The sequence below is a fragment of the Allosphingosinicella deserti genome, assembly GCF_003012735.1.
Classification (GTDB): Bacteria; Pseudomonadota; Alphaproteobacteria; order Sphingomonadales; family Sphingomonadaceae; genus Allosphingosinicella; species Allosphingosinicella deserti.
The window spans coordinates 572,143-628,745 of record NZ_PXYI01000001.1; the positions used below are offsets into that span (position 1 = coordinate 572,143).

Consider the following 56,603-nt stretch of genomic DNA (forward strand, 5'->3'; position numbering starts at 1 on the left):
TCCCGGGACGGTCATCGAAGGAGGAGAGCACCCGCAGCGGCATGTTCTCGCGCATGGCGAGGCCGACCGAGCGGGTCTGGAGCACCTTGGCGCCGACCGAGGCCAGTTCGAGCATCTCCTCGTAGGTGATGATCGGCAGCTTGCGGGCGCGCGGGACGATGCGGGGATCGGTGGTGTAGACGCCGTCGACGTCGGTGTAGATGTCGCAGCGATCGGCCTTCATCGCGGCGGCGAGCGCCACCGCCGACGTGTCGGATCCGCCGCGGCCGAGCGTGGTCACGTCGCCGGCTTCGGTGACGCCCTGGAAGCCCGGGATGACGGCAATTCCGCCCTCGTCGAACACGCGCTCCAGCACTGCGGCGTCGATGCCCTCGATGAGTGCGGCGCCGTGGCCGGACGTCCGGATCGGCAGCTGCCAGCCCATGTAGGATTTGGCGTTGAGCCCCATGCCCTGCAAGGTGATCGCCAGCAGCCCGCTCGTCACCTGCTCGCCGGAAGCGACGACGACGTCATATTCGCGCGGATCGTAGAGCGACGCCGCCTCGCGGCAGAGCTGGACCAGCCGATCGGTTTCGCCGGCCATCGCCGACACGACGACGGCGATCTGGTTGCCGGCTTCGACCTCGCGCTTCACCAGGCTTGCGACATGGCGGATGCGTTCGATGCCTGCCATCGAAGTGCCGCCGAATTTCATCACGATACGGGCCATTGGGCTGCGGCTCTTATCAATTGCCGCCGCACATTCAAGCGGCGGAGGTGAGGGGAATCAGGCGCGTGCTGCGACGAGCCATTCCGGAACGGCATCTGCGGCGATCAGCCGGTCGATGTCGATGCGCTTTCGAACCACCGCCCAATCGGATCCGTGGACGAGGACCTCCGGCGTGAGCGGCCGCGAATTGTAGGTGCTGGACATTGCCGCCGCATAGGCCCCGGCAGTGCGGAAGATGACGAGTTCCCCCGGCTGGACGGTGTCCATCTCGCGTCCCATTGCGAACGTGTCTCCGGTCTCGCAGACCGGACCAACGACGTTGACCGTCGCCTTGCTGCCATGCGGCGCTACCGCTTCGATCGAATGCCATGCGTCGTAAAGGGCAGGCCGCATCAGATCGTTCATCGCCGCGTCGACGACCACGAACGGGTGGGTGGAGCCGGGCTTGACCCGGATCACGCGGGTGAGGAGCACGCCGGCATTGCCGACGATCAGCCGACCGGGCTCGAACACCAGGCGCACGTTCCAGCCGCTGGCGACCCGCCGTACCATTGCCCCATATTCCTCGGGCGACGGGGGCGAGGGGAGATCTGAATTGTACGGGATTCCGAGCCCGCCGCCAAGATCGGCGACTGTGATCACGTGGCCGGCGTCGCGTAGATTGCCGATCAGCATCCCGACCTTGGTAAAGGCTGCTTCCAGCGGATCGAGGCTGGTCAGCTGGCTGCCGATGTGGACGGCGACGCCCTGAACATCGAGCCCGGGGAGCTCCGCAGCGCGGCGGTAGGCGGCAAGCGCATCGGCAAAGGGCACGCCGAACTTGTTTTCGGCCGAGCCGGTCGAGATCTTGGCATGGGTGCCTGCGACGACGTCCGGATTGACGCGGAAGCCGACTGGGGCGCGCCGCCCGAGCCGGGTCGCCACCGCCGACAGCATTTCCGCTTCCTCGACCGATTCCAGGTTGAACTGGAACAGGCCGCCTTCGAGGGCGAGCGCCATTTCCTCCTCGGTCTTGCCGACGCCGGAGAAGACGATCTTTTCCGGCGCGATCCCTGCCGAGAGCGCGCGGCGATATTCGCCGCCGGAGACGACGTCCGCGCCAAGGCCTTCGGCACCGAGCGTCGCCAGCACGGCGGCGTTGGGGTTGGCCTTGACCGCATAGGCGATCAGCGGGTCGGCGAGCGGCTCCAGCGATTGCCGCAATACCTGGGCGTGGCGTACCATTGTCGCCGAGGAATAGACATAGACCGGGGTTCCGACCGCGTCGGCGATCTCGGAAAGCGGCACGTCCTCGCAATGAAGGGCGCCGCCCTGGTGCGTAAAATAGTCCATGAAGGCCTTCGCGCGGGCTGAAGAGGGAAACGATGTCGCGTCTGCCGGTTTTGATCCCGGCACGGCCGTTTCGCCGTGGGAAACGGACTCGTGCCCTGATAGGGAGCAGGCATGACCATGGCAAGCGATCCGACCCCCGGCACCACCATCGATCCCAACGAAGCCGCCCATTTCGGCCGCATGGCGGCCGAGTGGTGGGATCCGAACGGCTCGTCGGCCATGCTTCACCGCCTCAATCCGGTGCGGCTCGCCTACATTCGGGATCGGCTCGATCAGCATTGGAGCCTCGACGAATGCGACATCCGCCCGCTCAAGGGCCGCCGCGCCGCCGATGTCGGCTGCGGAGCGGGGTTGCTTGCGGAGCCGCTCGCCAGGCTCGGCGCGGAGGTTACCGGTCTCGATCCGGCGCCCGAGAATATCGCCGCGGCGCGGGAGCATGCGCTGGGGCAGGGGCTTCAGATCGATTATCGCGTCGGCAGCATCGAGGCGCTTTCCGGCCCTTATGATCTCATCACCTCGCTGGAGGTGGTGGAGCACGTGTCCGACGTCCGGCAATATCTCCAGGGGCTCGCCGATGCGCTTGCCGACGACGGGTTGCTGATCCTGTCGACTCCCAACCGCACCGGGCTGTCCCGGTTCATGCTGATCACCGCAGCCGAGGGAACCGGCCAGATCCCCCGCGGCACGCACGACTGGGACAAGTTCCTGACGCCGGAAGAGCTCACTGCTGTCCTGCGCGACGTGGGCCTCGATCCGATCGATTGCACCGGTCTGAGCTGGGGCCCCGCGCGCGGTTTCCACCTCTCGGAGACCAAGTCACTCAACTATCTGTTGACGGCGCGCCGCAGCGCTTAGCGGCGATCGGATCTAGAAGAAGTCGACCTTGTCGTAATGGGCGGGAGGTGTGATCACCTCCATGCGCTCGCCGAGCAGGGTTCGGAAGCTCGGCCGCGACTTCATCACCGAATACCAGTCGGTGGTCTGCTTGTGGCCGCGCCAGTCGATCCCACCCAGATAATCGGCCACCGACAGATGCGCGGCCGCGGTGAGATCGGCGAGGCTCAGCACCGGTCCGCCGAGCCAGCGGCGATGATCGAGCAGGTAATCGATATAATCGAGATGGGCGTTGGCGGTCTTCATGGCCTCGCGCAGAATCCGCGTGTCCGGCGCGTCGCGGCTGACCAGCCGCTTCTTCATCCGCTCTTCCATCAACGGGCCGACGACATCCGCATAGAGGCGCTCGTCGAACCAGGCGACGAGCCGCCGAACTTCCGCCCGCGCCGCTGCGCCGCCGGCAAGCATCGGCGCACGATCGACCGTTTCCTCGAAATATTCGCAGATCGCGTTCGAATCGATCAGGACGAGGCCCTTTGATTCCTCGACGAGCACCGGCGTCTGGCCGGCCGGATTGAGGTCCATGAACTCGTCGCGATTGGCCCAGGGATTTTCGCGCACCAGCTCATGCGCGATGCCCTTTTCGCCCAATTGGAGCCGAACCTTGCGCGAAAACGGGCAAAGGGGAAATTGATAGAGCTGCCACATGCCGGCCGTCTTAGCCGCCGAAGCGCGCGAAAACTACGCCGATCTGAGGTGTAATCGCAATCCCGGCTCAGCGCTCCCAGTCGTCTTCGAGATCGGGGTCGTACCGGCGCTCGCCGCGGCGCGCCCTGCTCTGTGCGATCGCGTCTTCCATACGCCGGGCTGCATCTTCGAGCGAGCGCCGGAGGACGGGCGTAAGCACGGCAAGCTGCTCGACCGCGGAGCCGACCCCGGCGCTTGCGATGGCGATCTCGTCGCGGACCCGGTCGCGGGCATAGGGATCGTCGCGACTGGCCACGTCGCCAAGCGTCTCGTCGCGTTCGCGGCGGCTGAGCCTGCGGCCCTCGATGGCTTCGCGCAGCGGCCCGACCGGCGTGTCGAGAATGGCATCGGCAATGGCACCAACGCGGTCGCCCATGGCATCGATCTCGCCAGGCGCAGGCAGGCTGCGGACCACCTCGTCGTCGCGAGGATCCGGATAGGCCTGAGCGAAGGCAGGCGCGGCAAGCGCGAACGTGCTTGCGGCAATGATCAGCTTACGCATCGGACAAGCCTCCTTAAGTCCTTGGCGGCACGGGGAAAACGCATCTCCGTGCGAATCGGTTGCCGTCTATGGACAATAAGGGATGAGCCGCCGCTGAATAAGGTTCAAGCGCGGCGTTTTCCGAGAGGTTGCGGGTGCTTAGCGCGCCATCAGCCAGATCGCGGCAGCGGTGCCGGCGACAATGCGGTACCAGGCGAACGGCGCGAAGCCGTAGCGGGTAACGATGTTGATGAACCAGCGAATCACCACCAGGGCAACCACGAAGGATACGACGAAGCCGATGGCGATCGTGCCGATGGCGCCGCTGTCGAGTGCTTCGCTGGTCTTGTAGAGATCGTAGCCGGAGGCGGCGAGCATCGTCGGCACCGCCAGGAAGAAGCTGAACTCGGCCGCCGTCTTGCGCTCGACGCCGAGCGAAAGGGCGCCCATGATCGTCGCGCCGGATCGGCTGACCCCGGGGATCATCGACAGGCATTGGACCACGCCGATGCCCAGCGCGACCTTCCAGCTCATCGCCTCGACGCTGTGGACACGCGGGTTCTTGATCAGTCGCTCGAGGATCAGGATCGCGATACCGCCGACGACGAGCGCGACCGCAACGGTCATCGGGCTCTCGAGCAGCGCCTTGACGCCGTCATAGACGATCAGCCCGACCACCGCCGACGGCAGGAAGCCGAGCAGGATGTTGCGGGTGAAGATCAGCGCCTGCGGATCGAGGCGGAACAGGCCGATCGCGACGTCCAGGAACCGGCGCCAGTAGAGCACCAGAACCGCCAGGATCGCGCCGAGCTGGATGACGATCTCGAAGGTCCCCGAGGCCCCGCTCTTGAAGCCGAGCAGCTCGGCCGCAAGCACCAGGTGGCCGGTGGAAGAGACCGGAATGAACTCGGTGACGCCTTCGACGATGCCGAGCAGGATGATGGTCAGAAGGTTTGCGTCCATGGTCCGTCCGAATGCGCTTCGCCGCTCGGCATGCCGAGGGCAGGGCGTCCACCCACTTGCTCAGCACGGCGGCGGTGCGCCGTGCAAAGCTTCGGGCCTCAATAAGGTGATTTGGCAGCGAAGCGGCCGTGGCGACGGTAAGCCAGCAGCCATCCTTCCGCAACTGCAGCAATCGGTGTCTTGGGAAGCCCGAACGCCTCGAGGCCGGGCGCACCTTCGGACACGACATTGTCCTTCTGCAGCATCAGCCACTGATCCCAGGTCAGCGGCGCGCCGGGAAGCCAGCCTGTCAGCCGCGCCAACCCCGATGCGGCTGCATCGGGCACGTCGATCAGCGAGCGATTGTGCCCCGTGCTCTTGCAGACGAATTCCATGATTTCGCGCATGGTGAGCACCTGCGGCCCGCCGAGCTCGTAGTCTTTCCCCGCATGGGTCGTGGGGTCACAGGCAGCAGCGGCGATCGCGCGGGCCACTTCGGCGGCATAGACCGGCTGGAAGCGGGCCTTGCCGCGGATCACCGGCAGTGCCGGCGCCAGCCGGGCGAGCGCCGCGAAGCGATTGACGAAATTGTCCTCGCGCCCGAACAGGATCGACGGGCGCATGATCGTCGCCGATGGGAAGGCGGCGCGCACCGCCTGTTCGCCCTCTGCCTTGGAGCGGCCATACGCCGATTCGCTCTTCACATCGACGCCGAGCGCCGAGATGTGGACGAGGGCGTCGGCGCCTGCGGCCTGGGCCGCCTCGGCGACGTTGCGGGCGCCGTCGACATGAATGCCCTCGAAATCACCCTTGAGGGTGCCGACCAGGTTGACCACCGCGTCGCTGCCCTCGACTGCGGCCCGCACCCGCGCCGCGTCGCGGATGTCGCACGACGCGAACTGGATCTGGCCGACCGGACCGAGCGGCTTCAGGAAATAGGCCTTGCGGGGATCGCGCTCGACGACGCGCACCCGGGCGCCCAAGCCGAACAGCGACTGTGCGACATAGCGGCCAAGGAAGCCGCCGCCGCCGAAAAGAGTGACCACGCGGTCCATCGAACGTCCCTTATTTCACGCCTTGAAGTCGCGTGCCCCATTGCCCGCTCGCTGGCACGTTGACAAGCGCGGCGAGCGCCCCTAGTTCGCCGCCACTACCCCGTGCCCAGGTGGCGGAATTGGTAGACGCACCAGCTTCAGGTGCTGGCGCTCGCAAGGGCGTGGAGGTTCGAGTCCTCTCCTGGGCACCAAGCACCCCCTTTCAGGGGGTGCCATATCCTCCCGAAAACTTGAAAATTCCGCAGTTTTCTGCCATTACTTGGCTCGGGAGATCCAATTGGGACCCATAGAGTCCCACGGTGCTGTTGGTACCGATGTTGGTATTTCCGATACCAACAGGCGGAGATACCAACGTGGCTCTCAACGCTCTCCAGGTCCAGAATGCCAAGGGGCGGGACCGGCCCTACAAGGTCGCTGACTCCGGCGGCCTCTACCTGTTCGTTCAGCCCTCGGGACAGCGCTACTGGCGGCTCGCCTACCGCTGGGATCGCAAGCAACGAACGATGGCGCTCGGCGTCTATCCGGACGTCAGTCTTGCTGCTGCTCGCGAGAAGCGCGACGCCACGCGAAAGATGCTCGCCTCCGGGCGTGATCCGGTGGCTGTTGCCAGAGAGGAGGAACGTGCCGCTAAGCTTGCGGAGCAGGCCACGTTCAAGGTCATCGCTCAGGAATGGTTCTCCAAATGCGAGCGAGAGGGAAGGGCCGATATCACGCTCAAGAAGCAGCAATGGCTGCTGGACTTCGCCTATCCGAAGCTCGGTGACCGGCCGATAGCCCGAATCACGGCCCACGAAGTCTATGAGGTGCTCAAGACCATCGAGGCCAAGGGTCATCATGAGACCGCCCGGCGTCTGCGCGGCACGTGCGGGCAAGTGTTTCGCTACGCTGTCGCAACCGGGCGCTCGGAGCGGGATGTCTGCGCCGACCTTCGCGGCGCCCTCGTAACGCCCAAGGTCAAGCATCTTGCCGCGATCACGAACGCGCGTGAGGTGGGGGAGCTTATGGAGGCGATCGATGCGTTCGACGGGTACCGGGTAACGCACGCCGCGTTGCGTCTTGCACCCCACCTGTTTGTCCGTCCGGGCGAACTCCGGCACGCGGAGTGGGCGGAATTCGACTTCAAGGAGCGGGTTTGGGCAATCCCCGCGGAGAAGATGAAGATGCGCCGGCCGCACTTCGTTCCGTTGTCCCGACAAGCGCTTGCCATCCTCGACGATGTCCGGCCGGTCACGGCAGGGCAGCGATACGTCTTTCCGTGCCAGGGAAAGCGGGATCGCCCCATGTGCGAGAACACGCTCAACCTCGCGCTGCAGCGGCTTGGCTATGGAGGGGGCCGGATGACGGCGCATGGATTTCGCGCAATGGCCAGCACGCTCCTCAACGAATCTGGTCGATGGACGGCAGACGCCATCGAGCGCCAGCTCGGCCATGTTGACGCGAACGCAGTGCGCCGTGTCTACGCGCGCGGTGAGTATTGGCCTGAGCGGATCCGAATGATGCAGGCGTGGTCGGATGAATTGAACCGCCTGCGAGCGGCGGCTTCGTTCGCTGCTGCACCCGCTCGCGCCGCTTAGAAGAGGCGATCAGTCAGAGAAAACACGAGAAGGTGGTGAGGATTTCGTGACATGGGCAGACCCGAGGCCATCGTGGGTCATTCCGACCTGGGATTTGAGGCACGGAGCTGACAAGCTAAAGCGGTGTACCTTCGATGCTTTACGAGCTCGGTCGGTGCCGGCGCGCAGAAGCGCGGTACCCTGTTTCGGGAGCTCCCAACATTGTCGATGAGAAAGCCGCCCGCATCGATTGGCTGATCCTTCTTGGGCACCGCAACTTCGAAATGGAGATGCGAAAGCATCGCGCAGCCAACATCTCCCTCGTCTCCGATGTACTGGCCTGAGCGGACTCTGTCTCCGACCTTCAACCCGGCTTGTTTGCTGCTCGAGCCCCTTCGCATGTGACCGTAAAGGGTCCATTCGCCATTGGCATGCGCAAGCCAGACGAAGTTATTTCGACAGTCTACCGCGGCGCGCCGGCTCTGGCGCTCGCTAAACCCATCCTGGACGGCCATCACGACGCCGTCAGCGGCGGCGACTATATGATGTGCTTTCCCGTCCCTCGGCTCGCCAACCAGATCAATGCGCGTTGGTGGTCGGTGTGTCTTGGCGTCGTCGAATACGGACACAGGGGTGCCAGACGCATAGGGGAGGCGGTATAGTCCAGCGGACGCGGTTTGTGCCTCCGGCGGTCCTGGCGAAGCTTCAGCCACCAGCGCGACGACGGCGGTCAGCAAAGATGCCCGGTTCAAAACTCCATCTCCAACTCTTCACTCTCTTCCCCGGATAGGGAAAACACGTCCATCTTCAACGCAGTTGATGCGGCACGCAAGGACAGTGCCTCACCTGAACGTTATCGTTCCATTCCCAACTGATGGATGGAGATCTTTGGCGGGGCCGGGCCACTGCGCAGTCCTCGACGATCACAAGGGGGCAGCATCGCTGCTACTCCCGTTGAGGGTCGGAGCCGGCCTACCGTATCGATCCGCCGCACGGCGGCGGGCGGGTCCGCGTGTCGCCCGCGAGAAGACGTTGGCCGTTGCGGCTCCGCCCCCACGAACAGCTTCCAAAGATCATCTAAACGAATCGCTTATGGTACGCCCATCATCCAAGGGGCTACTCCTTCCCGGCTGAGGAATAGGAGATAGAGATGTCGCTCGCCGCGATTGGCTCGTCCATGCGCACTTTTGGGTCGGCAGCTGCGCTGTTCGCCCGAAGGCTGGAGCCCAGCCCCCCTCCGCCGCCCCCACCAAGCCCGCAACCGGCGGGCCCATCGCCGGGCGGAGGCACAGGCGTGAAGTTCGAACTTGGGCTCGTTCCGGAGCCCGGATTGACCGGACCCGCAGTGACGCTCGGCACCGGGCGCGAGACCCAGCACGGCAACGTGACTTATACCGCGAGCATTCGGGTTGGCGTCGGAACGACAGTCGGCGCTGACGGCAAGAAGGCGTCGGCTGAAGCCACCGCTTCCGCAGGCGGAGTCGCCAATTTCGAGATCATCGCGCCCGAGGGCGTTCCAAGTGAACAGCTGCAGAAGATCAACCCGTTCGATCCGCGGTCCATTCCTCCCGGCGTGCAGGTGAAGGTCGATCTCGGCCAATTCGTGGGAACGCAGCTGGAGGCCAAGGTTCGCCACGTGCTGATGACCGAGAGCGTGCGTCTCGAGAGCGGGATTACGCTTCAAACCCAGCGCAGCGGTGACGGAAAGCAGGCGCAGGTTTCCGTCGGGCCGTACCAGGCGGTCGAGAGATCGAGTGGTGTCGGGATCGACACGGGACCGGTGAGCGCGCAACTCGCCCGAGTGGACCAGCTGCGGACGAACGTTCTGCTCCAGCAGCAACTCGACCTTTCGGGCCCAGAGACTAAAGTGCTCGACACCCAGAACGTGACCACAAACGAATATGTCTCCTCGACCGGATTGCAGATCGGGGTCGGCCCGCTGACCACCGAGCTGGGGATGCGAGAGAACTCCTCGGTGCAGACCGTCTCGCGCAAGCCTGACGGCTCCATGACCGTGAGCGACACTATTTATTACGACAATTCCGTGCCGGTCACGATCAATCGGGTTTTTGGCGCTGATGGACGGGAGCGCACCACCGACCGCACATACAGCTACACGGTAAAAGTGACCGAGGACAACAGGCAGTTACTGCACGCCGCCTTCGGCGGCAGCGCCAGCAGCGCCCGCGAAGATGGGCTGCGCCCCGGCACGACTTTAGTCTTGACCTACAACCAATGTCAGATGGGTGCGATGAAGGGGCAGTTCCAGGCGGCCGCGGAGACGTTTGGCAGGGATCCTTGGGGTACGCAGGACTTCCATATGGCCGGGCGAGACGACGTTCTCAGCTTCGCTGTGGCACTGTCACGCAACGGTGCCTCGGTTCGGAACGACTATGCGTTTGGCGAGATGTTGTTTGAAGTTGCCGATGCTGCCGACCGGGACATCAGTCGCCCTGGAGAGTTCTCGCGCAACCCAGGTTCTGCCTACGTCGTTGCTCCTGATCGGCCGCCGGAACTCTATCGCCCCGGCCGATGAACGTCGTGATCCTCGCCGCCGAGTCTCTAGCTGGTTTCTTCCGCGGGGCGACGGCGTGGGGGCAATGCGATTGCGGGCTCAAAAGCAGCTCATTCCGCGCCTTGCGCGGCATTCCTTATTGGACGGCTGCACGGTGCTGGGAACTCCGCGTGAACCGCCTTCGAGCTCCAAGACTGGGAAGGTCTGCCTGCCTCCTCACGCGGAACGTTCCGGCCCCGGTTCGTCTCGCCCTGGCGCGTTGCCGGGAGCCGATCCCCCGCCCGCGCGCTGGCGGTTCACCAACAATGCGCTGGAGGTCAAATGGCGGTGATCAAGGGCAATGCCCGCAGCAACCATATTAATGGCACCAACCGGGCCGATACGATCTACGGTTATGACGGCGACGACAGTGTTTACAGTTCCGGCGGCGCGGACACGATCCATCTCGGACGAGGCAATGATATCGGCGCCGGCGGCGAGGGTGCGGATCGGATCTACGGCAATAGCGGCGATGATACGCTCAGGGGCGAAGCCGGCAACGACCGGCTTTATGGCGGGATCGGCGGCGACAGGTTATTTGGTGGTCTCGGCAACGACCTGCTTCAGGATGGCGAGCTGGTTTGGGGCGGCGGGAATGATGACGTCTTTCAGTTCACCGATGCGTGGGCGAAAGGCAATTATGTGTCGCGGATCGTCGACTTCACCGGCGACAAAATCGATCTGTCGCTGATCGACGCGAACGAAAACGTTGCCGGCAACCAGAGTTTTCGATGGATCGGCTCCAACGCCTTCAGCGGACAACCGGGCGAGCTCAAATATATCAATGTCGTGATCGACGGTCGACCGGCGGAGGTGCAGGTGTGGGGCGACACCGACGGGGACCGGCTTTACGATTTTTCGATCTACGTTGAAGGCTATGTCGCGATGACGCCCGGCGACTTCATCTTATGAAAGCTGCGATTGCAAGCGATCGCATCCTCGGCTGCCGTCGCGTACTCTAGGATCGCCGCCGGAGCATCGCGATGATTTCCTCGACTGGAGATCGCGCTCCATATCGTGCAAATCTAGTGCTCGATCTGCGTCAGCAGGTGAGGACGGGTCAGTTCGGCCCTGCATGCGGTGATAGCCGAAAGCTGCGTGACGTGGAGATCTCCGCGCTCCCGCCTCTGCCGTTGAACCGCCGCAATCCACGCGCCTGCACTGCGTGCGGAAATAGAGCACTCATGCCGGCGCAGCCGGCAATCGCCGCGAACAGCTTTCACCTGAATTGTGCCGCCACCCAACACGGCCTCGAAGGGAGGAAGACCAATCGACGCGGAGCCCGTCCGCGGAGCTGGGGACCGGACGAGAACATCGCCTCGGCACGCGCGTTGTAGTCCGCATGCGCGAGGTACTCTTTCAATTCCTGCTGGTGCCCGCAGGGTTTGTCGTGGCGGGCATCTTCTTTGCCGTATGGGGTTTCCGTCGTCGACCGATCGATGAGAGTTTCGTCAAGTCTGCAACGCGGGTTTCGGGCGTTCTGACTGACGTGCGTTGGCGCAGCGTAGGCGTTGGGGCGGAGTCGTCGTTCATCGGCTTTCCGGTTGTCCGTTTCACGACCACTGAGGGCGAGGTTGCGGAAGTCGAGACGAACCAAGGACGGTCACCCGCACCCGGTCGAATGGGCCAGGCGGTGACAATTCTCTACGATCCCGCCGATCCCACTCGCGTGCTCGTGGAAGATTTCTTCGGTCAAGGCAGGATCATATTCGGGTGCATGGGAGCTTTTGGAGTCTTATTCGCGCTCTTCGGCCTTGGCACGGGCGCGGCGCTGGCTCTTCTGATTGCAACCGTGTGAGCCAAGGCTTTGCCCCGTCGACCTGTCCTGGTCAGGAGCAGGCTGGATCCGGACCCGGCGGCCGCACCGCAGGCCAAAGCGAATGGAAGGTCATGGTCGCCAGCCGGCCGACCGCACGGTTCTGACAGCGTGGCGGTGCCAACGTCAGGTCGCCGCACGGAAGCCGACGATCGTCGTCTCCCCAGCCGGACATGGCGGGAGTAGCCGACCGGGATGATCCGCGACATGGTCCGAAGTGGGAGGCAGCCCGGCAGCCCCTTGAAGAGCGCTGCCGTGGCTTTTGCTTGGTTCTTCAGCGGCAATTCTTGTCGCGGGTGAGCGCCCGGCCACCCAGCAGACCGGCGGCACCGCCGAGGATGGTGCCGAGCGTCCGATCACCGCGGCCGGCAACTTCCCGGCCGAGCAGTGCTCCCGCGGCGCCGCCAACAACAGCACCGGTCGTGCCAGACCGGCAGCGTCCATTGTTGCGGTAGGAACGGCGATCGGAGCGATCCCGATAGTAGCCGTCTCGGCCATAGCCTCCGTCACTGTAGTAGCCGTGGCCACGATCGCGAGGGCGGGCATCAGCAGCGGCGGGGAAGGCGGTGAATACAGTCATGAGCCCGGCTGCGGCGAGGGTGGCTTTCTTCAGCATCTTCTTTCTCCTTGGGCCGGCGCAGCCCGTTAGCCTCACGCTGGATGACTCTGATTAGGCCGCTGGCGTTGATGCAGTCCTGAACGGCCTCGAAAGCGTGCGTTCATCTGCGCGGTACCCTCTGTGCAGATCAATCATAGGGCGGCTGAGACGCAGAACGGCTGAACGTCCGCTTAGGATCAGACCACGTTGCAGGTCTCGATCCGGCGCACGACGGTGCCGAGATCAGGCGAGACCGTGCGCAATGGCCACCCTCCGTGCTCCCGCGCGCTCGCACTTTGGCTTAGGCTAATCACTTCCGCCGCATCTTCTTGAGCCGGGCGGAGCCATGAACTGCCCGCGTCAGGTTCTAGGCCGCGAAGCCACTACCGCCCAGAAAGCTCAGCTTGTCGTGTGGCCTGAAATCTCCGCCACAATGCGTCTGCCTGATTGCTTTCCTTGGCAGCGGCGGCTTCGGAATAGGCAACTAGGATCTTCAGGGCCTCACTCCCGCGGTTGTTGATGGCAGCGCGCGCAGCGTCGACTTCGGGCTGCGGGAACCGGCCGCTTTTCTCGTCCTGCGCGATCGTCCCCAGTGCCGCCTCCCGCTCGATCGCGACTTTCCGTTTCACGCACTGGGTTGCCCGGGAAATCGTGCCGCCGGTTGCAACCACGTTTGCGGCGCGGGTCGTTGCGGTTTGCAGGTAAAACTGCCGAACTCTTGCCGCCGCGGCTTTTCGTAGCGTATCCTCCAGGCTGGACGCATCATCGGCCGTCAGAAATTCTCCACCACCGGCCGCAGCCACCGATCGCAGCTGAGCCTGCTCGGCGGTCGGAACACCGAAGGCGATCACATTCACGACCACCCTCTGTGCTCCGCCATTGGCATTCCGGGCGGCCTCGGCGGGATCACCTCCGCATGTTTCGATCCCGTCGGAAACGACGTAAAGAATGCGAGGGCCATCTCCGAGCTTCCCCAGCGCATCGGCACCGGTCTCGATCGCAGCCGCGAGTGGGGTCCACCCGGCGGGGGAGAGTGTGTCTACTTGCCTCGTGATCTGCGTTCGATCCGGCACCGGCGAGACAAGCAACGTTGCACCCGCACTGCAGGACGCGGCCTTGTCTTGGAGGGCATTGGATCCAGCGTGACCGAAGACGATCAGACCGGCGGGTGTCGTGCTTGGCAAGCTGTTGACGAAGCCGGTGATTGCGGATCGTGCCGCTGCCATCTTGGATTGCCCGCCTGCGTTGCCGGCCATCGAGCCCGAACTATCGATCGCCACGATGGCATATGCGTTCTCGAGACCGGCTTCAGCCCCGGTGGGCGCCTGGGTGTCCGCAAGCCCGATCTCGGGAAAGCATTCGTCCAGCGATACGGCATGTTTAGCAACAATCTGCTGTGGATAGCTTGGCGCCGCTTCGGCGCGTTCTGCAGGGGCCTTCCCGCACGAACTGAGCAGCAGAATGGAGGCAAGAAGCGGACACGAGCGCGGCGCGATCTTCTTCGCGCTCGAGCCGTGTCGCGGCTTAGCCGATCCTTGCGAATTGTCGTTGAGCCGAAGCCATCTGCTTTGGGTCATCGAAAGAAGCCGTTCTGCCGGTGGAATGATATAGGGTTGGAACGCGGAGGATGCGCGCCCCGTTCCGAACCACGAGGTCCCTCCCATTCACTCGACGGTTCCGCGGCTCGGGCGATACGCGCTGCTGCTTCCTTGGCGTCGATACCGGACTTCGCGAATTGTGCGGTGAACTTGGCCTGGGCTTCAGGAGATCGTCGTCCCAGTCCAGCGAACCAGCCTGCCGGTTTGCGCCAGACTGTCCGACAGATCGGCCACGGCTTCGAGAACGATGTTCCAGGAGCCCGTGCGCGATCTCCTTGCTGCGTTTGGCCTCGTCAGCGGGTTCTTTGAACATCCTGAGCAGTTTGATGCCGGCGCAGTATGCTTGAAAGAGCGTCTGCGCGTCCGGCCCTCTTGGGTATGCATCGGTTCGCTTCAGCCGCTTTGGAGGCGAGTTGCCCGAAGACCCGATGCGCCCGCGCACCGCACCTCACGTGTTCGGGAAAAGCGTACTATCTCGCGGGCTTAGTCGTGCCGTTAACCTCTTGTTTACCCTGCCGCCGTAGCGCTTTCTCTCGTGGAGAGAGCACGGACGCTATGCCGAAGACAGGTTTGCCCCCCGAACTCGAACGGTACACGCTGCGATCCGAATGGGAGCAGGAGCAACAGGATGGCCGCCGCCGGGAGCGCGCAAAACAGGAGCTTGCACGCCTGCGGGAATCGATCGCGCGCGTTAGCTCGAGGCGGAGAGCGACCATCCAGGAATGAAGGCCGCCACCGAAGCGGGACGTGGATTCAGTTTTGCAGTGGGTTCCGAGGTCGCGTTGGTCGCGCCGGGCTGTCGTGAACGAGATCGAGGTACATCGCGGAGAGGCGGTAGTGGCTGCTTACGGCCACGGGGTGGCTGGCAGCGAGTGCTCGTTCCAACTCCTGCTCAGCTCTTTTCTGATAATATTCAACATCTTGAGATTTCATATCAGCCCTACCCGTCGGAGGAGGATACATCCAACCCCGCGTCGCTCCTTCTGCCGTCCCATCGCGTAGATAGGCGTCCTGCCAGCGAATTCATGCAATTGAGTGAATCGGAAGGCCGGGTTCGTCCGACGGAGCACACCGTCCAGCGAATCTGCAAACGGCCCTGCGGGAACTACTATGTTCCAATCTCGGCCAAAGACAGGCACTTAGCACTTGCTGACTGGAGGCTGCCTCTCGATGGACCATCGAAGCTATTTCGAAGCACAGGCTCGCGACTGCCACCGCAGCGCTGCCGACATCCGAAACCCCGCCGCGAGACAGGGCTTGCTGAAGCTGGCAGATCGTTACGAGCGAGACGCCAGGGATGTTGTCCTGGCACCCGCCCAAGCACTTGGGTGACCAAACGGCGTCAGCGAGCAACCAGGCGTGTGGATCGGCGCCTTCGCCGAATCCACACGCGTTGATCCACTACTTCCAGGCTGCCTCGAATGCATTGATTAGCACCGTACAGGGCGAGCGATCCGGCTTGTCGGGCGAATTCTGCACAAGCGCGGCGTCCGTTCCGTCCGGGAAGTGCATCATACACGCCTTCGTGCCGGCACCGCCGCCAACTCCGACTGAGCCTGCCCGCATCAGCGCGACCCCGCGTGAAGTTGTGAAGGGATCGAACGAGAGCTCCCTGTCGATCATGGTCTTCCGGGCGGGGGCCGGCAACAGCTTCTCCGAGTGGAACAATGCGGAGAGGACCTTTGCCATATCGTTGGTGCTCAGGTGCATCCCGCCGCTCCCACAGAAGGAGGATTGATCGGTTCCAAGAACGCCTACCGTGTTTGGACCCGCAGCCAGGGGGTAGTAACGTGTGCCTGTCTTCGAGGCCGAAGCCTTGCATTGCAGCGGCTCCGAGATCCCAACGGGTTTGAGGATCCGGTCGGTCACCAAAGCACGAAGGAGAACGGAACCGACATCAATTGGATTGATGATCCCGTTCACCTCACCGGAGGGGATCGCCGGGGGCGCTTGCCCCGACTCAGCCCACAATGCGGGCAGCAGCTCCCTCAGGAGGGCATAATTGACATTGTCATAGTCGCGGGCTCTCTCACCGCCTCCGACCGGGCGCGGGCCGACGCCCGCCTCCACAACCTTTGCGACTCCCGAGAAGTTCAGAAGAGATTGGCTGTTCATGTCACCAACGGCCAGCCCGCTCCTGTGGCGCAGCAGCTCCGAGAACTTCAGACCGGCGATGTTGGGACCCGCCTTGTAAAACTTTGGTAAGTAGGCTCCGATCTTTGTATCGACGGCGACGCCCTTGCTCTTGTTGGCCTCGATCAGCTGCAGCACTGCGATCGCCGTAAACGCCTTGGATGTGCTGGCTAGGTTGTTGCGCTGCATCGGACCATGCATGCGAAAGCCGTCAGGCGCAGAGCGTGCAAAACCAGCGCCGCCCTCCTTTCTCACCATTCCGTTTTTGTAGATCGAATAGGCGAAGCCGCTGACGTTCGGCAGCATCGCTGCTTCGATCGTATCTGCCATGGTGTCGACCTTGAACTTGGGAGTCGATGAATACCCCCAGCCTTGATGCGAACGTCCTGCCGGTGAACTGTCAAAGGGTCGTCCATGGAAATCTGCGGGCTGGCGAGCGCGCCTGTGTCCGGGGTGATGCCAAGCATCAACAAGAAAACGGCCGCGGCAAGAAAGCCAAGTGATCTCATGTTGTACTCCTACTGAGATGCCGCAGAGGCAGAGGTCGCGGTCCGGCGAATCCAATCACAACCCTTGTACGCGCGACTGGAGCAAGCGCGAGCGCGTCCAATCACCTGAGCCTGAGCCGAAAGTCGGTTAGCGCCGCCCTCGCCGCTGGACAAAGCGGGCTGTACCTCTCTGAGTGCAGGAATCTGGTTGGTCATGGATCTCGACCGAATCAATCTAGAAGTAGCCCCGCAGCCGGAGGCACCGCCGCAGCCTGACGGCCGGGAATAATGCTGGAGAGCAGCCCGGCGAGAGCCACTACCAGCATGACGACGCTAAGCGATATCCACGGCACTTCCATTGTCGCTGCCCTGAGAGCTCGCACCACGAACGTCTCAAAGCCTACCCATGCGAAGACGATGCCGATGCTCATGCCGAGCAGGGTCGCCACGACCGATAACAGCAGCGCCTCGGCTGCGAGGATCTGCCGTAACTGCTTGCGGGTGAGCCCGAGTGCGCGCAGCAGCGCATTTTCGCGTGCGCGTTCAAGAACCGAGAGGCCTAAGGTGTTAGCGATACCCACGAGGGCAATCGCTACGGAGATGCCGAGGAGGCCGAGGGCCGACCATTCGAGGACGTCCAACTGGCGGTTTCCTGCGGCCCGTGCCTGGAGACGGTCCTCGATCGTCCCGCCAGTCGCATCCGCCAACTCGTCGAGATCGTCAACGAGCTGAAGCCAGTTGGCCCCACGGCTGCCTCGAGCCCAGATAACGTGAGGCTCCGGACTATCCGTTAGCAGTTTCAAGGTCTCGGGAGCGATCACGCCAGCTTTGCCCCAGCCGCTCAGGAGGACAACCCTCAAATCCGCCTGACGATTGCCGACGCGAACGGTCACCCGGCTACCGGGCCGAATCCTCAGTGTCCCACCGCGAGAGGCAAAGCTGTCGAGGTCGAGAGCGATCGTTCCCGGAGCCACCTTGGTGAAGCGTCCGCCATCTCGGGCTACCTGCTCCGCGTTTCGGGCGGCGAGGACCGGGATGGGAGCGTCCAACCCAGTCATCCGGGCTACCGCTCCGTTCACGGCGATGGCGTGCTCCACTCCCGCCGTTTGGCGGACTTGAGTCAGGAGAGTCGTCGAAATCGGCTTGTTGAGGGAGGTGAGCGCAACATCGATGGGAAGTCGCGTATCGCGGTGCGCGTCGATGGCCGTCCGCCAAGTGGCCAGACCTGTGAGCACTGCGGTAGTCATGGTAACGCCGATTAGCAGGGCAGTAGTGGTAGTGGCGGTGCGGCGTGGATTGCGCGCGGCGTTAGCCGCGGCCAACCTGCCGTACCTGCCGAGCAGGGTACCGCAGGCCGTGACCATCGGGGGGATGAACAGAGGTCCGATCAACAGGATCGTGACAATAACTGAGGCGCCGCCCGCGACCATGAGCACCTTGCTGTCTTCTATCATCGCGAACGCGAGCGAGACGAGCCCCGTCACCAGAAGGGCGACCGCCAGAGCCAGCTGAAACCGGCCCGGCGCTGTGTGGATATCCACCGGGACATCCGGCCTCATCGCCGCCAGCGGGCTCATCTGGACCGCGCGCCGAGTCGGCACCAACGAAGCAATCATGGTGACCACCAGCCCGAGGGCGGAGGCGCCTAGCAGCCAAAACGCGGGGAACCTGGGGAAGCCCATGGGAGTCCGAGGGGCGAGTGCGTTGACCAGCGGGATCAGTCCGTAACCCAGTGCGACGCCAATGAGTGTCCCCGCAGCGGACGCCACCAGCGCTATGACGGCTGCTTCTCGCCATACCGAGCTTGTGACCTGACGTTTAGTGGCGCCGACGCAGCGGAGCAGCGCGAAGTCACGGCAGCGTTGCGCGAACAGGATCGAAAAGGTGTTTGCAACGACCATGATGGAGATGAAGAGCGCGACGCAGACAAACAGTAGCAACAGCAAGGCCAATGCGTCCGTGCCATTGTTGAGTCGAGCTAGGCTTTCGGTCACGTACGCCTCCGGGGCATACGCAGTCATGCCTTGAGGGAGCCGCCCGATTTTGCCGCGCACTGCCACGCTTCCGATGTGGAAAGTGGGATGATCACGCCACTGTAAATATTGTCGCCAAGTGACGTACATCGAAGCCTGGGTCCAGGTGGTGGGCGACTCCACGAACCCTACGACTTCCAGCGGGGCTACAGTGGGGCCCTCTCCGACGAGGATCCGATCTCCGATCGCAATATTCATGGCGTTGGCATCCCACACGTGCAACACCACTTCGCCAATCCCTGCTGGGAGCCGACCGGTGACAAGCGCCTGCCAGCGCAATTCCTTCGCGTTGGCGATCGGCCCCACTGTCGTTTCGTCGCGCAGGTTGCCCGAGCGAAGAGGCGCCCCATCCTGCCGCCGTAGAGGCAGCGCGACGCGGCCGAGCCCGGATGCATTCTCCCCCAGTCGAGCAATCAGATCGATCGCCGCCGCGGTGTTCAGAGTTCCCGGGCAACAGGATGGGCGCCGTTGAGGATCGTCCTTCGGCGCCCGGATGACGTAGTCGGCTTTACGATAGGGGGCTCCATCGGCTGCCATAATCCCAGCGCGAGCCCCCGCGATGAGCACGCCGATTACAACGATCAAAGCGACTGAAGCGCTCACCGCGATCTGCGCGGCGATGTACCTGCGGCCGAAGGTGCGCAAGGACGCAAGGAAGATCGTACGCATCAGACGATCCTCGCGTCCTGCATGATGATCACGTCATCGGCGTATTTGGCAGCCACCGGATCATGAGTGACCATCACTACCGTCTGACCGAGTTCGTGCGCTGTGCGGCGCAGGTGGTGCAGCACCCCGGCCGCCGCCGCACTATCCAAGTTCCCGGTCGGCTCGTCGGCGAAAAGCAGATCGGGACTCAAAAGCAGGGCCCTTGCTATAGCAACCCGCTGCTGCTGCCCGCCCGACAGCTCGGCGGGTCGATGGGCCAGCCTGTTCGCCACGCCAAGCGCCTCCGCGAGATGGGCCGCCCTGGCGCGTGCCGCCTCGTCTATCCGGCAACCCGTCAACTCAAACGGAAGGAGAATGTTCTGGCTTGCAGTGAGCATGGGGAGCAAGTTGAAGGACTGAAACACAAAGCCGATATGCTCACGACGGAAAATCGTCAGCTCGTCATCGTCAAGCGAGCCGAGGTCCGTCCCAGCGATGGTCACGGCGCCGCTGTCAGCTTGGTCGAGTCCAGCCAGACAATGCATCAACGTGGATTTGCCCGACCCACTCGGCCCCATGATCGCGGTGAACCGGCCTCGCGGGAGGTCGAGGTCCACGCTGCGCAGGGCATGCACCTTAGCCTCACCCCGGCCGAAAGTCTTCGTCAGAGCCCGCGCGCTCGCGGCCGGCGTTTGGAAAACATCCTTTCGAACGTCGGCGGCCTCGGCAGAGTGCAGGCCTCCTCGCGGAGCAGGAGGGCGCTGGCCGATCATTGTTGCATCCTGGTATCAAGCGAAAGGTCGGGGAATAGGAGAGGGCAGCCGTGGGCGGTCGTTCTGGCGCCTAACTCGAGATGCCATCGCCCACTTTCATGGATCTGGCATAGTCCGTGGTCGGCGCCGTGCTCGGATGGCCAAACCATTGCCTGCGAAAGCCCAATGCAGGCCGCATCGCCGGCCACATGCGGAGAACTCGCTGTGGAAGCCACCCATCGAGCAGCCCCCCTTTCCGATCCGTGCTTCGTTATCGCGGCGCCAGACACTTCGTCCTCGAAGACGCTTGCCGGTGCCGCAACAGGCCCTCGTTCGTGCATTTCGCGTCCGCGATGCGGCTGGTCCGAAGTGTCGCAGGAAGTTTGGACGGGGGAAGATGCCGGGAGCGAGGCCGCCGACGGATCGCTAATGAGGCTGAAAAGGACTCCACTTAGCACTACAAAGGGAGCGCAGCTGATCGATCGGGGTCGGCGGGTCGCCGTCCGTACTTGATGGTAGAACGTCATGTCGCCATTCCAGACGGCTCGGCGTTGTCAGAACGTACGAAATTTTAGATATGCTGACGATATGCTGCTGCTCATAGTACTGAGGTTGCATGCGTGTCTTGATCGTCGAGGACGAACCCTATCTCGCTGGAGCTATCCGCGACGGCCTCCGACTCGAGGCAATTTCAGCTGACGTTGCGGGCGACGGCTACAGCGCATTGGAGCTGTTGAGCATCAACGACTATGCTATCGCGATAATTGACCGCGACATCCCAAGGCTCTCAGGTGACGAGGTCGCGAAAAGCATCGTTGCGTCGCAAAGCGGCATGCCGATCCTGATGCTCACTGCTGCCGATCGGTTGGACGACAAGGCCTCAGGTTTCGAGCTCGGCGCCGATGACTACCTCACGAAGCCGTTCGCGCTACAAGAACTCGTCCTTAGGCTTCGAGCGCTCGACCGCAGGCGCGCGCATAGCAGGCCTCCTATCAGGGAGATTGCGGGCCTTCGTGTTGATCCGTTCCGCCGCGAGGTCTTCCGGAACGGCCGCTACGTCCCACTGACCAGGAAGCAGTTTGCCGTGCTTGAAGTGCTCGTGGCTGCGGAAGGAGGAGTCGTCAGCGCTGAGGAGTTGCTGGAACGCGCTTGGGATGAGAATGCGGACCCGTTCACCAACGCGGTCCGCATCACCGTATCTGCTCTGCGCAAGCGGCTCGGAGAGCCTTGGCTGATCACCACAATGCTTGGTGCCGGTTATCGTATTGACGTTCGCTCGAACGTGGGGGGTGAGGTGGATCCGAGTGGATAGAGCGACCGGGCTGAGCGTTCGCATGAAGCTCACACTGAGTTACGCCGGGTTCCTCATGATAGCCGGCGCTTTGCTCCTCGCCGCGGTTTGGGTGTTCCTGCTGCGGGGCGTGCCCGCGAGCAATTTCCGTCCGGGATTTTCCGATTTCCTGCGCGTTTTCGACCCGAGCAATTTCGGGCCACGCATCTTCGTTCCTGCAGCCGTCGTGGCCTTGGCGTTCCTGCTTGCGTTCGGGCTCCTCGGTGGTTGGCTGCTTGCCGGTCGAATGCTCGCTCCGCTCGCACGCATAACTCATGCCACCCGCATTGTCGCGAATGGCTCACTCTCCCATCGTATCGAACTGCAAGGGCCGCGAGACGAACTCCATGAACTCGCCGACAGCTTCGACACCATGGTCTCACGGCTTGAGCACACGATTGCGGAACAGAGAAGGTTCGCCGCCAATGCGTCACACGAACTGCGCACTCCGCTGGCGACCACCAAGGCACTGCTCGAAGTCGCGCTCAAGGATCCGAGCGGAGCTAGGACCGAACTCATTGGCCGCCTCCATCACGTCAATGCCCGGGCGATCGATCTTACCGAGGCGCTGCTCATGCTCAGCCGTGCTGACCAGGGGGCCTTCGCACGAGAAACGCTCGACCTCTCATTGCTGATGGAAGAATCCGCGGAAACACTGCTTACCTTGGCGGAAAGACGCGGAGTCGCCCTCCACAGCTCCTCCACCGTCACGCCAGTGGTCGGATCCGGGGCACTGCTCCTGCAAATGACGACGAACCTCCTTCACAACGCCATTGTGCACAATCTGCCTCAGCACGGTAAAGTCTGGGTCGAAACCAGTCTTGTGCCTGATGCAGCGCTGCTCACAGTGGAGAATTCTGGACCCACCATCGAGCCTGCTGCGATCCCCGTCCTCCTGGAGCCGTTCCAGCGGGGAGCCGGGCGAATTCGCACAGGCGACTCAGGCGTCGGTCTCGGTTTGGCAATCGTCAGGAGCATCGTTCGTGCACATCAAGGGAGCCTCGTCCTAAGCGCACGCACCTGCGGCGGGCTTCGCGTCGCGGTACGTCTCCCCGCGGCCCTGATGCACTGACGAATGTCTACGAGCGTTGCTGCCGCCCCGGCTCAGGAGCCATGCCGACTATCATCCGCGCAGCGGCGTTGTCTTCTCCTCGCCAATCGGACGAGCGCTTTAACAACACCAGCCTCCGCTTTCGGAGCAGGTGGCGAGGCAAATAGCGCCGCCTGGGACGATGCCAATCACGCACGATGGAACGTGGAGCCCAAAGCTCCCTACGAAGCGATCCGCTTCAGGGCCGGCCACCAGCTGTCTTCCACCGGAAGGCCGAAAGTCTCTCCGAGCACGCGCTCTACGCCGGCCAAGTCGAGCGTCTCGCGATGAACCTCACCCTTTGCGCCGCGAACCGTAAGTTCCCTGTCGAAGAGGGAGATCCGGCTCTCGGAAGTCACCCGGGCGACGATCAAATGGCGGGTGAAGATCGACATCGGGTGCGTCGACGTGAACCAGTTCGCGACCTCAAGGTCGATGTTCATTGGTGGCTCGAAGTAGACCTCGTACACCGGAACCCACTCGTCGGCGAGCTTCAGCTCGAGCAACTTGCCGAAGCGAGTGTTAGACAAGCGGTAGCTACCGAGAGGCGTCGGCTGAACCGCTTCGCTGTTCCACAGGAGAGGCCCAGTCGGTACGGCCGTACCGAAACCCACGTCCACGAGCCACTCCTCGCCGGCCAGTCGGGTAAGGAGGCACATGTGGGTACGAAGCGGCCATGCGCCTTCGTCCCGGCCCCCCCAGACGACGCGGGCGATCCGTGGCTCCACTTCAAATCCGACGTGCTCCAGCACACGGCGAAAAAGCCCGTTCTGTTCGAAACAATAGCCGCCCCGGCGTCGCGCGACGAGTTTCTCCTCCACATGACCCGGGCTCAGGTCGACGCCGACCTGGGTCAGGACATCGAGTGCTTCGAACGGAATGGCGGCGATGTGATCGCGCTGCAGCTCCCGGAGCAGGTCGGCGCCGGGGCCGCCCCTCCCATCGTGGCCGATCCGCGAGAGATATGCCGCGACGTCGAGCGGCATGTCCGCTTCACCGCTAGTTTGGAATCGCGAGTGGTCGAGCTTTGCCATGGTTCCTTCCTCAGAATGCCGCGTGTGCGACCCTTCAAATCTAGCTCTGGACATGATCAGGAAAAGTGCTGCCTTGTTGATAAGTTTGATCACATAAGCGGATCACCCGAAACAGGGGCGAGAAGAATGTCGAGAAGCCTTGAACCGCCTCGAGAGCGGCCGGCGCAACGTCTTCGCTGGCAGCAGGACCACGCCTGCAACCGCCACGAGCGCTCCGTCACTTCCCCGGAGGCCTCCGAGCCTGCTCCTCGACGAGCTGTTTTCGTTTGCTGGATGGACCTTTGAATGCTCGACGCAATGACACTCGACCAGATCCGCACTTTCGTCGCCGTAGCGGAGACCGGGAGCTTCCGCTCGGCGGCAGCTCGTCTCTCTCGCGTTCAGTCCGGCGTCAGCAACGCGATCGCCAATCTTGAGGCTGCGTTGGGGGTGGCGCTGTTTGACCGGAGTGGGCATCGGCCGCTACTCACCGCTGAGGGGCAGGCGCTGCTCACCAATGCAAGGGACGTGCTGCTTCGCGTTGACACGATGCGTGCCCGGGCGCGGGGCCTCGGCGCCGGTGTTGAACTCGAATTCTCCTTGTCGGTGGATACGCTATTCCCAATCGCAGACGTTGCCGAGGCGCTGAGCAGCCTGCGTACAGCCTTTCCCAGCGTCGCAATTCGACTCTCAGTCGAACCTTTGGGAGGTCCGATCAGCGCGCTGATCGACAAACGTTGCAACTTGGCGGTGATTGTCGGGGAAGATTTCCGCGATCCGCGTGTGGCGATCCAAGCGCTGTCCTCCATCGAACTCGTCGCGGTCGTTGCGCCGGGGCACCCTCTGGCGGACAGGGCGCCGGAACAGATGCTCGAACTGCTCGACATCGCGGATCACCTCCAGATCGTGCAGTCGGATCCAACGTCGCTCACGGAGGGCCGTGACTTCGGGGTGTTGTCGCCTCAGACCTGCCGGGTAAGCAACCAGGACACCAAGCATGCACTCATCCGAGCCGGCCTCGGCTGGGGACGACTTCCCTTGTGGCAAGTCGAGCGGGATTTGCTGGAGGGGCGACTGATGCGGCTCAACACGCACGCGCTCGGGCGCAACAGCCAAGTCATATCCGAGGCATACCTTGCCAGGAGGCTGGACGACCCGCTGGGGCCTGTAGCCGAAGCGTTCACTGCGATGCTCCGCGCGGCCGCGGCACGCGGGCGGCCTGATCACGATATTGGATCGGCTTGATCTAACTTTCGGCACTTGCGGGCAAGTTTATTACCCGGATGATACTCCTCGCAATCACGAGGAGCAGCCATGTCTTTCCAAGCCTATCTCGACAACATCGAATCAAAGACCGGGAACACAGCCGCAGATTTCCGCCGGCTGGCGGAAGAGAAGGGCTTCACCGGGGAAGGGACGCTGCGGAAGGGTGTCAAGGCGGGGACGATCCTGGAGTGGCTTGCTGCGGATTTTGGCCTCGGCCGAGGCCATGGAATGGCCATCGTAGCGCTGCTCAAAGGGACGAAGTCGCCCGTCAACACCGATCAGTCCACCGCCCTCTGAGCGCAATGCTCGTACTCGCCGTTGCGCTCGGTCTGCTAGCCGCCATCCTGTGGGGCCTTACGGATGTACTAGCCCAACGCGCGACCCGCCTCTCCGGCCTTCTGCGCACAATGTTCTATTCTCAGCTGCTTGGGATGCTGGCGTCGGGGGCCTGGGTGCTGCTTGCCTATGACCTCGATGCGCTTGCGCAGGCTTCTCCATTGGCGTGGATCGCTGCTGTGCTGGCAGGGGCGTTCGGTCTGGTCGCCACTGCGTGTCTTTATCGTGCCTTGCAACTCGGTGACATCACCGTGGTGGCACCGATCACGGCTGGCTACGGCGCTGTGACCGTGGTGCTCGGCGCGCTCACGCGTCAGACGTTGAATACAGGAAGCGCAACGGGACTGGCCGCCTGCGCCGCGGGCGCGATGATCTCAGCCTACGCCCCGTCGCAGGCGACTGGCAGCACTGCAGGCAGTTCTGCGACAAAGTCTATACTCCTGGCGGTCGCGGCTGCGTCCTTCTACGGTACGCACTTCTGGCTCCTCGGCCTGTACGCAGCTCCGGCACTTGGGCCGATAGCTCCGTTCTGGTCTACTACCTGCTAGGGTTTGGCGGGGTTGGGCTGACAGCCTATGCGATGAAGGTACCTCTTCGGTTCGCTTCCGTCGGCGCGGCTACCCCGGCCTTCTCGGCGGCCGTCGTTGCTATTGCTGGTTTCCTCGCGCTCGCCTGGGGCTTCTCGACCGGGAGAGTCGCACTGGTGAGCGTACTCAGCTCTCTTCAGAGCGGCGTCTCCGTCCTGCTGGTGGCGCTCCTGACGCGAAAGTCTCCTGGCGCCGCCCAGATCGCCGGTCTCGCGCTCGTGACCCTCGGCTTAGGCTCCATACACGCATTTCGAAATTCATGATGAGGCACACACAGATGCAGCGAGGAATCCCTACCGCTTTGTGGTCCGGCCGTGTGCTGACTACACTCTTTGCATTGTTCATGGCTGGCGGCTCTATCGCACCGAAGTTGCTTGGAGCGCAGGTCGCTTCACAAAGGCTCGTCCAACTTGGATGGCCGCCTGCTGCCGCGTTCCCGATCGGCCTCGTGGAGCTTGCGTGCCTGCTCCTCTTCCTGTGGTCCCGGACGAGCCTGCTGGGCGCGGTGCTGATGACTGGGCTGCTCGGCGGCGCCATGGCAACGCACCTTCGCGCTGCCAGTCCCTTCTTCAGTCACAGCTTGTTCAGCGTCTATCTCGGGGCAGCCATGTGGGCTGGCTTGTGGCTTCGCGATCCCGCAGTTCGGGCCGTGCTGCCCTTGCATCGGAATTTGGCTCCAGCCCGGCACGCTGGTCAGCATCAGGAGGAGCGGCCGTGATCAACCGTCAGCTCAGAGTGCGGGCAAGGCCTTCCGGACCCGTAGAAGACAGACATTTCGAACTTCGGACGGGGCCGGTCCCGGAACTCGCAGAGGGCGAGGCACTGATCCGGGTGGATTGGCTGGGGATCGATCCCACGCAACGAACCTGGTTGAACCCGAGCGCCACCTATGTGCAGCCGGTTGCCTTAGGGGAGGTGATGCGCGGGAGCGGCGTCGGCCAGGTCGTTCGGTCACGGTCGCAGCTCTACCGAGTGGGTGATTGGGTTTACGGCCTAACGGGCTGGCAGGATTATGTGGTGGCGCGCGAGAGCGGCGTCGGCGGCTTGAACGTCGCGCCGCCGGGGGTTGAGCCTCGCGCATTTCTGAGCGTTCTCGGAGTGAACGGCCTCACCGCATATTTCGGAATGACGCGCGTGGCACAGGCACAGACGGGCAAGTCGGTCTTTGTGTCGGCAGCCGCGGGGATCACCGGCTCGATCGCCGGGCAGATTGCGCAGATCAACGGCTGCCATGTGATCGGCTCGGCTGGTGGTCCCGCGAAGGCGAAGTGGGTCAGGGAGGTGGCCGGCCTCGACGGCTGCGTCGACTACAAATCGGAGGATCTTGCGGCAGGCCTCAAAGCATTTGCGCCGTCTGGACTCGACATCGTGTTCGACAGTGTTGGCGGAAACGTCTTGGAAGCAGCTCTTGGTGCGATTGCGCCCCACGCACATGTCGTTCTTAATGGCAGCATCTCGTCTGGGTACGGCGAGAAAAGCTACGGGGCAGGGCCGGCAAACTACATGGAGCTGGCCTTTAAACGTGCGAAGATGGAAGGTTTCATCTTCCTGGACTTCCTCGCCGAGTTTCCTGAAGCTTTTGCCGATCTAACCTCATGGCTGGCACAGGGGCTTATCCAGTTCGAGGAAACCATTGCCGAAGGACTCGCGTCCGCGCCTCGGGCGTTGCAAGGGCTTTTCGAGGGTCGGAACATCGGCAAGCAATTGGTTCGGGTCGCCTCTGACCGCGATGATGAACTCGCTCTGGCTCTCCAGTGATCAGCGGCGCGCTACATTTCGGCCTCGCACCTGCAAGCACCCGATCCCATTTCGGCCAGTCAGCCGCTTGGAGCGCCCGCAGTCTGGCCAGGCGCATTGGCTGGAATCCTTACCACGCCGGGACGACGCGAGCGCTGCATCGCTCCGCCACCAATTCGGAAAAGAAAAGGCTTCTGTGATAAAATGTTTATCGCACAGATTTCAGATCCGCATCTGCATGCCGACGCGGCCCACCCGAACAACCAACGCTTCCTGTCCGTCATCGAGCATCTGAACACGCTGGAGCCCCGGCCCGATAGGTTGGTCGTGACCGGGGACCTGACGGACGACGGCGCTGAACCAAGCTATCGCCTGCTGCGAAAGGCGCTTGAACGCTGCCCGTTCCCGGCGCATCTCACCATCGGCAACCACGACGCTCGCGCTACCTTCCTAGAGGTATTCCCCGACGTACCGGCGACCGATGGCTTCGTTCAAAGCAGGATCGCTCTCGGTGGCCTTCACCTGATCCTGCTCGACACGAACTCACCTGACCGGGAAGGAGGATCTTACTGCTCGGTTCGCGCCGATTGGCTGAGAAGGGAACTGGCTGAGCTGGGCACCGAGCCCGTGCTGATCATGATGCACCATCCTCCGTGCGATATCGGCATCCCATGGATCGACCCAGGCTCTTCTGCGGAGTGGGCGATGCGGATCAGATCTGCTCTCGGGCAGAGTTCAATCGTCGCGTTGTGCACGGGGCATGTTCACTTGGGCGGCGTCTTCCGTTGGCAGGGGACGCCGGTTCTGACTTGCCCGTCCTCAGCCTCGGACCTCAGCTTGGGGTTCGCACCGATGCAACGCGGTGTTCCAGACGGTCGCCCGCTTGTGGAGCAGGGTGCGCCCGGTTTCGCGTTGCATCGCTGGAGCGGCGATGCGTTGGCCACGTACTTCGGCCGGTGTCCCGAGCGTGTTCTGGCGGTCTGGGACGAGGCAACGCGGACGATAATCGATCGAATGCTGGAAGAAGCGTCGGCCTAGGTGGCGTTGCGGAGCTCGGCGAGCGCTCTTCCGACGGTGTATTTTGTGCCTGACACGTCTGGTCCCACGGGCATAAGCACATGAGGCAATACGCCCAGGCTAAGAAAACCGTTCACATCAAGGAACAAATACGTCGCGGAAAACGCACGCTTTCTCAAACACGCACATCATCCCTCAGTTGGCTTGAGTATGGATCAGGAAATCGCACGTTGGAAGATGATGGACCAGCACGGTGAGGTTGTCACCGTGCTGGAGATCAGGGAGTTCGAGAACACAGCATGCTGTCTCAGCGCAGCCTGGATCGAAGGCATGAGGCGCCTGCAGACGGAGGCGGGCCATTTGGTCACTGAGATCGAAGAGGACTGGTACGCGATCATCGCCACCGGACAGGAGCTGCGTCCAATCGAATGCGCACTTGAAAACGTGGAACGGCGAGTGCCCTCCAGGCGGAGTGGCGTAGGCGATGGAAGATGATGGCGTGCGCTAGGGCGTTTCGCGGAAGTCTGGGTTGCCCTCGGCGATGACCGAGCCCGCCTCAGTAGAGGGTTTCGGTCAAACGCTGGGGAAGCGCCTGGTCGTAGCCTTCGCCATCGAATTCCGATTTCGACAAGATGCTAAGAATGGTGCCGGCACTCGGAAGATTTTGACGATCGATGTGCGTGGCGGGGTTCCAGATGCTTGATCGGATCACTGCTCGGCTACACTGGAAGAAGACACTGCTCACGGTAATACGGAGTACAGACCTGGGCATCTGTCCAGCCACGGAAAAGCGCGCGAGATAAGCCGGTCCGGACAAAATCTCTGCTGTTCCATTCACCCGTAGTGTCTCGCCTATCCCGGGCACGAGAAAAAGCAACGCTACTCGTGGGTCAACTATGATGTTGCGTAGGCTATCGATGCGATTGTTGCCACGTCGGTCCGGCAGGAGAATTGTCTTGGCATCTTCAACATGGACGAATCCCGCCGCGTCACCGCGGGGCGTCGCGTCCAGCCCGTTCGGTCCAGATGTAGCCAGGACAGCGAAAGGCGAGGCTGCGATGAAGGGCCGATACACCGCATGGATATGATCGACCACCTTGATAACGGATGGTGATGAAACCTCTCCGTAGAGGGCCTGAAGGTCCTCTATCGTATTGACCCGCACCTCGGTTTCAATGTTCATCGGTGCCTCGCGCTTTGATGCCGCAGGTTGTGGTGGAGACGCAAAGCTGCGTGATCGCAAGGCAGGACCGACCTCGGCTAACAGGTGGCCGATTGGGAAGAGGCCGCCGGTTAACAGCGCCAGCCCCAACCGCCTTGATGGCCGACCGAGGCAACAATCGGCTCTTGGCGATAGGTCTTTCGTCAGGCTTCTGCCGAATATCGATGATCAATCCTCGCATAAGGGGAATGTTTCTATCCACCTTAGCATATCGTTGCCGTATGAGTGCTTGATACATCGTCTGAACGGTGCGCCCGCGAACTCGTCGTCGTACGAGCCACGCCCGATCAGGTGCGTCCGCAGCGGTCCGCAGCCATCGTGGTTTGCTACGGGAAGCCGGAGGATCGTGGAAGGTTGGGGGCGCTGAGACCTACCGCATAGAACCGGCAGCCTAAGCACCTCGATGACCGCCGCTACAGAGCCACGCTCTCAGCGTTCGATCATGTCGCGGATGCGAGTGGCGAGCGCATCTATGGCGAACGGCTTGGTAATCATTTCCATCCCGGGTTCCAAGAAGCCGTTGGCGATGGTGGCGTTTTCTGCGTACCCCGTCATGAACAACACCTTCAGGTCTGGCCGTTGAAGGCGAGCCGCATCGACCACCTGCCGCCCGTTGAGCCCCGGGAGGCCAATATCGGTGACCAGCAGGTCCACACGAAGGTCTGATTGCAGTAGTTTCAGGCCGGAGGGTCCATCCGCGGCTTGTACGGCCCGGTATCCCAACTCCTCGAGCACGTCGACCACAAGCTCGCGTACGGAGGTCTCATCTTCGATGACGAGAACGACTTCACCGGTTTCGGAGCGATGTGCGTCCGTGAGTTCGCCATGCTCCTCCTCGGCTCCCTCCGCCTCACCGTAGTAGCGAGGCAAGTAGAGCTTAACGGTCGTGCCCTGACCAAGCTCCGAGTAGATACGTGCATAGCCTTCCGATTGTCGGGCGAACCCGTATATCATCGACAATCCGAGGCCGGTTCCTTGGCCCGTTGGCTTAGTCGTGAAAAATGGCTCGAAGGCTTTCTCGATCGTGTCCTTCGTCATCCCTGACCCAGTGTCCGTCACGCAGATGCAGACATACTGCCCGGGAGTCACGTCGCGCTGCTTGGCCGCGTAGGCGTTGTCCAGTCGCGCGTTGCAGGTCTCGATGGTCAGCACCCCCCCGTGGGGCATCGCGTCACGCGCATTGATCGCCAGGTTCAGGATGGCGCTTTCGAGCTGGTGCGGGTCGCAGAGTGTCTGCCAGAGGCCGCCGGCGGTCACAATCTCCAGGGCAACGGACTCACCGATTGTCCTGCGGATCAGCTCTTCCATCCCGGTCACCAGCCGATTGGCGTTCACCGGCTTCGGGTCGAGCGGCTGCCGACGCGAAAAGGCAAGCAAGCGATGGGTGAGCGCAGCGGCGCGATTGGCCGAGGTCATCGCCGTGGTTGCGTAACGCTCAATCTTGTTCGTTTCACCCTTCGCGATCTGCCGCTGCATCATGTCCAGCGAGCCAATCACGCCCGTCAGCAGATTGTTGAAGTCGTGGGCAATGCCGCCGGTGAGCTGGCCGACAGCCTCCATCTTCTGCGCCTGGCGGAGCGCCTCGTGAGCTTCCTCGAGTGCGCTGGTGCGTTCCTGAACCCGGCGTTCAAGGGTCTGGTTCGAGCGCTGTACGGCTTCGAACAGGCGGGCGTTGTCTATGGCTACCGCTGCTTGCCCTGCGACCCCAACCATCAGGCGCTCGGTTTCCTCACCGAACACGTCCGGCTCGGGGTGGCCGAAGAAGAGGCCGCCGATCACTTCACTGGAACGAGAGATCACCGGAACAGCGAGGTAGCTTCTGACCGGCAAATGGTTCGTCGGCATGCCATGGTGCGGCGAGTTCTTCCCGTATCGACGATCGGCCGTGATATCGGCGGAACGAACCACGCCCTCGCCGTTGAAGGTTGGCGCGAACACCTCCGTTGCACGAGGATGACCAAACTTTTCGAAATCCTCACGACGGGCGCCGGACAGGGTATAGAGCGTGAGACTCTCCCCAGCGGCATCGATCACATTGTAGAAAAATGCACCGAACTGCGCCCTCGTCAGGTGCACGCCTGCATCTGTGACCAGCTGAACGATGCGCTCCAGCTCGAGCTCTGCGGCAATCGCGGCTCCAGTGTCGTTCAGGATCTGCAGGTGTCGCGTTTGCGCCTGCAGTGCTCGTTCTGCCTCTTTCTCTGCGCTGATGTCCCGGACTTCGATGATCGTCCCCACGGTATTCGACCGCTCATCCCGGATAGGGCTGGCCGTGAACCCGACCGGGAAGAACGTGCCGTCCTTCCGGACGAAGACCTCCTCGCCAGTCACATTGCTATTCTCGGGAAAGGCCCGATCGATCGGACATTCCGAAAGCGGGTAGGGCGTACCGTCCGATCGGGTGTGATGGATGACGTCGTGGAGGGGACGTCCTCGGGTCTCCGCGAGAGTGTAACCCGTCAATCTCTCCGCGGCAGCATTCATGTAGGAGCATTGTTGCTGCGCATCCATCATCAGAATGGCAACGCTCGCGTTGTCGAGCACCGCGTTCAGCCCACGCTCAGCGCGCTGCGCCCGTTCCGTTTGCTGGTCCCGTTCGGCCAGCACCCCGGTCAGCTCGCTAACCGCTCGGCGCGCGCCTAAACGAAGCTCCATTTGATCCATGACCAACGCGGCCAGGTCGCTCAGCAGCGTCAATTCCTCCTGGGTCACCTCGCGGGGTTCCCGGTCGATCACGCACAACGTGCCCAGATTGAAGCCGTCGCTGGTTCGAAGCGGGACGCCCGCGTAGAAGCGTAGGCCGAACTCTCCGGCTACAAGCGGGTTTGCCAGAGCGCGAGTGTCGCGCTGCGCGTCCGTGAGAACCCACGGGTCATCCTGAAGAACAGCCGACGCACACAGACCCGGCAACCGGTCAATCTGCTCCGCATCCACTCCATGACGGGACTTGAACCAGATCCGGTCGGTATCGACCAGGCTGATGATCGAAATGGGAACTGAGAGCAGCTTCGCTGCCATGGCAGTGATGCGATCGAACGCGCCGTCAGGAGGGGTGTCGAGCACATCGTAGCGTTGGAGCGCCGCCAAGCGGCCAGCTTCGTTCATGGTGGAGCGGTCGGGAGAATTCATCTGAAGCTACGTCTACCTCGATCCCCCCGACGACGAGGAACACCAGATAACGTCGACGACCGCAAGGAAGAACGTTGTATGGACTCGCTATGCTGATCCGACGGAGCTGCCGCCAGGGCCGAGGGCTCAGCAAGCCGCACAGCCTCGGCCGGTCTAAGCAGCGGCTTACAGCTGTCCAGCGGCCAAGCAATCGAAAGTGCATATCAGGGTAAGGCGTCGATCCTTACGGTTTTGAATCAGGACTGATTTAGATTGGCAGGGCAGCGATACCGTACTAGGACCTCGTGTCGGTGCAGCTTCCTGCCTAGGTCGAAGGGCTTACTACCATGGCAAGTCCATGCGTTCTGGTTGTCGAGGACGAGGCTTTGATCCGCATGATGCTAGCTGACCAGCTAACCGCCGATCATTTTTGTGTTGTCGAGGCAGAGAATGCCGACGTCGCGATGGCGATGCTGCGCGATCGACCCGAAGTAAGCGCAGTGATCACCGATGTTCGCATGCCGGGAACGATGGACGGGCTGGAACTCGCGCGACAGATTTCGACGTGCTGGCCACATCTGAAGGTGTTCATCACCTCGGGCCATATCACTGTTGGAGACCCGAACTTGCCGCCTGATGCCGTCTTCGTCCCAAAGCCCTATACCGCCGGGACATTCGCGAAGCTGCTCAGTCAGGCGTTGAATTGATGAGCAGATGCAGCCCATCGGCGCCGGCTTTGGCGCCCGAGCCGCGTGAAGCGAAAGAGGCTGCTGACGGGCGCTAGTTCCGCTTTCTTGCGGGTAGACGCACGATCCAGCTCGTTCCGACCTTGGCCGTGCCTTGCTCCACGTTACCGCCGAGTTGGCCGGCCATGGCCCGGATAAGGACCGATCCCAGGCCGCCGGATTCCGAATTGCCGCGGCCATGGATGCCGATTCCATTGTCCGCGACAGTGAGCTCGAAGTCGTCATCAATCCGGATGAAATTGACCCAGACTGTCCCAACACGGTCGTCCGGGAAGGCGTATTTCATTGCGTTCGTCACCAGCTCGTTGATGATCAATCCGAGCGGAGGAACGTCGGCCGCGGGCAGCCGGTCGGCGACGACCTTGACCTCCATTGCGATCGGGCGGATGCCAACCAAGCTCTCACGGATGTCTGCGCAAAGGCCCTCTATCAAGGCTCGGGTGTCCACATCACCGACCAATAAGGCTTGGCTCGTGCGATCCTCGATCGAGGCAAGGCTGCCGATGCGGTCGGCGGCGGCTCTTAGCGCTGTCCGCGTCTCCTCGCTTGCGTCGCGGCCCTGTCGAATCAGCAGGGCAGACGCGATCTGGAGATTGTTGCGCATCCGGTGCTGGAGTTCTGCCAGGCGAAGTTCCGCCCGAGTGGCTCGTGTCCAACTCAGCTGAAGGGCAGAGTGAAGAGAGTTCGTGAACACGGAGAGAGAGACGCAGATGCTTAGGAAGAGGGCCAGTCCGAGACCAGCACGTTCATCCTGTATGGCGAAGGAGAAGGCTGGCTCGGTCAGAAAATAGAGGACGGCGAAGGTGCTGAGGAGCGCTGTATAGAGCCCGGTAGGGCGGCCCAGAATAGCGCTCGCGACCACGACCGCGGGCAAGAAGAAAAGCGCACGGTAGGCGGCGACGTACGGATCTAGGGCCAGCCTGATCAGCAGCATGGAGGCAACGAGAAGCGTTGCCACGCCGAGCTTGAGCGCGAGGGGCCAAGCCGCGGCGGTTGCGGACAGAGCCAATATCCTGGGGGGCTTGGTTTCCGAAAGCACGCAGTCCGATGGCATGCCCATGGTCGAAGTGGAAGCGACCTTGCATGTTTTGATTCACACGCGCCATGCGCAGCAAGCATTTTCAGCGGGCCCGGGTCACGAGCAGCACGGCCTTCGTCCGCTTGGAGCCCCTTGCTTCGGTTGCGACCCTGCCGAAACACTAAGGCACCGACAACCCGAGCGCCGTCAAGCTGACCCGAGCGCCACCTCTAATTCGCGTTCCCAAGCGTCTTCGAGTTGACGCCTGCCGCGCCTATCGGTAATTCACCCAAAAGGGTGAATGATGCGATACACGGAAGGTGTTGCTGATCTAGACCGAACGCTGATGGCGCTCGCCGATCCCGTTCGGCGAAGCATCTTGCGCCGCTTGGCGAAGTCCGATGCCCGCGTCACGGACTTGGCTGCGGCCTTCCCGATCTCGCTGAATTCGGTAAGCAAACACATCCGCCTGCTGGAGCGGGCCAGGCTGGTCGAACGGAGAGTTTCCGGTCGCGAGCATTTCATCCGCTTCACACCCGAGCCGCTAACCAAAGCGCAGCAGTGGATCGAGTCACAGCAAGCCTTCTGGACGAGCCGCCTGCAGGCGATCGATGATCTTTTGACGGCCGAGGATGCGGCCCAGGGGCCTGCGCTTACGAGGGAGATCAGACATGCCGGCGACAGTTGAAGCTAAGACAGTGCACGAATTCAAGGCGTCTGCCGAACGCGTTTTCGATGCATGGCTCGATCCGGCGAAGGTGCGCTCCTGGGCCGCGCAGCCGGTCCCCGGGATGCCGGCCTTCGATATTCGAAAGGTCGAAATCGACGCCCGGGTCGGCGGCAAGTTTACCTTTTCCGACATGCGCGAGGATGGCGAGGCCGTGCATTGGGGCTATTATCTGGAGATCGACCGCCCCCATCGCCTCGTCTTCAGCTGGTTCACCAGCGAAGAGGAGGAAGAGGAGAACAACTCCACCGTCACCCTCACGATTGAGCCTATCGAGAACGGCTGCCGTGCCACGATCGTGCACAGGATGGACGAGCGCTGGGCCGACTATATCGGGCCGACCGCAAATGCCTGGAGCTTTATGCTGCAGCAGATCGAACAGGATTTCGAGACGGGAGCCGGTGGTGCCTAGGGTGGTCGGCCATCCCCGCCTGTCTGACCACATCGCGGCAACCGCACGCCCGAGGTTAGAACCGATAGTGCAGGCCGGGACTGGCGATCGCGCCAGCGGCGTCAGGGAGAGTGTATCGGGTTAGCGGCCAAACACACGGAAGAGCCGCCATCCAACGAGACCCGCGGAGATGCCGATCAAACCCGCAACGAGGTAAGCACCGACCGCATTGTTGGGCGTGAAAAGCCCGCCGGTGACGTAGCCGAGAATGACTGCGCCGCTCGTAACCGCGCTGTAGATAGCCGCGACTTTGCCGTGTTGGCCCGGCGGCGCTTCCTGCTGCAGCATGGTTCGCACGGCCACGTTGTGAACGCTGTTGGCGATCCCGCCGAGCACGAACACCACGCCGACTACCAGGACGCTGGCGACGTCAAGCAGCCCGGCAGCTCCGATGGCGAGCATGGTTGTGCCGGTAGCCGTCGCCGCAACGAAGGCGATCGGGGCAGGCCGAGAGATCGGACGCGCACCTGCAGCGGCCGCGCCAAGGATCATTCCACCGGCCCAGCTACCCGTCACCAGACCGAATGCCAGGGAGCCTTGCGCCAGCGTCACAGTGATGAGGAACACGAAGGCTACGTCTGCGATAGCAGAGGCGAACACCTCCAGAGCGAGCGAGGCGGTCATCACCGAGATTGGCCGATTACGAAGGATCGGCCAGTACTCGGCGAGGAGAGTCCGCGGTTCGTCGACGGCCATTTCTACCGGTCGGCGCAGACCGCCTGCTAGTAGGACCAAAGCCAGCAGGAGGAAACTGGCCGCGTCGATGAGCAGTGCGTTACCAGCCCCGATGGAGGTAATCAGGACTCCGCCGGCAACCGGGCCTGCCAGCATCCCGGCGCCCCGTACAAGCTCGAGCGCCGAATTGGCGCGATTGAGCGGGATTCCTAGTGCTGCAGCCAGCACTGGTATGAGCGCAAAGGTCGCCGCCCCGCTGATTGCAAAACAGACGCTGAGCAAGCTGGCTCCCAGCAGGGTAGGCGCAAGCTCCGAATTGGTGGCTATCCATACGAGGAGGCCTGCCTGCACCAGCGCGGTGACTACGAGGATCCTGCCGGCGTCGCGGGTATCAATGAGCCGGCCTACGAACGGTGCGGCAACAAGGCCGGGGAGCAACTGCGCGACTAACAGCATTGGCACTGCGAAGCGCGTCTCGCTATCGGCGGCGCGAAAAATCAACGTGATGAGCGAGATTTCGTCGCCGATGGTTGAGATCGTGAGGACCGCGAGCATGATCCAGCCGCAACCCATCCGGACCCGTACGCCTGTGGCCTCGTTCGCCCCCATGCCAGACATCTGTATCAGCAAGCAGGACGAGGCAATTCACAAGAAGTGAATGACGCCTTCGGACTGGTAGATAGGCCGCTGAACGCCTACCAGTGCACACTTGTTGCCGATCCCGCCCCGCGAGTGATGTCGGATTCGGGTCGGACCCGCCCAACGTCCCGGTTTGACTGCGTGACGGTGCCGACGTCGGGCTGCGCCGCAAATGCCGACCTTCGCCAGCGGCGCGGTCGAACAGAGCGCGAGCGGCTGAAATGGGGGGAATCGGGCGTAGCCCTGGCGGCATGAGCTTGTGGTTTGCGGTCAGATAGCTAAGGGATAGCGCTCACAAGCTAGCCTTCGTCGATGCGGCGGCTAAGCTCAATCCGACGATGGCTCCTCGTCTTAAACGTAGCCGGTCCGAGACGCCGAAGCTCGCTAAAGCCGCAGGATCGCCAAAAGCGTTCGCCGCTTTGGTTCGCCTCTAGAACGGCCAACCGGATTTCACGGGCTCCCTTCTCCGTCGCCCAATTCTCAATCGCCGAATATATTGATCGGCCCAAGCCCCGACCTCGCTGAGATGCCTCCACGATTATGAAACCGAGGTACCATGTGCCAACCTGGGGGTGATCGCGGAGAATCGCTGCGACCGCGAAGCGGCCGTCATCGCCTTTCCACGCCAAAACGGTTTGATCGTGAGCATCCTTATCAGAGGGTACGTCTGTGAGAAGTTCGTGAGCGTCGGTCAGTGTCGGCGCCGTGCCGCCTTGCAAGAGAAAATAGTCAGCGGAGCGGTCAAACAGCCTCGCGACTGCCGGCGTGTCCGCCTCTGAGAGTTCGATCGGGGGAAGACGGGCGGGCATCTGGCGGAACATGCAGCAAGAATACAGCGGCAGCGTACGAAAGTCTGCTTCCGCCAAGGCTCTTGGAACAGCTGAATAGCGTGGCAGCACATCAGGGCTCGCTGACGCGCGCGCCCGCGACGAATGTCAGGCTGCCGCAAGAGAGCCGACATCCGTGGCGCTGCCTCACGACCGCGTCGGAAACGGCCGAGAAGGGGTAGGATGCAGACATCAGTCCGGCGGAAAGGCATCGTGCTGGGGCAGATCATCCGTGATCTCGTACCACGCCGCTTTTGAGCCGACGAAAATGTGCATCGATGGTTTGAGGGTCGGCTCGTCCTTGAGCCCGCCGAGTGGAACGTGAGCGTAAGCCCCCTCTCGAACGACTGAGAAGAGCAGCGAACCACAGGTGCGACAGTGCACGTCGTGAGCGTCCGCGTCCCCGTAGGTCATCGTAGCAGCTTCGCCGCGGACGAAGCTCAGTTCCCCCCGAGCAATTCCGGCCAGTGGCTTGAACGCCGATCCGGTGGCCCGCCGGCATTGCGAGCAGTGGCAGTTCAACGCATACTCGAATGCGTCCTGCACGACATACTCGACAGCTTCGCACAGGCACGCGCCGTGCAAGCTCCGTATGCTAAGATCCACGGGTCTCCCCCTCATCCGCGTCGTGGCCGACCAGCATGTCGTGGAGGCGCGATATCCGCAACGGGTCGGAGCCAGTTGACTGTTCCGATCTGGCGGGCGCGCTAGCCTGACGTCGAGGCTCGGCGCGTGAGCAGACGTTCGCCGGCTACGGCGGCGATCGTTGTGGGAACAGCCGAAGAGGGTGGATTCCAGACATCCCATGCGCCGCAACATCGCCGCAGAGGCGGTCATTCAATCAAGCAGGCTGGCCGGCAGCTCAGCGCCAAAACACGACCTTCAGCGCCCCGGCGATTCTACCCGGGACCAGACGGTCAGAGGTTCGGGGCCGCCATCCAATCGGACAGCGACCCCGCCCTCGACACGCAACAGGAGGGGCCCAGCTGGGCCGGTGCATGACAAACATCGCCAACGCCGCGCCGGCCGTACGGGGCAGGCTTTCTTTAAGACCAAGAGAGCGATGAAACGCTGAACGTGCTCGGCAGCTGCTGTTCATGACGGCGGATGTCGGGCTGCCGCCAGAGAGCCGACATTCGCGCCGCTGCCGGGCGTCGGCCGCTGCAACAGCTGTATCGGGTGGGAGTCGGACATCGGTCGCTCGACATCAGCACGCACGGAGGGCATGCGAAAACATCGGAGTTGCACCGTCCAGGCAGTCTGCCGCGGCTCTGCGGGCCACGGACGAACCGGCTCTGGGCGATCGCGGGCCGGGTTCAGACTAGCCGTGGTCCTGCCTCGATTGGCTCTGTGGCTCCGCCGCATGGGTGGCTAACTTACGCCGCCGTAGAGACGTTGCTTGGAGTTGGTGGGTGGTGATACCTTGGGTTCGGATCCTGGCGGGTTTGCTGATCATCGTCTGCGCAGTGGCGCTTATGCACTCGTTGCTTGTAGCCGTCCTTGCTATGCTGTGGGCCTTTCCGGCTTCTCCAATCGCTGGCGCCGAGATGGCGACCGGCGTCGTAGCGACCCTCGCCACGCCACTCTCTCTGACACTTGGCATCGGCTTCGCTTGGAAGCCCCTCCGCACCGGGAAACGGTCCCACCTGCTCAAGGCTGCCGCGTACGCTCTGTTCGGCTTGTTGTGTCATATCAGCGTATTTTTTTGGATTGGGAACCTTCCGCCAAATCCCGGTGCTTTCCGCTGACGCCATCAGGCGTTCCCGTGCACGGGCGGGGAAAGATAAGCTCAGGGCCGACACGGGCGCTATCGCCTCCAATCACCTCGTCAGGGCGGTGATGGTCGCCAAGGCCATGGGCCGCCATTCCGATCTGTCGCGCCGCGGCGCGAAAGCGGACCTTCGCGATCGGCCTGAACGATCGCCGCGCGAACAGCCGAAGAGGGTGGATAGTGTTGAAAAACGTCTGCTTCTAACAAGAGCGGACGTTCAGGTAATGAGGGGTGCGATCACGCCGGAAACAGCCGGGCAGGGTGTGAAAAGCGGACATTGCATCCTAATCTAACGGCCTGATCGCATACACATTGCGCTCAATCCCGTCAGGAAAGGCTTGTCGCGCCACCACCGAGCCGCTCAGCTTCTCAGCCAGCCGCCGCGCTGCCTCGTTCTCATCATCCATGTGTGTTTCGACCTCGCTCCAGCCGAGCGTCTCGTGCGCCCAGAGAATAGCAGCGCGCGACGCCTCCTCCGCGTAGCCGTTACGCCGAGCGCTCGGCACTATCCACCAAGTGAGCTCGTGCCTCGGCCAGCCTTCCGGCCAGACAATGCCGCACCCGCCTACCATTGCGCCGCTGGCCTTCTCGACAACCGACCACATGCCGAATCTGCGCAATGGCCAGTGTCCAAGGTCGTATGCGAGTTTCCGCCCCGCTTGGGCGGCCGTCAGGGGGCCGCCGTAGAATCTGGACGCTTCGGGATCTGCATAAAAGTCGCGGTAGTCCGGGAAGTCTTTTGCGCTAGGCGCACGAAGAACAAGCCGGTGAGTTTGAACGGTGGGAATGTACATGAGCACGGCTTACCGGCAACCGAGATGCTGTCTATCCGTAAAAGAAAGTGGTCGCGTGCCGACGCGCGCAAGCCTTGAGCAATGTCCGATATGGGTCGGAGCACGTCCTAGCTCCCCACATGGCGAGCGCCGCCGTCGAACGGCAGGGTACCGCGCGGAAGCGGACCTTCGCCGGGTCGCCTGGCGATCGCGCCGGGAACGACAGGGGAGGGCGGAAAGCGGTCATTGCCCTCAGCGTGGGTTGGTCGTTAGGTGACGGTGCGCTACCTCCGAGTGTCGAAGCGATTCTGGCTGTTCGGAGGGTGCGCTTGAACCGGCATCATGAACTTGCTGGATGGGCTGCCGACTGCGCGGAGCGCGTCCTTGCCCTTTTCGAGGCGGAAAGGCCGGCCGATGCTCGCCCCCGCCACGCGATAGAAGCCGCCAGGCGGTGGCAGGGCGACGATTTGACCGTGGTAGAGGCAAGGAAGCTGGCGTTTGCCAGCCATGCCGCCGCACGGCAGTCGGCAAGTCCAGCAGCTGTGGCAGCGGCCAGGGCGGCTGCCCATGCAGCGGCGACGGCACACGTCGCGGCTCACGCACCGCACGCGGCGAGTTACGCTCGAAAGGCGATAGAAGCCGCAGGCTATGATGCTGAGGCAGAACACCGTTGGCAAATCGATCGGCTGCCACACCTGCCACAGTAGATCACCGGGTTGAAAGGGCCTCGGTCAGAGTCGCAGAGGGAGCCTTCGTCTGCCGAGTGACCGAAGTATCCGGCGGACGCTCGCGCGGGCCGTCGGGCTGCGTCGCCGAACCGACATTCGGCGCCAGCGCAATCAATTGCGGCGGGAACAGCCGAGTGGCGTGGTTAAGCGACCTTTGTGGTTCCTGTGCGGTGCAGGAAGTGGGTGTACTCTCGTGTCACGTGGCGAGCATTCAGGGCAGGGGCTGACGGCGCGATCGCCACCCTGCCTGACGAAAGCGGACGTAGGGCGCGGCGGTACCGATCGTTGCCGGGAACGACAGGGAAGGGTGCAGGCTGTGTGAAAACTCCTTCCTGAGTCATGGCGGTAGCATAATCTTCTACTCGCGTTTCTCATCGGGCTTCGATGATCCACCAATGCCGCTTGCGAGAGCAAGTTGCCTCCGCCGAAGTGGCCAACCGGCGCATTCCGCGGGATCGCTCGGGCAAAATCTTCTACGGCGCTGACGCGAAGCCGCGTTTTCACACAGCCTCGGTCGCAAGCCGACCAACGGTCTCGATCTGACCCACACGGGAACGGCGTCAGGCTGCTGCGCGGGGGCGGACATTCGCCGGCGAGGTCTGGCAGTGCGGCGCGGACGACAGGGAAGGTGGAAATGCAACCAGTCGATCATCCAGTTGCGCTACGATCGCCGTCACCACTCAGACGATCAGACTGGACGGCTTAGAAAAAGAGCGATCTCGCCTTCCGCTGATGTGCCTTCATAAAGCGTCAAATCCAGGCCTGTGAGAGAGAAGCCGAGGGCACGGTAGGCAGCGATCCCCGGGACGTTCACAGACGTCGTCTCAACCCACAGACGTCTCGCGCCCACTGCCCGTGCATAAGTTGAAACGGACGTGATCAACGCACGTCCAATACCCGTCCGCCGAGCATCTGGGGCCACATACAGGTGCCAGACAGCCAGCCGGGCGTTCCAGGCTTTGAACTGGGTGGCGACAAAGCCGTTGATGTTGCCGCTTGCGCCGTCGAAGGAGACCCAGCCTCGGTCCCAGGGTCGGTCTGTCGCTTCCAGATCATCGAGCGAAAAGCGCTTCAGGAGCGGGGCATCCAGCGGTCTGGATCTGAGCGAAAACCCATCGTCGTTCGCCCAGACGTCATGGATCGACTCCGTCGTGAAGGACGTGTCGAGCGCGCGGATCTCCGCAATGTCATTGGGGAGGATAGCCGGTCGGATTACGACCGGTGGCCGCCCGTTGGTCCTGGCCGTACGGGTCAGACGCATTCCGTCCTGCATCTTTGTTTCCTCGTGTTGGAGGCGGCAGCGGGAAACCTGCCCGTCCTTCTCGTCGAGCACCTATGCCAAGAGGTCGGCGCGTCGGTCATCGGCTCCGGCTCTAGGCTCAGGCGATCACGGCGTCGTCGATTACACGCGGTACAGCTCGTCCGGCATTGCGCAGCACCTTGATCACTCCGGAATGTTCATATCCGCCAAACCCCTCATCCCGGGCGCGTTGGAAGATGTCGGCCGCAAGTCGCGGAAAGGCAGTTTCGACTCCGAGGTCGGATGACACGCCGATCAGGCGGCGGATGTCCCTTTCGACCGATGCAATGGTACTTTCGGCGGCGCTGAAGCCGTCTTCGGCGATGACCCTCCCCATGTGCTGCATGTCGGCGGCGAACATTGGGGAAAGCCTTGCCATCATCTGCCCGAAGTCGGCCGTGTCGAGCCCTTCCGCTTGACAGATCGCCGCGCCCTGGGCGAAGCCGATCCAGTGTCCGGCGAAGTATGCGAGGGCTGCGCTGAAGAGCGCCTTGGCATGACCAACGTCTGCGCCGACAAAGGTCAGCCCTCCGGCAAGCGATGTCAGCACCGGCGCCGCCTCGTCGTATAGCGCCTGCTCGCCCGATACGATTATGGCCGCCTCAGGACCTCCGATTTGACTGGGCCACGCCGAAATTGCTCCGTCGAGATATGCGGCTTCGTGCGACGCGGCCCAGGCGCTCATCTCACGGGCTTCGGCCGACGTCCCGGACGTCAGCTGCACTATGAGGCGGCCGGCTAGCTCGTTGGCCGCGGCGACCTCGCGCAGTACGGCGAAGCTCGCCGCATAGTCGGAGAGACAGATGACCACCAGCCGACCGGCGGCGACGGCTGCTGCCGGATTGAGCATTCCCGCGGCGCCCGCAGCAACGAACGCTTCAACCTTTTCAGGGCTCCGGTTCCACACGGCCACATCCCGGCCGCTTGCCAGAAGGGCGTGCGCGAGCGCGCTTCCCATCCGACCAAGGCCGATGACACTCACGTCGCTCATCGTTATCTCCTTCTTGCTACGTATGTACATAGTGTATGTACAAATCGTACATTGCAAGAGGCAGGATCGAAGTTGAGGCTTTCCAGAGACACACGACGCGAGCAGCTCCTGGAGCTCGGCATGGCGATCGTCCGCGAAGAGGGCGCGGATGAACTCACTCTCGGCCGACTGGCGGCCAAGGCGGACGTTAGCCGCACGGTCGTGTACGATCACTTTGACACGCGTGCCGGACTGCTGGTCGCACTCTTCCAACGTTTGGAAGAGCGTTACGTCGGTGCGCTTCGAGCCGCACTCGAAACGGCACCCGACAATCTGGCCGGTACCGCCCGGGTGATAAGCGAAGCTTACTTCAACTGCCTTGCCGAACTAGGGCCCGAGGGGCCGGCAATCTCCGCCGCGCTCAAGGGCAGCGAGGAGATGATGGCCCATCAGCAATTGATGGTTGGTCGCTATGCCGAGATCATGGCCGGGGCGCTGCGTCCCTTTTCCAGCAGGGAAGACAACGCCCTTCACCTGCTCTGCATCGCACTAATGGGCGCTGCGGAGGTCATGGCGCTCGAAGTTCAGCGCGGGCGCACAACCCAGGGGATTGCGGCGAACGTTCTGTTGTCCCTGATATCTGGAGGTCTCGAGTAAGCAGACGCTTTGAAGAGGAAACCTTCCGACGAAGGATGAGCGTATTCGAAGTCCAGTACGAGTGCTCGCGCCGCCGCGCCGCTTGGGCGCCGCCAGCGTGCTGCCGGGCGTCGCCGAGGCCGGACGACGATGCAAAGTGAGTGACCTAGGAAAGTCATTCCGACCAATGGGCCGGAGCGCGTCGTAGCGCCCGATCTGGCACATGCCCAAGGCTAAGGTCAGGCTGCCGCGCGGAAGCGGACCTTCGCCGGGTCCCCGGCGATCGCGCCGGGAACAGCCGGGGAGGTGGATTCGAGACATTCCCGTCACACGACATTGCCGGAGGAGCGGATTTGAAACCGCGGCTCGGCGTAGCTCAGCGACATCGCCGCGGTCAGGTCACCTCAGAAAAATTGCGGAAGCTACCATCGCCGCTGAAGCCCTCGTCCAGGAGGTGGGGAAAGGGCCGAGGAGCATTTCAAACCCACTTCCTTTCCTGCAGGGTTCTAGCTAGCCAACGCGTCATACGGGCATGTTTCGGTCGACACTGGGGTTCTCGCTGACTTTCCTCGCCGCGTCGGCTTGTCCGGCGACGGCTCATGCTGCCGATTTCATGGTCAACCTGCCAGCTCAGAGTCTGGCACGATCGCTGTCCCAGCTGGCAGGACAGGCGCGCGTGGACCTCTTATTCTCATCGAAGCTGGTCCGAGCACGTCGGGCGCCGGCTGTCCGTGGGCGCCTCACGATCGACGAGGCTTTGCAGCGGCTCCTGACCGGATCGCGATTGTCCTATAGACGCAGCGGCTATGGTGCGATCGTCATCGTCCCGGCTCCGGCTGCCGATGCGGGCGAACGGGACGACGAGGGATCGATACCCGAGATCCTCGTGATCGGACAGCGGACGCAGAATGCTGATATTCGGCGAACGGAAGGCGACATCCTGCCTTATCAGGTCGCAAGCCGGCGGGAGGTGGAGAACGCCCATGCCGAAACGGCGGAGGGTTACCTACGCAGTCGGCTACCCGCCAACGGGCAGATGGCAACGCCATCCCAGCTCAGCCTCGACAATCTGGGCAGCGCTCGCTCGGAACTGAACCTCCGGGGTCTTGGTGCACGGCAGACGTTGATTTTGGTCGACGGACGCAGGCTTCCGTCCCTTCCCAGTATCGACAATGGCTTCAATCAACCCGACATCAACGCTCTGCCACTTGCGGCACTCTCGCGCATTGAAACTCTGACCTCGGCTGCGGGCGGCATCTATGGCCCCGGTGCGATCGCCGGCGTCGTCAACTTCGTCATCGATCGCGACTACCGAGGCGGCACATTGTCCGTCACGTCAGGGATCGCCGGTAGCGGCGACGCGCTTTTCAAGCGGGTAGATGGCAGTTTTGGCTTTACCCCGGATGGCGGGGAGACCGACATTATGGTCGTCTTCGGCCACGCAGTGACACAAAGCCTGACCTTCGGCGATCGGGATTACACCGTTCGAGCCCGCAGGCTGAAACTGCAAAACGATTCCGAAACGTTCGTGAGACAGCTTCCCATAAGCAGCTCGGTCAACGTATTTAGCTCGTTGCCTTTACGCCTCGACGCTGAAGCTGCGTCGCGCCTCGCAGGTTCGATCACGCACTTCCCCGTCGGGCCAGCGGCAGATTACGCGACGATGATCGCAAATGATGACACCATTGATCTCTCGCTCTCTCCCGATGCAAACGGAACGGAGCGATCATTGCTGCCGGCAAGCAGCCGAACCTCTCTGCTCCTGAATGCCCGGCGAAGGATCTCGAACGTAGAGGTCTTCTTTGACGGGCTCTGGCTACGCAACCGCGCGCGTTCGGTCCTGCCGTCCACATTGCAGCATACTGTCGTCCCCGCCTCAGCCAACCCGTTCGAGCACTCGGTAGAAGTCACCTTCCCCCAACCCGGCTTCAAGAACGTCGGCGCCAATCGATCGTCGGTCTATCGCATTACGACCGGAGCAATCCTCGACTTGCCGAAGGATTGGCGGGCAAATGTAGAGTATCTATTCGGGGGATCCAATGAGGTTGTACACCTCGAAGGTGACAGATTGTCGACCGAGGCCTTCGACGGCGCTTTCGGCAAGATGGACCCCTTAGGCCGCCCCGTGCCGAATCCCTTTCAGGATTATGCCAGCTTCCTGTCGGCTCTCGACCAGTACCGAGAGCCAAACACATACCGTCATGAAGTCTCGAACAAGCTTTCCCAATTCTCGATGAGGTTTGCAGGCCCGCTTATCTACCTGCCACGCGGCCCAACGACACTTTCCGTCCTGGGAGAGCACCGATCTGAGCGTGTTCCTGCTTCTGTAGTTACTCTGGGCCCGCGCGACGGCATCGAAGAGCAACCGACACCGGACGTGTCCCAGAAGGCGCTCTCCGTCTATGCGGAGGCACGTGCCCCGATCTGCGGACCGAGGAAAATGTATGGACCGCTCAAGAACCTCGAACTGCAGCTTGCGATGCGTCACGACCGCATCGAGACGCGGGTGCCAAGCCAAATCGAAGGAGGATCCAAATACGGTAACCTCGTGACTGTGAATAACGCAGTCACGGTATACACTGCCGGTTTCCGCTCTGATCCACTCCCGTATTGGATGCTGCGAGGGAGCGTTAGCACAGGAGTATTGCCCCCGAGCGTCGACCAGCTCACATCGCGGGTAACAACACTGTTTGGATATTTAGACGCCAAACGCGGCGGGAGCTTCATTAAGTTTGGTGTGCCCGTAATTGTCGGCGGGTCACCAAGCCTGCGGCCCGAGCGTGCCCGCACATTGTCGCTAGGCCTGGTTTACACCAGTCCTGACAATCGCGCGCGCCTCTCGCTCGATTTCACTCGCCTGGACAAAAAGAACGAGGTGGTCCTGACCTCCACCAACGGGCTTCGATACCTGACCGGTCTTGCCAATGTGCCGTTCTTCCTGGCGAACGAGGATCGCTTCCCTGGCCGTATCCAGAGGCTGCCGCTCACTGCTGCCGACGCGGCGCTTGGCTACACGGCCGGTCTGATCACCCGCATCGACACGACCGCGCTGAACATAGGGAGAACGCGCCTGGATGCGTGGGATCTGAAAGCCGCGTACGAGATCCCCGACGTAGCAGAGGGCACGCTGCGCCTGACAGGGACGGCCGCTTGGCAACCGACGTACAAGCGTCGCTTCGATACGATTGGGCGATGGTATGACTTCGCGGATGCTGCGGATGGTGCACTGAAGTGGCGGGGTCGGGCCGGCGTCGAATGGGAGCGAGGACCCTTTTGGATCGGCTTGGACGGTCAGTATTACGGCCGCTACCGCATCACTCCCGCTGTTCCAGCCACCGGTTCGGATGCCGAAGGGATCGTGCGATTGCAGGGTGCTGAGTATGTCGAAGCCCAGGCCTACGTTGACCTTGCCGCAGCCTATCGGTTCAGCCCCAATGCTCTTGGGAGGGGAAGCCTGGAACTCAGATTGGGTGTCCAGAACCTGTTTGACAGATCCCCTCCTATCGTCACCACGGTCGAGGAGCCGTTCTATACGGAGACGGGCTACAGCTTGCTCGGAGATCCCCGTCAGCGCCGCTTCAATGCAACCTTGGAGTACCGCTTCTAGGGCCGCAACCCGAATTGGTCGTGCGATTGTCTGGAAAGGGTCGAAACGCGCTGTAGCGATGCGTTCGACGAACGTGCCAGGCGGGTGTCTGAGAAGAACACGAGACCAGAGGTACGTCTCTGGCTTTATCGTCGGGCGAAATGACTTGCCCGAAGGAACGAGAGCCGTCGTATATCATGGCCATCCATTGATCGCCCACTTTTCAGCTCACGAGCGGACATAGGCCGGGTGAGCACTGGGCGATCGCTTTCGGGGTCCGTAGCCGCCATTCCGCGTGCGGGTTGCCGAAGGTCCGCTTCGATGCCCCAAAGCGGACGTACAAGTTGCTTGAACCGAACGTCCGCTTCTGAGTGCTTAGCGGCCGTGATCGGCCTTGCCACCGGCATGATCCGCGGCATCATAGAAGATCGGGTTGCGCATCCACTCGTTGACGGCGGACTCGCGCCACCCGGTGCAGCGGGCGCTGATCTGGATGTTCTTCGGGAACGTGCCGTTCTGCATCTTCCGGTACATCGTTGAGCGGCTGAGTCCTGTCCGTTCGAGAACGGACTTCAGGCGGAGAATGCGATCGGACGTATCGGTCATGATCTGCTCCTGTCGGGTTGTCCTGGATCTTGGCGAGCATGATCGGGACTTGCGGGCGGCAGGCAAGGGGGCGGGCCCGGCTTGCCCCCGTCTGCCCCCATCAGCCCCAACAGGCCCTCTCCATTGACTGCGGCGTGGGGTGGCTGGGCCTGAAAGGCGTGCGGGCTCGACCCCAGCGCGGGTCTCTCAATCCCGAGTCGTCCGCGAGATAGCGTCTCAGCTTTCAGGTGAGCTTGGCCGACTCTCCGAGCCGGCATGTGGACGCTGCGCGATGCGCGGCGGCGTTGTGCTGTGCCTCCGGCACGCGGTGTGGCGTGGGTGGGCGTCGCTGCCCTGTAGCCCCGCCGCGGCGAGCCGCAACCTCGCGCGTCCCGCGCGAGGTCCTCCTCTTCGTTGCGGCCGTTCCGGTGCAGCCCGCCTTGGTCGGCGGGTCTGCCGGTCCGCTCCTGCCGCCCACCCCCGCCACTCCGGCGCCGGTTGCGGTGGTTTTGAAGGAGACAGGATCATGCGGACCAGGCCTCGTAACGATCGCCACAGCCTCTATGCCGAAGTCACGGAGCGCGTCATTGCCGAACTGGAAGCGGGGCGGCTTCCCTGGGTGCAGCCTTGGGACAGCTCCAGGTGTGGGCCGGCGATGCCGCACAACGGAGGGACCGGCCGACGCTACTCCGGGATCAATGTCCTGATCCTGTGGGCGGCTGTCATCGAGGGCGGCTATTCCTCGCAGCGCTGGCTGACCTTTCGGCAGGCGCTCGCGCTCGGCGGACACGTGCGCAAGGGCGAGAAGGGAACCACCGTCTGCTATGCGGACCGGTTCACGCCCAAGGACGAGGTCGACAAAGCGCGCGACGAAGATCGGGAGGCGAGGGCGGTTGCGTTCCTGAAGCGCTTCACCGTCTTCAACGTCGACCAATGCGAGGGGCTGCCCGAGGATCTGACCAGCGCGCCGAAGGCGCTCGGCGAACGCGAGATAATCCCGCATGCCGAAGCACTGGTTGCGGCCACAGGCGCCGACGTGCGGATTGGCGGAGGGCTCGCTTTCTACGCGCCCGATCCCGACTTCGTGCAGGTTCCGCCGCAGCAATTTTACCCGCACCAGATCAACTGGTATCGGACCGTGCTCCACGAGCTCGGCCACTGGACGGGACATGCGAGCCGGCTTGATCGGGACCAGAGCGGGTTTCTCGGCGGTGCTGCTTATGCACGGGAAGAACTCGTTGCCGAGCTGACCAGTGCCTTCACCTGCGCGTCGCTGTCGATCACGCCGACTGTGCGCCACTCCGACTATATCGGCGCATGGCTTGAGGTTCTGCGCGGCGACGAGAAAGCAATCTTTCGTGCAGCGAGCCAGGCCAGCAAGGCGGCCGATTACCTGCTCGCCTTTGCGGCCGCCAAGGCCGATGCGGGAGAGGCGGCATGATCCGTCGAGCAAAACGCAGCCTGGAGGAGCGCGCAACAGAGGCTCTCGAGCGATCCCTCCGACTTGAGGCCGTTGATGCAGATTCTCGTTCGAACCGGCAGTCGCTGCGTCCCCTGGAGCGCGCAATCATCGAACTCCCGTCCCCCACGCGCGAGATATTCCTCGCACACCGATGCGATGGCCAAAGCTATGTTCAGATTGCGGAGGCGAGGGCGCTTCGCGTCGCAGATGTCGAGCAGCATGTCGCACGCGCGCTGTTTGCCATCTGCAGCAGCGTCGAAGGTGATGAAAGGCCGCTGCTGCAAAGTTGGTGGTCCCGCGTTCGACGATGGTTTTCGTGATCGCCAAGCCGCGCCTGCCACGTGCGGGCGAGGTTGGCGCCTGTACGCGTCCGGGCTAGGAAGGCAGGTGATGAAATCGGAACTCGACCATCTTCCGGAGCGGCAGCAGCGCGAACTCGAGCGCGTGCGCGAGATCCTGCTGGAGGAGTTCGAGAAGGCGATCCTGCCCGCGACGAAGCCGCACAAGCGCAATGGCAAGATCTACAAGATCATCCTGTTCGGCAGCTACGCGAGGGACGACTGGGTCGACGAGCCGGAGAACGGCTACCAATCGGATTTCGATCTGCTGATCGTCGTCAGCCATGAGGACCTGACCGACATCGCCGATTACTGGTATGTCGCCGAGGATCGGATCGCCCGCGATCCTGCGATCGGACGGCCGGTCAACATCATCGTCCATTCGCTCGACGAGGTAAACACGGCCCTATCGCGCGGGGAGTATTTCTGGACCGACATCGCCCGCGACGGCATCGCGCTCTACGAGCTGCCGTGTCACTCGTTGGCGATGCCGATGCCTCTGACAGCAACAGACGCATGCCGGATGGCGGACGAGTATTTCAGCCAGTGGCTTCCACTAGCCGATCACGCCATGTCGTTGTCCCGCACCAGCGTTGACAATGGCGTGCTACGTGACGCCGCGTTCATGCTGCACCAAGCCACCGAGCGCCTGTACATCTGCTTTCTTTTGGTGCGCACGCTCTATTTTCCCCGATCGCACAACATCAAGTTCCTCCGTTCGCTCGCAGAGGACAAAGAGCCGCGGCTTGTCCCGGCTTGGCCGCGAGCTACGAAGGTCGACCGTGCGCGGTTCGAGCGCTTGAAGCGGGCCTACGTCGAGGCACGCTATTCGGCCAGCTACGCCATCACCGCTGAGGATCTCGAGGCGCTTGCAGCATCGATCTCACAGCTGCGCGACATTGTCGCAGATCTTTGTCGGGAGCGGATTGCCGCATTGCGCGCCGACGCAGCCAAGACTGAAGGCGGCATCCGGAACGCGTCCGCGTAGTCGTCGGGGTGACAGACGCGGGGGATGACGCGCCAGCGTTCGACGCGCGCACCGTTGGAGAGGCCGATGTGAACATGCCGGCCCTTCAACCTTCGTTCCTACCGCAGTCGGCTCGCGCCGCCCGATCGTGGATCGGGCGGCGCTCGCTTTCTATTCTTGTTGCGTCCGGGAGCGTTTCCGCTTCGGCCTGTCGGAAGCAGCCTCTGCTACAGCGTCGGCGGCCTTCGGCGCGCGAGCGCGCCGCTTCGGCTGATCGGCAGACGTGGCAGCGTCGGAGGAAGCCTTCCGACGAGGCGCGCCGGCTTTCGGCTCATTCGACCCGGGCACAGTTTCGGCTTCGGGGGCCCCGTCGCTCTCAGGTTTGCGCGCGCCTTTCGCGCCGCGTCCTCTCGATCCGAGCCCGATCCGCTTCGCGAGTTCCGCGCGCTGCTGGGCATAATCCGGTGCGACCATTGGATAAGAGGCGGGCAGACTGAACTGGCTGCGATATTCCGCCGGCGTAAGCTGGTGTGCGGTCAAGAGGTGACGCTTCAGCATCTTCTGTTTGCTGCCGCACGCGAGACAGGTAATCGCCTCAGGCTTGATCGACGCACGTACGGACACCGCGGGCTTTATCTTCTCCGGCTCTGGTGGTGGCGCGGGAGCACCGAGAGTAGAAAGCGCGGCGTGAACATTCGCCACCAGCGTCGCCACATCCCCGATCGCAACCTTGTTGTTTGATACGTGGGCGGCAACGACATCCGCCGTCAGCTCAATGAGTGCCGGGTCTTGTGCCATGTTCTCTCCGATCATTGGTTACGCGTACCTTTGGCGCCGGGGCGCATAGCCAGAACCGCGGGGCCCGTCACTAGTTGCCGCGTGCGGACGATTTGGCCGTTTCGGCAAACCCACGCTTACCGCGCCGCCGCGCTAACGTGAGAACTTGCTCGCGCCGCTCGCTGCGCAGCGCGGCCGCCACTTCGAGCAGAAAGCCGAAGATCACTGCGCGGTCATCTTCCGTGAGCGCTATTAGGTCGGCCTTCACGAGCAGGCCACCAAGCTCGATGAGCTGCCGCGTCCGCTCGCGCCGCTGCATCATCCACGCCCGTGTGTCGTCACGCGCTCTCGCCGCCGAACAGCGACGACGCTCCGCCAACGCTCTCCGGTCCGCTCGCAGCACCTGCAGCAGCGTCGCTCGAAGTCCGCCGCGCAGGGCGAAAGAAGGCGGCTCCGCGCCGCCGCCAGCCCTCCTTCGTCGGCGCGTCCGCAGCCTCGACCGCCCAGATCAATGCACCGGCGAGTACGTCAAGCGGGAGGACGTCCGCGCCCGTTGCGGTGACGAGCTCCCCATATTGCCGTTGCTTGCGCTCCCGCAGTGATCGTGCGCGCTCGTCAAGCGCCTTCAGCTCTGCATCGTAATCACGAGGTTTGCGCATGCTGATGTCCTCTTTGTCTTGTAGAGGACAGATCAGTTAGAGGCGCTTTCGATTAGCGTAAATATCGTGGTACACACTGGGACGAACCCTTCCCGAAACAGATGAAATCTCTTGAGGGCGCGCTTATACGTCGTGCCGACGTCGCTTTTCGGGTGTAAGTGGATTGCCGCCATGGCGATCTACCACTTCTCGGCAAAAGTAATCTCCCGCGCGAATGGATCCAGCGCGCTTGCAGCCGCTGCCTATCGCTCCGCATCTCGCCTGCACGATCAGCGGCTAGAGCGGCATCACGACTTCTCCAACAAGGCGGGCGTCATCCACTCCGAAGTGCTGTTGCCGGACGGCGCGCCGGAGCATCTCTCGGATCGCGAGCGGCTCTGGAACGAGGTCGAAGCCGGAGAGAAGAGGATCGACGCGCAGCTTGCGCGAGAGATCGAGTTCGCCCTGCCGCGGGAGCTGACGTCCGAGCAGGGCATCGAGCTTGCGCGCGACTTCGTGCAGCGTGAGTTCGTGGCGCGCGGTATGGTCGCGGACCTCAACGTGCATCGGGATGTCGGCGCCGACGGCGAGCCGAAGCCGCATGCGCATGTCATGCTGACGATGCGGGAGGTTGGTGAGGACGGCTTCGGCGCAAAGGAGCGCGAGTGGAACCGCACCGACTTGCTGCAGCATTGGCGCGAAGCCTGGGCCGACCACGTCAACCAGCGCTTGGCCGAACTCGACATCGATGCACGCGTCGATCATCGCTCGCTTGAGGCGCAGGGTATCGACCTCGAGCCTCAAAACAAGATCGGCCCTGCGGCGGCGCGGATGGCCGGGCAGGGGCTCCAGCTTGAGCGTGTCGACGAGCATCGGGATATCGCACGTTCGAACGGCGAGAAGCTGCTCACGCGCCCTGCGCTCGCCTTAGACGCGATCACACGCACGCAGGCAACGTTTACGACGCGCGACCTGGCGATGTTCGTGCATCGGCACAGTGACGGGAAAGAGCAGTTCGACCAAGTGATGGCGGCCGTGAGGGCGGCGCCGGAACTAGTTGCCCTTGGCCGCGACGGCCGCGGCGAAGAGCGTTTCACCAGCCGGGAGATGATCGAGACCGAACAGCGGCTCGAGCGCGCGACGATCAGGCTTGAGGCACACCGTCATCACGGGGTGACCGAGCACCGTCGCCAGGCCGCACTCGCCCGCGCCGCAGCACGTGGTCTCGTGCTTTCGGGCGAGCAGCGCGGCGCGTTTGAGCACGTGACGGACGCGCGCGGCGTCAGCAACGTCATCGGCTATGCCGGCACTGGTAAGTCGACAATGCTCGGCGTCGCGCGAGAGGCGTGGGAAGCTGCAGGGCACCGGGTGCAGGGCGCGGCCCTGTCCGGCATCGCGGCCGAGAACCTGGAGGCCGGCTCAGGGATCGCGGCGCGGACGATCGCGGGCCTTGAGCATCAGTGGGCGCAGGGAAGGGACCTGCTCGCACCGGGCGACGTGCTTGTCATCGACGAGGCCGGCATGATCGGCACACGGCAGATGGAGCGCGTTGTCTCGGAAGCCGAGAAGCGCGGCACCAAGGTCGTGCTGGTCGGGGATCCCGAGCAGCTGCAGGCAATCGAGGCCGGCGCTGCCTTCCGCGCCATCGCCGAGCGGCATGGCAGTGTCGAGATCACGGACATTCGCCGGCAACGCGATCAGTGGCAGCGAAATGCCACGCGTCAGCTCGCCACCGGGCGGACGGACGAGGCGATTGCGGCCTACGTGGAGCGCGGTCATGTGCATTCGGCAGACACGCGCGACGATGCCTGCGCCAAACTCATCGAATGTTGGGATCGGGACCGGGCTGCTGCCCCCGAGGCGAGCCGGATCATTCTGACGCACACGAACGACGAGGTGCAGTCGCTGAATGGTCTCGCCCGCAAGCGGCTCTTCGACAGGGGCGAACTTGGCGATGAGGTGACGGTCGCCACCGAGCGGGGCGAACGGCTCTTCGCGGCCGGTGACCGGATCATGTTCCTGAAGAACGAGCGCAGCCTCGGGGTAAAGAACGGGTCACTCGGCCGCGTGGAAAGTGTGAGCAGCGCCCGCATGGCGGTGCTCCTCGATGATGGCAGGGCCGTGGCGTTCGACATCAAGGACTATGCGCACGTCGATCATGGCTATGCTGCCACAATCCACAAGGCGCAGGGTGTCACTGTCGACCGGGTGCATGTGCTCGCGACGCCCGGGCTCGACCGTCACGCCGCCTACGTGGCGCTGTCGCGCCACCGAGACCAGGTCGACCTGCATTACGGTCGGGACGATTTTGCCGATCAGGGTCGCCTTGTCCGCACGCTCGCGCGGGAGCGCATGAAGGACATGGCGTCTGATTACGCCCGCGCTTTCGCGGATCGGAGGGAGATCCGGCTGCCTCAGCCGGTGCCGGACCGGACGCTCGTTGAGCAGGTCCGCGGCCGTTTCGACGGGCTCGAACTGCGGGTCTCCACACCTGAGCTTCCGACATCTCCGAACGCTATGGCGCCAGACCGGACCGCTGATCTCCCGCGTGCCGTCGAGCGCCACGCGAAGATCGTGCGGCTCATGCGCTTCCATCACAGCGTCGGGGATCCATACACGCAAGAGCAGCGGAGCGAACTCGCTGCCAGTCGGGCCGCCCTCGATGCGATCCGTCCCAAGGCAACGCTGGATCTGGAGACCGCAATGATGGGCGATCTTCGGCTGGTCGAGGACGCAGCAAAGGGGCGCACGGACGCTGCGATCCGGGCAATGCAGCTAGAGTCCGAGCTGCGCGTCGATCCCCAGCTTCGCGCCGATACATTCGTCCAGCGCTGGCAGGCGCTGGACCGGCAGCGGCGGCTGCTACTTCGAAATCATGAGGACACGCGGGCTGACAGGGTCGCCGGACGTATGCTCGACATGGCCAAGAGCCTCGACCGGGATCCACAGGTCGAGTCATTGCTGCGGAACCGGAAACAGGCGCTTGGCATCCCTGCAACGTCGGAGCGAAGCGTTGGGCAAAGCCTGGGAGAGATGATCGGCCGGGGCCGGAGCAGGGGGCTCAGCATCGGGATGTAAGCCGGAGCTGCAGGGCTGCCGTTGGTCCTAGTCGGGCCGTTCCCGTCGCCTCTCTAGGCTCACCAGGCACCTCAGTGCGCCCCCGCGTTCGAGACGTGCCCAGGCGGTTCTTGCGCCGGCAGTTTGCGACCAGTTCGAGGCGTTCGGCGGCACGAAGCTAACGAGCGGTCGTGCTAAGTCCGGACATTAGCCTTCCGACGCCGTAACCGCGCAGTTTGGTCACTTTCTTTGCTCCGGCGGCACCAAGGGAGCATGGATGCGCGCGAATTCCTCCACCGGAAGTTTGCTCTCCTCCCGGTCGTAGGTCAGCAGTCCGTTCACTTCGCCTTCCACGTCGCTGGTCTGCGTGTAGACGGCGGCGCTGAGTCCGCGCTCGCGGGCCTGGCGCACGATCTCGTCGAACTTGCGCCGATAACGGTGGGCGTAGTCCTTTCGGTCCGTGGCGGTCTGGTATCCCCAGTTGCGCATCTCCGGCCTCCACACATGCCCCTCGAGCGGTAGCCCAATTCCGCCATATTCACCGATCACCACCGCCCGGTTGGCCTGGTAGGACGGCGCGTTGGGCACATCCTCATAGCTGTGGATGTCGTACATATCAGTCCCAGCATCGCCGGTGTCGGTCCAGCCGCTGGTCTTGTTGATGGTGCGGCTCGGATCGAGATCGCGCACCATCTTTCCTAGGCGCGTCGAGGCATATTGCCCCCAACCCTCGTTGTTGACGACCCAGGTCACGATCGACGGGTGGTTGCGCAGGTCGCTGATCATCCGTGTCAGCTCATATTCGAACGCGTTTGTCGTCTCCTGCGGCATCACCGCTTCGGATTGCGACGACGGGCGGACGAACTGGTCGAGGCTGTCATTCTCCGCGCCCGAGGGCATATCCTGCCAGATCAGGATGCCCATCCGATCGGCCTCGTAATAATATTGCGCCG

51 protein-coding genes and 1 tRNA gene (2 of these 52 only partly in view) are annotated in these 56,603 nt (G+C 62.9%); 25 read left to right on the forward strand and 27 right to left on the reverse strand.

Annotated elements, in window-relative coordinates:
* Both C7I55_RS02670 and lysA read right to left on the reverse strand, forming a co-directional pair.
* Positions 1-709 carry the 5' portion of an aspartate kinase gene (locus tag C7I55_RS02670; RefSeq protein ID WP_106511312.1) on the reverse strand. It extends 530 nt beyond the left edge of the window, so only the first 709 of its 1,239 coding nucleotides appear in the window; it begins with the start codon at positions 707-709; its stop codon lies off the left edge, out of view.
* Positions 710-766: 57 nt separating this feature from the next.
* Complete coding sequence (gene lysA, locus C7I55_RS02675; protein WP_106511313.1) at positions 767-2,041, reverse strand: diaminopimelate decarboxylase; 1,275 nt, start codon at positions 2,039-2,041, stop codon at positions 767-769.
* Between the two features lie 117 nt (positions 2,042-2,158).
* Between lysA and ubiG the strand changes: the two genes are divergently transcribed.
* Positions 2,159-2,896, forward strand: coding sequence for a bifunctional 2-polyprenyl-6-hydroxyphenol methylase/3-demethylubiquinol 3-O-methyltransferase UbiG (gene ubiG, locus C7I55_RS02680; protein ID WP_106511657.1), 738 nt, complete (start codon positions 2,159-2,161; stop codon positions 2,894-2,896).
* Positions 2,897-2,908: 12 nt separating this feature from the next.
* On the opposite strand, the gene C7I55_RS02685 is transcribed toward ubiG, so the two are convergent.
* From C7I55_RS02685 to C7I55_RS02700, 4 genes are all read right to left on the reverse strand, one after another.
* Positions 2,909-3,583 carry a glutathione S-transferase family protein gene (locus C7I55_RS02685; RefSeq protein ID WP_106511314.1) on the reverse strand — a complete coding sequence of 225 codons (675 nt, stop codon included), beginning with the start codon at positions 3,581-3,583 and terminating at the stop codon, positions 2,909-2,911.
* A 67-nt stretch (positions 3,584-3,650) separates the two neighbouring features.
* Complete coding sequence (locus tag C7I55_RS02690) at positions 3,651-4,124, reverse strand: hypothetical protein (RefSeq protein WP_106511315.1); 474 nt, start codon at positions 4,122-4,124, stop codon at positions 3,651-3,653.
* A gap of 138 nt (positions 4,125-4,262) precedes the next feature.
* Positions 4,263-5,066, reverse strand: a complete 804-nt coding sequence (locus C7I55_RS02695) for an undecaprenyl-diphosphate phosphatase (RefSeq protein ID WP_106511316.1) — start codon at positions 5,064-5,066, stop codon at positions 4,263-4,265.
* Positions 5,067-5,164: 98 nt separating this feature from the next.
* Entirely contained in the window at positions 5,165-6,100 is a 936-nt protein-coding gene (locus C7I55_RS02700; protein WP_106511317.1) for a complex I NDUFA9 subunit family protein, read from the reverse strand.
* 104 nt (positions 6,101-6,204) lie between these two features.
* Here C7I55_RS02700 and C7I55_RS02705 point away from each other — a divergent pair.
* A tRNA-Leu gene (locus C7I55_RS02705) sits at positions 6,205-6,291 on the forward strand.
* 162 nt (positions 6,292-6,453) lie between these two features.
* Positions 6,454-7,674: a tyrosine-type recombinase/integrase gene (locus tag C7I55_RS02710; protein WP_408640577.1), complete on the forward strand. Its 1,221-nt coding sequence runs from the start codon at positions 6,454-6,456 to the stop codon at positions 7,672-7,674.
* Between the two features lie 77 nt (positions 7,675-7,751).
* Here C7I55_RS02710 and C7I55_RS29395 read toward each other — a convergent pair whose 3' ends face one another.
* Complete coding sequence (locus C7I55_RS29395) at positions 7,752-8,366, reverse strand: M23 family metallopeptidase (protein ID WP_408640578.1); 615 nt, start codon at positions 8,364-8,366, stop codon at positions 7,752-7,754.
* A gap of 581 nt (positions 8,367-8,947) precedes the next feature.
* On the opposite strand from C7I55_RS29395, the gene C7I55_RS02720 reads away from it, so the two are divergent.
* The 3 genes from C7I55_RS02720 (at position 8,948) to C7I55_RS02730 (ending at position 12,005) form a co-directional block, all read left to right on the forward strand.
* On the forward strand, positions 8,948-10,189 hold the full coding sequence (locus tag C7I55_RS02720; protein ID WP_106511320.1) for a hypothetical protein: 1,242 nt from the start codon (positions 8,948-8,950) through the stop codon (positions 10,187-10,189).
* A gap of 300 nt (positions 10,190-10,489) precedes the next feature.
* Positions 10,490-11,119, forward strand: coding sequence for a calcium-binding protein (locus C7I55_RS02725; RefSeq protein ID WP_106511321.1), 630 nt, complete (start codon positions 10,490-10,492; stop codon positions 11,117-11,119).
* A 430-nt stretch (positions 11,120-11,549) separates the two neighbouring features.
* Entirely contained in the window at positions 11,550-12,005 is a 456-nt protein-coding gene (locus tag C7I55_RS02730) for a DUF3592 domain-containing protein (protein WP_106511322.1), read from the forward strand.
* Positions 12,006-12,297: 292 nt separating this feature from the next.
* Here C7I55_RS02730 and C7I55_RS02735 read toward each other — a convergent pair whose 3' ends face one another.
* From C7I55_RS02735 to C7I55_RS02760, 5 genes are all read right to left on the reverse strand, one after another.
* On the reverse strand, positions 12,298-12,639 hold the full coding sequence (locus C7I55_RS02735) for a glycine zipper 2TM domain-containing protein (RefSeq protein WP_106511323.1): 342 nt from the start codon (positions 12,637-12,639) through the stop codon (positions 12,298-12,300).
* Positions 12,640-13,004: 365 nt separating this feature from the next.
* Positions 13,005-14,198, reverse strand: coding sequence for a vWA domain-containing protein (locus C7I55_RS02740; RefSeq protein WP_158266254.1), 1,194 nt, complete (start codon positions 14,196-14,198; stop codon positions 13,005-13,007).
* Between the two features lie 1,422 nt (positions 14,199-15,620).
* Positions 15,621-16,682: a serine hydrolase domain-containing protein gene (locus tag C7I55_RS02750; RefSeq protein WP_106511325.1), complete on the reverse strand. Its 1,062-nt coding sequence runs from the start codon at positions 16,680-16,682 to the stop codon at positions 15,621-15,623.
* Positions 16,683-17,070: 388 nt separating this feature from the next.
* The gene (locus C7I55_RS02755; protein ID WP_106511326.1) at positions 17,071-19,542 is read right to left on the reverse strand and encodes an FtsX-like permease family protein; all 2,472 of its coding nucleotides are present in this window, start codon (positions 19,540-19,542) and stop codon (positions 17,071-17,073) included.
* Positions 19,542-20,294: an ABC transporter ATP-binding protein gene (locus tag C7I55_RS02760; RefSeq protein WP_106511327.1), complete on the reverse strand. Its 753-nt coding sequence runs from the start codon at positions 20,292-20,294 to the stop codon at positions 19,542-19,544. The genes C7I55_RS02755 and C7I55_RS02760 overlap by 1 nt, the downstream gene beginning before the upstream one ends.
* Positions 20,295-20,889: 595 nt before the next feature.
* Here C7I55_RS02760 and C7I55_RS02765 point away from each other — a divergent pair.
* Both C7I55_RS02765 and C7I55_RS02770 read left to right on the forward strand, forming a co-directional pair.
* Positions 20,890-21,585 (forward strand): response regulator transcription factor, encoded by a 696-nt coding sequence (locus tag C7I55_RS02765; RefSeq protein ID WP_106511328.1) that lies wholly within the window; start codon positions 20,890-20,892, stop codon positions 21,583-21,585.
* Between the two features lie 22 nt (positions 21,586-21,607).
* Positions 21,608-22,675 carry a sensor histidine kinase gene (locus C7I55_RS02770; protein WP_269845189.1) on the forward strand — a complete coding sequence of 356 codons (1,068 nt, stop codon included), beginning with the start codon at positions 21,608-21,610 and terminating at the stop codon, positions 22,673-22,675.
* 200 nt (positions 22,676-22,875) lie between these two features.
* On the opposite strand, the gene C7I55_RS02775 is transcribed toward C7I55_RS02770, so the two are convergent.
* On the reverse strand, positions 22,876-23,727 hold the full coding sequence (locus C7I55_RS02775; RefSeq protein WP_158266255.1) for an arylamine N-acetyltransferase family protein: 852 nt from the start codon (positions 23,725-23,727) through the stop codon (positions 22,876-22,878).
* Between the two features lie 285 nt (positions 23,728-24,012).
* Between C7I55_RS02775 and C7I55_RS02780 the strand changes: the two genes are divergently transcribed.
* From C7I55_RS02780 to C7I55_RS02815, 7 genes are all read left to right on the forward strand, one after another.
* The gene (locus tag C7I55_RS02780; protein ID WP_106511331.1) at positions 24,013-24,951 is read left to right on the forward strand and encodes a LysR family transcriptional regulator; all 939 of its coding nucleotides are present in this window, start codon (positions 24,013-24,015) and stop codon (positions 24,949-24,951) included.
* Positions 24,952-25,020: 69 nt separating this feature from the next.
* On the forward strand, positions 25,021-25,269 hold the full coding sequence (locus C7I55_RS02785; protein ID WP_106511332.1) for a DUF4287 domain-containing protein: 249 nt from the start codon (positions 25,021-25,023) through the stop codon (positions 25,267-25,269).
* A 5-nt stretch (positions 25,270-25,274) separates the two neighbouring features.
* Entirely contained in the window at positions 25,275-25,856 is a 582-nt protein-coding gene (locus tag C7I55_RS02790) for an EamA family transporter (protein WP_106511333.1), read from the forward strand.
* Positions 25,857-26,172: 316 nt separating this feature from the next.
* Entirely contained in the window at positions 26,173-26,613 is a 441-nt protein-coding gene (locus C7I55_RS29400) for a DoxX family protein (RefSeq protein ID WP_106511659.1), read from the forward strand.
* Complete coding sequence (locus C7I55_RS02805) at positions 26,610-27,653, forward strand: NADP-dependent oxidoreductase (RefSeq protein WP_199192685.1); 1,044 nt, start codon at positions 26,610-26,612, stop codon at positions 27,651-27,653. The genes C7I55_RS29400 and C7I55_RS02805 overlap by 4 nt, the downstream gene beginning before the upstream one ends.
* A gap of 183 nt (positions 27,654-27,836) precedes the next feature.
* Positions 27,837-28,670 carry a metallophosphoesterase gene (locus C7I55_RS02810; protein WP_106511335.1) on the forward strand — a complete coding sequence of 278 codons (834 nt, stop codon included), beginning with the start codon at positions 27,837-27,839 and terminating at the stop codon, positions 28,668-28,670.
* Positions 28,671-28,859: 189 nt separating this feature from the next.
* On the forward strand, positions 28,860-29,144 hold the full coding sequence (locus tag C7I55_RS02815) for a hypothetical protein (RefSeq protein WP_146150910.1): 285 nt from the start codon (positions 28,860-28,862) through the stop codon (positions 29,142-29,144).
* Between the two features lie 61 nt (positions 29,145-29,205).
* Here C7I55_RS02815 and C7I55_RS02820 read toward each other — a convergent pair whose 3' ends face one another.
* On the reverse strand, positions 29,206-29,832 hold the full coding sequence (locus tag C7I55_RS02820) for a pyridoxamine 5'-phosphate oxidase family protein (RefSeq protein ID WP_106511337.1): 627 nt from the start codon (positions 29,830-29,832) through the stop codon (positions 29,206-29,208).
* Between the two features lie 468 nt (positions 29,833-30,300).
* On the reverse strand, positions 30,301-33,000 hold the full coding sequence (locus tag C7I55_RS02825; protein WP_106511338.1) for a GAF domain-containing protein: 2,700 nt from the start codon (positions 32,998-33,000) through the stop codon (positions 30,301-30,303).
* A gap of 326 nt (positions 33,001-33,326) precedes the next feature.
* Between C7I55_RS02825 and C7I55_RS02830 the strand changes: the two genes are divergently transcribed.
* Entirely contained in the window at positions 33,327-33,686 is a 360-nt protein-coding gene (locus tag C7I55_RS02830) for a response regulator (protein WP_106511339.1), read from the forward strand.
* 73 nt (positions 33,687-33,759) lie between these two features.
* Here C7I55_RS02830 and C7I55_RS02835 read toward each other — a convergent pair whose 3' ends face one another.
* Entirely contained in the window at positions 33,760-34,683 is a 924-nt protein-coding gene (locus C7I55_RS02835) for a histidine kinase dimerization/phosphoacceptor domain -containing protein (protein WP_158266256.1), read from the reverse strand.
* 406 nt (positions 34,684-35,089) lie between these two features.
* Between C7I55_RS02835 and C7I55_RS02840 the strand changes: the two genes are divergently transcribed.
* Entirely contained in the window at positions 35,090-35,431 is a 342-nt protein-coding gene (locus C7I55_RS02840) for an ArsR/SmtB family transcription factor (RefSeq protein ID WP_199192687.1), read from the forward strand.
* Positions 35,415-35,882, forward strand: a complete 468-nt coding sequence (locus tag C7I55_RS02845; protein ID WP_106511342.1) for an SRPBCC family protein — start codon at positions 35,415-35,417, stop codon at positions 35,880-35,882. Before C7I55_RS02840 ends, C7I55_RS02845 begins: the two co-directional genes overlap by 17 nt.
* A 120-nt stretch (positions 35,883-36,002) precedes the next feature.
* Here C7I55_RS02845 and C7I55_RS02850 read toward each other — a convergent pair whose 3' ends face one another.
* From C7I55_RS02850 to C7I55_RS02870, 4 genes are all read right to left on the reverse strand, one after another.
* Positions 36,003-37,205 carry an MFS transporter gene (locus C7I55_RS02850; RefSeq protein WP_106511343.1) on the reverse strand — a complete coding sequence of 401 codons (1,203 nt, stop codon included), beginning with the start codon at positions 37,203-37,205 and terminating at the stop codon, positions 36,003-36,005.
* A 329-nt stretch (positions 37,206-37,534) separates the two neighbouring features.
* Entirely contained in the window at positions 37,535-38,056 is a 522-nt protein-coding gene (locus C7I55_RS02855; RefSeq protein ID WP_332888400.1) for a GNAT family N-acetyltransferase, read from the reverse strand.
* A gap of 198 nt (positions 38,057-38,254) precedes the next feature.
* Complete coding sequence (locus C7I55_RS29550) at positions 38,255-38,899, reverse strand: GFA family protein (protein WP_456297917.1); 645 nt, start codon at positions 38,897-38,899, stop codon at positions 38,255-38,257.
* A 1,218-nt stretch (positions 38,900-40,117) separates the two neighbouring features.
* Complete coding sequence (locus C7I55_RS02870) at positions 40,118-40,627, reverse strand: GNAT family N-acetyltransferase (RefSeq protein ID WP_106511346.1); 510 nt, start codon at positions 40,625-40,627, stop codon at positions 40,118-40,120.
* Between the two features lie 119 nt (positions 40,628-40,746).
* On the opposite strand from C7I55_RS02870, the gene C7I55_RS29405 reads away from it, so the two are divergent.
* Positions 40,747-41,313 (forward strand): putative immunity protein, encoded by a 567-nt coding sequence (locus C7I55_RS29405; RefSeq protein WP_408640575.1) that lies wholly within the window; start codon positions 40,747-40,749, stop codon positions 41,311-41,313.
* A gap of 709 nt (positions 41,314-42,022) precedes the next feature.
* Here the strand turns inward: C7I55_RS29405 and C7I55_RS02880 are convergent.
* Complete coding sequence (locus C7I55_RS02880; RefSeq protein WP_158266257.1) at positions 42,023-42,607, reverse strand: GNAT family N-acetyltransferase; 585 nt, start codon at positions 42,605-42,607, stop codon at positions 42,023-42,025.
* Between the two features lie 106 nt (positions 42,608-42,713).
* Positions 42,714-43,655 carry an NAD(P)-dependent oxidoreductase gene (locus tag C7I55_RS02885; RefSeq protein WP_332888406.1) on the reverse strand — a complete coding sequence of 314 codons (942 nt, stop codon included), beginning with the start codon at positions 43,653-43,655 and terminating at the stop codon, positions 42,714-42,716.
* Here C7I55_RS02885 and C7I55_RS02890 point away from each other — a divergent pair.
* Both C7I55_RS02890 and C7I55_RS02895 read left to right on the forward strand, forming a co-directional pair.
* Positions 43,572-44,261 carry a TetR/AcrR family transcriptional regulator gene (locus C7I55_RS02890; protein WP_332888401.1) on the forward strand — a complete coding sequence of 230 codons (690 nt, stop codon included), beginning with the start codon at positions 43,572-43,574 and terminating at the stop codon, positions 44,259-44,261. The two genes, C7I55_RS02885 and C7I55_RS02890, sit on opposite strands and share 84 nt — an antisense overlap.
* Before the next feature lie 511 nt (positions 44,262-44,772).
* Positions 44,773-47,847: a TonB-dependent receptor gene (locus C7I55_RS02895; RefSeq protein WP_106511350.1), complete on the forward strand. Its 3,075-nt coding sequence runs from the start codon at positions 44,773-44,775 to the stop codon at positions 47,845-47,847.
* A 354-nt stretch (positions 47,848-48,201) separates the two neighbouring features.
* On the opposite strand, the gene C7I55_RS02900 is transcribed toward C7I55_RS02895, so the two are convergent.
* Complete coding sequence (locus C7I55_RS02900; RefSeq protein ID WP_106511351.1) at positions 48,202-48,432, reverse strand: helix-turn-helix transcriptional regulator; 231 nt, start codon at positions 48,430-48,432, stop codon at positions 48,202-48,204.
* Positions 48,433-48,937: 505 nt separating this feature from the next.
* Between C7I55_RS02900 and C7I55_RS02905 the strand changes: the two genes are divergently transcribed.
* From C7I55_RS02905 to C7I55_RS02915, 3 genes are read left to right on the forward strand one after another with little or no spacing between them, the layout of a single operon-like run.
* A complete protein-coding gene (locus C7I55_RS02905) occupies positions 48,938-49,852 on the forward strand; it encodes an ArdC family protein (protein ID WP_106511352.1) in 915 nt (304 codons plus the stop codon).
* The gene (locus tag C7I55_RS29410) at positions 49,849-50,193 is read left to right on the forward strand and encodes a sigma factor-like helix-turn-helix DNA-binding protein (RefSeq protein WP_106511353.1); all 345 of its coding nucleotides are present in this window, start codon (positions 49,849-49,851) and stop codon (positions 50,191-50,193) included. The genes C7I55_RS02905 and C7I55_RS29410 overlap by 4 nt, the downstream gene beginning before the upstream one ends.
* On the forward strand, positions 50,081-51,199 hold the full coding sequence (locus C7I55_RS02915) for a HEPN domain-containing protein (protein WP_332888402.1): 1,119 nt from the start codon (positions 50,081-50,083) through the stop codon (positions 51,197-51,199). The genes C7I55_RS29410 and C7I55_RS02915 overlap by 113 nt, the downstream gene beginning before the upstream one ends.
* A gap of 150 nt (positions 51,200-51,349) precedes the next feature.
* Here C7I55_RS02915 and C7I55_RS29415 read toward each other — a convergent pair whose 3' ends face one another.
* From C7I55_RS29415 to C7I55_RS02930, 3 genes are all read right to left on the reverse strand, one after another.
* Positions 51,350-51,976, reverse strand: a complete 627-nt coding sequence (locus C7I55_RS29415) for a MucR family transcriptional regulator (protein WP_106511355.1) — start codon at positions 51,974-51,976, stop codon at positions 51,350-51,352.
* A 70-nt stretch (positions 51,977-52,046) separates the two neighbouring features.
* Entirely contained in the window at positions 52,047-52,274 is a 228-nt protein-coding gene (locus C7I55_RS02925) for a conjugal transfer protein TraD (RefSeq protein ID WP_106511662.1), read from the reverse strand.
* Between the two features lie 19 nt (positions 52,275-52,293).
* Positions 52,294-52,614, reverse strand: a complete 321-nt coding sequence (locus tag C7I55_RS02930; protein WP_106511356.1) for a conjugal transfer protein TraD — start codon at positions 52,612-52,614, stop codon at positions 52,294-52,296.
* 171 nt (positions 52,615-52,785) lie between these two features.
* Between C7I55_RS02930 and traA the strand changes: the two genes are divergently transcribed.
* Entirely contained in the window at positions 52,786-55,671 is a 2,886-nt protein-coding gene (gene traA, locus C7I55_RS02935; RefSeq protein WP_106511357.1) for a Ti-type conjugative transfer relaxase TraA, read from the forward strand.
* A 219-nt stretch (positions 55,672-55,890) separates the two neighbouring features.
* Here the strand turns inward: traA and C7I55_RS02940 are convergent, their stop codons facing one another.
* Positions 55,891-56,603 carry the 3' portion of a glycoside hydrolase family 2 protein gene (locus tag C7I55_RS02940; RefSeq protein WP_199192691.1) on the reverse strand. 1,267 nt of this gene lie beyond the right edge of the window, so 713 of the gene's 1,980 nt are visible here — the last part of the coding sequence; its start codon lies off the right edge, out of view; it ends in the stop codon at positions 55,891-55,893.

What these genes read in the sequence shown, in the direction of transcription:
- C7I55_RS02755 (WP_106511326.1), bottom strand. Translation starts at nt 19,542, where the DNA reads ATGCGTACGATCTTCCTTGCGTCCTTGCGCACCTTCGGCCGCAGGTAC.
- C7I55_RS02900 (WP_106511351.1), bottom strand. Translation starts at nt 48,432, where the DNA reads ATGACCGATACGTCCGATCGCATTCTCCGCCTGAAGTCCGTTCTCGAA.
- C7I55_RS02740 (WP_158266254.1), bottom strand. Translation starts at nt 14,198, where the DNA reads ATGACCCAAAGCAGATGGCTTCGGCTCAACGACAATTCGCAAGGATCG.
- C7I55_RS02785 (WP_106511332.1), top strand. Translation starts at nt 25,021, where the DNA reads ATGTCTTTCCAAGCCTATCTCGACAACATCGAATCAAAGACCGGGAAC.
- ubiG (WP_106511657.1), top strand. Translation starts at nt 2,159, where the DNA reads ATGGCAAGCGATCCGACCCCCGGCACCACCATCGATCCCAACGAAGCC.
- C7I55_RS02820 (WP_106511337.1), bottom strand. Translation starts at nt 29,832, where the DNA reads ATGAACATTGAAACCGAGGTGCGGGTCAATACGATAGAGGACCTTCAG.
- C7I55_RS02830 (WP_106511339.1), top strand. Translation starts at nt 33,327, where the DNA reads ATGGCAAGTCCATGCGTTCTGGTTGTCGAGGACGAGGCTTTGATCCGC.
- C7I55_RS02690 (WP_106511315.1), bottom strand. Translation starts at nt 4,124, where the DNA reads ATGCGTAAGCTGATCATTGCCGCAAGCACGTTCGCGCTTGCCGCGCCT.
- C7I55_RS02915 (WP_332888402.1), top strand. Translation starts at nt 50,081, where the DNA reads ATGTCGAGCAGCATGTCGCACGCGCGCTGTTTGCCATCTGCAGCAGCG.
- C7I55_RS02700 (WP_106511317.1), bottom strand. Translation starts at nt 6,100, where the DNA reads ATGGACCGCGTGGTCACTCTTTTCGGCGGCGGCGGCTTCCTTGGCCGC.
- C7I55_RS02790 (WP_106511333.1), top strand. Translation starts at nt 25,275, where the DNA reads ATGCTCGTACTCGCCGTTGCGCTCGGTCTGCTAGCCGCCATCCTGTGG.
- lysA (WP_106511313.1), bottom strand. Translation starts at nt 2,041, where the DNA reads ATGGACTATTTTACGCACCAGGGCGGCGCCCTTCATTGCGAGGACGTG.
- C7I55_RS02695 (WP_106511316.1), bottom strand. Translation starts at nt 5,066, where the DNA reads ATGGACGCAAACCTTCTGACCATCATCCTGCTCGGCATCGTCGAAGGC.
- C7I55_RS02855 (WP_332888400.1), bottom strand. Translation starts at nt 38,056, where the DNA reads ATGTTCCGCCAGATGCCCGCCCGTCTTCCCCCGATCGAACTCTCAGAG.
- C7I55_RS02880 (WP_158266257.1), bottom strand. Translation starts at nt 42,607, where the DNA reads ATGCAGGACGGAATGCGTCTGACCCGTACGGCCAGGACCAACGGGCGG.
- C7I55_RS02725 (WP_106511321.1), top strand. Translation starts at nt 10,490, where the DNA reads ATGGCGGTGATCAAGGGCAATGCCCGCAGCAACCATATTAATGGCACC.
- C7I55_RS29415 (WP_106511355.1), bottom strand. Translation starts at nt 51,976, where the DNA reads ATGGCACAAGACCCGGCACTCATTGAGCTGACGGCGGATGTCGTTGCC.
- C7I55_RS29405 (WP_408640575.1), top strand. Translation starts at nt 40,747, where the DNA reads ATGGCGAGCGCCGCCGTCGAACGGCAGGGTACCGCGCGGAAGCGGACC.
- traA (WP_106511357.1), top strand. Translation starts at nt 52,786, where the DNA reads ATGGCGATCTACCACTTCTCGGCAAAAGTAATCTCCCGCGCGAATGGA.
- C7I55_RS29400 (WP_106511659.1), top strand. Translation starts at nt 26,173, where the DNA reads ATGCAGCGAGGAATCCCTACCGCTTTGTGGTCCGGCCGTGTGCTGACT.
- C7I55_RS02770 (WP_269845189.1), top strand. Translation starts at nt 21,608, where the DNA reads ATGAAGCTCACACTGAGTTACGCCGGGTTCCTCATGATAGCCGGCGCT.
- C7I55_RS29410 (WP_106511353.1), top strand. Translation starts at nt 49,849, where the DNA reads ATGATCCGTCGAGCAAAACGCAGCCTGGAGGAGCGCGCAACAGAGGCT.
- C7I55_RS02840 (WP_199192687.1), top strand. Translation starts at nt 35,090, where the DNA reads ATGGCGCTCGCCGATCCCGTTCGGCGAAGCATCTTGCGCCGCTTGGCG.
- C7I55_RS02810 (WP_106511335.1), top strand. Translation starts at nt 27,837, where the DNA reads ATGTTTATCGCACAGATTTCAGATCCGCATCTGCATGCCGACGCGGCC.
- C7I55_RS02730 (WP_106511322.1), top strand. Translation starts at nt 11,550, where the DNA reads ATGCGCGAGGTACTCTTTCAATTCCTGCTGGTGCCCGCAGGGTTTGTC.
- C7I55_RS02735 (WP_106511323.1), bottom strand. Translation starts at nt 12,639, where the DNA reads ATGCTGAAGAAAGCCACCCTCGCCGCAGCCGGGCTCATGACTGTATTC.
- C7I55_RS02815 (WP_146150910.1), top strand. Translation starts at nt 28,860, where the DNA reads ATGGATCAGGAAATCGCACGTTGGAAGATGATGGACCAGCACGGTGAG.
- C7I55_RS02825 (WP_106511338.1), bottom strand. Translation starts at nt 33,000, where the DNA reads ATGAATTCTCCCGACCGCTCCACCATGAACGAAGCTGGCCGCTTGGCG.
- C7I55_RS29550 (WP_456297917.1), bottom strand. Translation starts at nt 38,899, where the DNA reads ATGACCGCCTCTGCGGCGATGTTGCGGCGCATGGGATGTCTGGAATCC.
- C7I55_RS02930 (WP_106511356.1), bottom strand. Translation starts at nt 52,614, where the DNA reads ATGCGCAAACCTCGTGATTACGATGCAGAGCTGAAGGCGCTTGACGAG.
- C7I55_RS02760 (WP_106511327.1), bottom strand. Translation starts at nt 20,294, where the DNA reads ATGATCGGCCAGCGCCCTCCTGCTCCGCGAGGAGGCCTGCACTCTGCC.
- C7I55_RS02750 (WP_106511325.1), bottom strand. Translation starts at nt 16,682, where the DNA reads ATGGCAGATACGATCGAAGCAGCGATGCTGCCGAACGTCAGCGGCTTC.
- C7I55_RS02870 (WP_106511346.1), bottom strand. Translation starts at nt 40,627, where the DNA reads ATGTACATTCCCACCGTTCAAACTCACCGGCTTGTTCTTCGTGCGCCT.
- C7I55_RS02780 (WP_106511331.1), top strand. Translation starts at nt 24,013, where the DNA reads ATGCTCGACGCAATGACACTCGACCAGATCCGCACTTTCGTCGCCGTA.
- C7I55_RS02925 (WP_106511662.1), bottom strand. Translation starts at nt 52,274, where the DNA reads ATGCAGCGGCGCGAGCGGACGCGGCAGCTCATCGAGCTTGGTGGCCTG.
- C7I55_RS02905 (WP_106511352.1), top strand. Translation starts at nt 48,938, where the DNA reads ATGCGGACCAGGCCTCGTAACGATCGCCACAGCCTCTATGCCGAAGTC.
- C7I55_RS02765 (WP_106511328.1), top strand. Translation starts at nt 20,890, where the DNA reads ATGCGTGTCTTGATCGTCGAGGACGAACCCTATCTCGCTGGAGCTATC.
- C7I55_RS02850 (WP_106511343.1), bottom strand. Translation starts at nt 37,205, where the DNA reads ATGGGGGCGAACGAGGCCACAGGCGTACGGGTCCGGATGGGTTGCGGC.
- C7I55_RS02885 (WP_332888406.1), bottom strand. Translation starts at nt 43,655, where the DNA reads ATGTACATACGTAGCAAGAAGGAGATAACGATGAGCGACGTGAGTGTC.
- C7I55_RS02775 (WP_158266255.1), bottom strand. Translation starts at nt 23,727, where the DNA reads ATGGCAAAGCTCGACCACTCGCGATTCCAAACTAGCGGTGAAGCGGAC.
- C7I55_RS02895 (WP_106511350.1), top strand. Translation starts at nt 44,773, where the DNA reads ATGTTTCGGTCGACACTGGGGTTCTCGCTGACTTTCCTCGCCGCGTCG.
- C7I55_RS02845 (WP_106511342.1), top strand. Translation starts at nt 35,415, where the DNA reads ATGCCGGCGACAGTTGAAGCTAAGACAGTGCACGAATTCAAGGCGTCT.
- C7I55_RS02685 (WP_106511314.1), bottom strand. Translation starts at nt 3,583, where the DNA reads ATGTGGCAGCTCTATCAATTTCCCCTTTGCCCGTTTTCGCGCAAGGTT.